Genomic DNA, 57,671 nt, shown 5'->3' with positions numbered 1-57,671 from the left:
AGGGACGAAAGCGAGGCCCCGTACGAATTCACTCTCAACCGCCTCTGGAGAGCACCACGTTCCCATGGTCCCGCAAGGGACAGCAGGTAACTCGCGAGCGCCATAGGTAAAAGTGTGTCCCGTCAGGGACGAAAACGAATCCCAGCACAAACGCAACCCGGGTGCGCTTCTCTGTCCCACAGACGTTATACCATTCCAGGTGTCCAGAGGACGGAGTCCTTGGGGTCCCCCTTGGAGAAGGGGGATTTAGGGGGATCGAACTCCGAGTGATCGAACTCCCATTGTTCTAAGCCTCCCCGGACAAGCGTAAACATGTAGTGGCTCCGGTTTGTTCGGGCCCTACCCTGTACTTGGAGTGAGATAAGATGACGCGCACCCTGATTCTCGCTTGTTTATCCATTCTGCTCGTCGCTTCCATCATAATGAGACCCGACGAAGCGTTTCAAGCCTCCTTGCAAGGATTGACCGTATGGTGGAACATCGTCTTCCCCGGCCTGCTCCCGTTCCTGACGCTGCTTGAGCTGATGCTCGCGTTCGGGGTCGTGCATGGGTTCGGCACGCTCCTGCACCCGCTCATGCAGAAGCTGCTCCGCCTGCCCGGCGAGGCCGGAATCGCGCTCGCGCTCGGCTGGACAGGCGGCTTCCCGTGCGGCGCCGAAGCGGCTGCCGCGCTCCGCAAGGCCGATAAGCTCACCGTCAAGCAAGGCAACCGGCTGCTCGCGCTGTCGCATATGCCGAGCCCGCTCTTCATGCTGCTCGTCGTCGGTACGGGCTTCCTGCACCGCCCGGAGCTTGGCGCCGCCATCGTCATCGTCGTCTGGCTGGCCGGACTGCTCCCCGCCCTGATCGCCGCCAGATTGGCCAAGCGCGAAGCTGCGCAGCCGGAAGCGCGCGCTTCGTCCGGCTTGCTGCACAGAGCCGCCGCCGCGATGCGGGCGGCGAGGGAGCGCGACGGCCGCTCGTTCGGCAAGCTTCTCGGCGACGCCGTAACCGTGGCCGTCTACAAGCTGATGGCGATCGGCGGGTTCATGATTTTCTGCGCCGTGCTGGTGAAGCTTCTGGAACCGGTCATGCCCGCCGTTATCCCGTCATTCGTCCTGCCCGGCCTGATCGAAAGCCATATCGGCGCCTATGCCGCCTCCGCCGCGGCGATCGCGGGCGGCGCGGCATGGAAAGCCGCCGCCGTCGCCGCCGTGCTGAGCTGGGGCGGCATCAGCGCCCTGCTGCAGGCCGGATCGGCGGTCGCGGGCTCCGGCCTCTCCGTGCGCAAGCTCGCTGCCGCAAGGCTCCTGCAAAGCGCAGCGGCCTTCCTGCTCATGATCACGTGCTGGAAGCCGCTGTCCGCGCTGATGAACGGTCTGTCGCCCGCTGCCGCGACGTTCGCCTGGCAGCGCGAAGAGCTTGGCGCCGGAGCGGCCTCTCCCATTCGGGCGGGCGACCTGCATTCGTTATGGCCTTACATGCCGGCGCTGCTGCTGTTATTCGTCTTCGCGACGGCGCTGCTCGCGTTCGTCTCCATATTGACGGCCAAGCTCAGACTACGCTAGTTGGGTCAATCCGTTCGGTTCTGTTCGTTCTAAAACCGCTCCCATCAAACCTCAGCTTCGTCACTGCTCGGCAAATTTCGCGCTCAACGCCGCCTGAACTTCCGGCGGCACCAAATCCTGCACGCTGCCGCGGAACATCGCGATTTCCTTGACGATGCTGGAGCTCAAGTACGAATATTTCGGGTTCGTCATCATGAAGATCGTTTCGATATCGCCGTCCAGCTGGTGATTGGTCGAGGCCATCTGCAGCTCGTACTCGAAGTCCGTGACGGAGCGGATGCCGCGCACGATGACTTGCGCTTGCTTCGCCTTGATAAAGTGGACGAGCAAGTCGCGGAAGCTGTCGATCGACACGTTCGGCAAATCCTGCGTGACTTCGGCAAGCAGCTGCTTGCGTTCCTCCACGCTGAACAGCGGCTTCTTGCTCGTATTGTTCAAGACTCCCACGATAAGATGGTCGAACTGCTTGGCTGCGCGGCGGATAATGTCCAAATGCCCGCAGGTGACAGGGTCGAAACTGCCCGGATATACCGCGACGCGCAGTCCCTGTAATCCCGTATTCGCTTTCGGTGCTGCCATCATTTCTACTCCTCCGTTATTCCATCCGTTTCAACCGGCGTTTCTTCCGGGACCAGGCGGTAGATCGTAACCGCCGTATCGCCGTACTGCGCATGCTTCAGCTGCCTGTACGGCGCGAACGCTTCCGGATAACGATGCTCCGCGTCATGCTCGACGACGATCGTCGCGTCTGCCTCCAGCAGGCCGCGCGCCGCCAGCTCGGCCATCAGCTCGTCCATATCCTTCATCCGGTAAGGCGGATCGAGGAATACGAGTCCGAACTTCAGCCCGCGCTTCGCCAGCGCTTTGACGGCGCGAACGGCATCCGTCCGGTAAATCTCCGCGCGGTCGGCCATCCCGGCCGCTTGCAGATTCTGCTTGATGACCTCGACGCTGGCGCCTTCCAGATCGATGAAGATCGCATTATCGACGCCTCTGCTGAGCGCCTCGATACCGAGTCCGCCCGTCCCGGCGAACAGGTCAAGCGCCGTTCCGCCGTCGAAATAAGGCCCGATCATGCTGAAAATCGCCTCTTTCACTTTATCGGTCGTCGGGCGCGTATTTTTGCCCGGCACCGCTTTTAAAGTACGGCCCTTCGCCGTGCCTGCGATCACTCTCAATGCTGTTGTTACCCCTTTCGCCGCGCCTCTCATCCTGCACACGTTCAATATCGTAACATATTTCCTCCGGCATGTTAAAGAACGGGGCTGCCCGCATGCAAAAAAAGCGTCTCGCGCTAGCAGGCGAAACGCTTTTCTTCTATTAATTAGGCATAATGGCAAGCTGCCCAATGGTTCGGTTCCACTTCGCGGAATGCCGGCACTTCCGCCGCGCATTTCTCGGTCGCGAACGGACAGCGCGTACGGAACGGGCAGCCGCTCGGCGGGTTGACCGGGCTTGGCAGATCGCCGGACAGCACGATGCGCTCCTTGTTCTCCGCGACGTCGAGATCCGGAACCGGAATCGCCGACATCAACGCCTTCGTGTACGGATGCTTCGGGTTCGAATAGAGCTCTTCGCTTTCGGCGAGCTCCACCATTTTGCCCAGATACATCACGGCTACGCGGTCGGAGATGTGCTTAACCATCGCCAGGTCATGCGCGATGAACAGGTACGTCAGGCCGTAATCGCGCTGCAAGTCCTGCAGCAGATTGACGACTTGCGCCTGGATCGACACGTCGAGCGCGGATATCGGCTCGTCGCAGACGATGAACTTCGGATTGACAGCCAGCGCGCGGGCAATCCCGATCCGTTGGCGCTGACCTCCGGAGAATTCATGCGGATAGCGCGACGCGTGCTCCGGACGGAGGCCGACGCGGTCAAGCAGCCGCTCGACCTGCAGCTTGCGGTCCTTGCTGCCGTTCGCCAGCCCGTGGATATCGAGCGGCTCGGCGATCAGGTTCTCGACCGTCCAGCGCGGATTGAGCGAGGCATACGGATCCTGGAACACCATCTGCATCTCGCGGCGCAGCGCCTTCAGCTTGGCGCCCTTCGCCGACATGATGTCGGTACCCTGGAACTTCACGGATCCCGCCGTCGGCTCGTACAAACGAAGAATCGTGCGGCCGGCCGTCGACTTGCCGCAGCCGGATTCGCCGACCATGCCGAGCGTCTCGCCCTGGCGGATGCCGAAGCTGAGGTCGTTGACGGCTTTCAGCGTCTGATTGCCGCCAACCTGGAAATATTTCTTAAGATGATCGACTTCGATCAACACATCGTTCTTGCCGCTCATGCGCTAGCACCCTCCTTCTTGCAGACCGGGTCGTGAAGCCAGCATCTTGCTCCTTGCGTCTCGCTGATCGTGTAGTTAACCGGATCGTTGTCCACGCAGATGCGCATCGCTTCGTCGCAGCGCGCGCAGAACGCGCAGCCCTTCGGAGGTGCGGACATATCCGGCGGCGTACCGTGAATCGGGATCAGCGGCTCGCTCTTGCTGTGGTCCAGCCGCGGCAGGGAACGCAGCAAGCCCCGCGTATACGGATGCTGCGGATTTCTGAAAATTTCTTCCTTCGTCCCGGTCTCCACGACTTTGCCGGCGTACATAACGACGACGCGGTCGCAAGTCTCGGCAACGACGCCAAGGTCATGCGTGATGAGGATGATCGACGTGCCCGTCTTCGCTTGCAGATCCTTCAGCAATTGCATGATTTGCGCCTGAATGGTCACGTCGAGCGCGGTCGTCGGCTCATCGGCGATCAACAGGGACGGCGTGCATGCAAGCGCGATGGCAATCATGACCCGTTGGCGCATGCCGCCGGAGAATTGATGCGGGTATTGGCGTACGCGATCTTTGGCGTTCGGGATGCCGACCAGCGTCAGCAGCTCTTCCGCGCGGCTCGTCGCCTGCGCTTTCGTCATGTTCTGGTGCTTGATCAGCACCTCGGAAATTTGAAAGCCCACCGTCAGCGTCGGATTGAGCGACGTCATCGGGTCCTGGAAAATCATCCCGATCTCTTGACCGCGGATCGCTTCCATCTCCTGCTCGGATTTCGTCAGCAAATCCTGGCCCATGAATTCGATGGAGCCTTGCTTATATTCGCCCGGAGGCGTAGGAATCAAACGAAGAATCGACTGCGCCGTGACGCTTTTGCCGCTGCCCGATTCGCCGACGATCGCTACGGTTTCGCCGCGATTGACGTCCAGACTGACGCCGCGCACCGCCTGAACTTCCCCGCCGCGCACGTGAAAGGAGACATGCAAATCGGAAATGCGTAAAATCGGATCGTTCATTGAGCTCACTCCCAGCGGTGTTATTTTTTCATTTTCGGATCGAATGCGTCCTGCAAACCGTCACCGAAAATATTAAAGGCCAGCATAGTGATACTGAGCAGCGAAGCCGGGATAATCATCAGCCAAGGATACAGCGTCCACGAAGACAACGCTTCGCCGATCAAAGAACCGAGCGAGGCTGCCGGCGATTGAACGCCAAGACCCAGGAAGCTGAGGAACGCTTCGGAGAAAATCGCCGACGGCACGGACAGCGTAACCGTGACGATAATCGGGCCCAGCGTATTCGGAATCAAATGTTTGAACAAGATACGCCGGTTGCTTGCGCCCATCGATTGGGCGGCGAGCACGTACTCTTGGTTTTTCAGTTGAAGAATTTGACCGCGGACGATCCAGGACATCGTAATCCAGCCCGTGATCGACAAGGCGATAATGATCGTTGTCAGCGACGAGCCCATCACGACGCTCAGCAGGATAACGACGAGCAGATGCGGGATCGCGTACAGCATTTCGGCGATTTTGTTCATGACGCCGCCGACGCGTTTGCCGGCATAGCCCATGATACCGCCGTAGATAATCCCGATGATCAGATCGAACAATGCGGCTGCGACGCCGACCGTCAAGGAGATACGGACGCCCATCCACACGCGCGTAAACAAATCGCGGCCCAAATTGTCGGTTCCGAACCAATGCTTGGCCGAAGGTGCCGCGAACGTATTATCCAGATCGTTCGTATACGACGTATACGGAGAAAACATCGGACATACGATGGCAAGCACCGTAATGACGATAAGTGTATACAAACCGGTCATGGCCCAGCGGTTGCTGCGGAGCCTCGCCCAAGTAATTTGCCAAGTTGATCGGCTCTCGGTTGCAATAACCTCGGCCTCGGTATGCTTTTGTTGCAGCTTCTCGAATGGCGACGGAGCAGTTTGACTCATGATTTAACTACACCCCCGCTCAATTTAATGCGTGGATCCACGAAAATATAAAGAATATCCGTAACGAAACGCGCTGCCATCAGGATGACGGCATAGAAAATGGTGATGCCCATAATAAGCGTGTAATCGCGGTTCATGACACTATCAACGAAATAGGCGCCCAAGCCCGGAAGTCCGAAAATCTGTTCAACGACGACGGAACCGGTAATGATGTTCGCCGTCATCGGACCCAAATAAGTAACGACCGGAAGAATGCCGTTACGCAAACCGTGTTTCCAAAGAATAGCCCGCGGCGTCAAGCCTTTCGCTTTCGCCGTGCGGATATAGTCGGACGTCAGCACTTCCAGCATCGTCGAACGCGTCAAGCGTGCAATGAACGCGATCGGCAGCGTCGACAGCGCGATGGTCGGAAGCACGTAATCCATCGGACTTTCCAAGCCCGCAACGTGAAAAATCGGCACTTTAACGGCCAAAAAGTATTGAATCATCGATCCAATAACGAAGTTAGGCACCGAGATGCCGATAACGGCCAGAAACATCGCCGAATTGTCGACCAGCTTGCGATGCCGCAGCGCAGCCATCATGCCGAGATAAACGCCGACAATAATCGATATGATGACGGCAAAAAAGCCGATTTTGGCCGATGTGCCGAACGAATCCGTAATGATGCTCGTAACCGTACGGTTCTGACTCTTCATGGAAAGGCCCAGGTCGAAATGCAGGAGCTTCTTCATGTAGATCAAATATTGCTCGCCAATCGGTTTATCAAGCCCGTAATGCGCCATGATGTTCGCTTTGATTTCCGGCGGAATGGCCTTCTCTTGGGTAAAAGGGTCCCCAGGGACTGCTTTCATCAAGAAGAAGGTTGCGGTGGCCAGAATAAGCAGGGAAAACACGATGTTGACAAGTTTACCACCCAAGTACCGAACCATCCTAAGCTCTCTCCAATCATAGAGAAGGGATATATATGGGTGTACCACATATATCCCTATGTCCCCTGTATTCGTGCTGCTTATTATTTTTCAATCGAGATGTGCGAGTAATCGATGTTGCCGCTGTAATCCACCACGAAGTTTTTCACGTACGGCTTGATCAGCTGCGCGGACGAGTAGTAGTAAAGCGGCATGATCGCCATGTTGTCGCCGATCAGGATTTTCTCCGCTTTCGCCATATCGTCGACGCGTTTTTGTTGATCGTTCGTTGCGTAAGCATCTTTTACGAGCGCATCGTAGTCCGCGTTCTTGAAGCCGATGTCGTTGTTTCCGCCTTTGGACGTGAACATGTCGATGAATGTCATCGGATCGTTGTAGTCCGCACCCCAACCAGCGCGAGCAATGTCATAGTTCAGGCTTTGACGGTTCTTCAGGAACACTTTCCATTCTTGCTTCTCCAGCTTCACGTCGATGCCGAGGTTCGTTTTCCACATGTCGGCGATCGCTTGCGCCACTTGCTCATGCGTGCCTTCGTTGAAGGAGAGCGAGAACGCAGGCATTTTCGTCATGCCTTCTTCAGCCAAGCCTTCGGCAAGCAATTGCTTCGCTTTCGCGACGTCTTCCGTGAAGTAGTTGTCTTTCACTTCTTCGCGGTATTCGCCGTTCACGCCGTGAATACCCGTCGACACGAAACCGTATGCCGGCACTTGACCCGCTTTCGTCACCTTGTCTACGAGGTCTTGACGGTTGATCGCCATCGAGAGCGCTTCGCGGACTTTCGCGTTGTCGAAAGGTTTCTTCGTATTGTTGAAGTTGTAGTAGTACGTGCTTGCAATCCCTTTGATGTTAAGCTCTTTGTTGTTCTCTGTACGGTATTTCGCGATTTGCTCCGTCGGAATGCTGCCCGTCGGCGCGCCCGCCCAGTCGAGCTGGCCCGTCTTGTACATGCTGAGCTCGGTGTTCGGATCTTTGACCATCGAGAATTTAACGCTGGTCAGCTTGATGTTGTCTTTATCCCAGTAGTTCTCGTTCGGCACGAGCTCGATGGAATCGCCGTGTTTCCACGATTTCATCTTGAACGGACCGTTGCCTACGTAACCGTTCGCTTCCGCGAACGTCGAACCTTCATGGATCGGATAAGCCGTAAAGAATGCCGCGATGTTCAGGAAGTATGGCGTCGGATTCTCGAGCTGTACTTCAAGCGTCTTGTCGTCGATCGCTTTCACGCCGACTTGGCTCGCATCCGTAATATGATTCGGGTTGTCTTGCGCGATATTGTAGTTCTGGCCGTTCTTGATGTAATACAGCTGGTAAGCATAAGGAGCGGGAGGGTTCAGGTTCGGGTCGAGCGTGCGTTTCCACGAGTTCTCGAAATCCTTCGCCGTTACCGCGTCTCCGTTGGACCATTTAGCATCGCGCAGATGGAACGTGTACGTTTTGCCATCGGCGGAAATATCCCATTTCTCAGCAACGCCTGGAACGATGTTGCCGTTCGCGTCCATGCGCGTCAAGCCTTCGAACAGGCCGGACATCACCGTGAAGGACACTTGGTCTTGCGCCTGTGCAACGTCAAGACTTGGCGGTTCGGTCGTAAGGTTCATTCTGAACGTTTGACCGGATCCGGATCCGCTCTTTCCGCAAGCCGACAATGCGGCTGTCAGAACGAGCGCGAGTGAAACCAAAAGCAGCATTTTCTTTTTCATTCTTCTGAGCCCGCCTCCATGATTAATGTTTAATTTTTTAAATCCTGTAGCCAATAATACATCGATTATGACATTTTGTAAATTATTAATTGAACACTTGTAAATATTTACTCTCTTTACATGTCAATAAAGTTCACGCATATGTAACCGGTAGCGCCTTCATGGATTGGAACGACCAAGTTTTCCTTATACATTATCTCCGCAAATCAAAAAAACACCGCCGGCCAAATAATGGCTGCGGTGTTTCTTCGTTCGACGTCGATTATTGTCCGACTGGCGCGGCATTCGCTGCGCCTGTCTCGGTTGCTGCCGCGCCCGCGGCTGCATCGTCTTTCGCGAGCGTATTCGTAATTTGCGCTTTGCTCTTGATATCTGCGAGCCAAGCGGTAGACAATTCCGACACTTTTTGCCGGATGAGCGTGTCCTTGATCTCGTCTTTCTTCTCTGCCAGCGTCGCCGCTTTGGCAGCTTTGCGATCCGTTACTTTGATGATGTGATAGCCGTATTGGGATTTAACCGGCTCTTTGGTCGTTTCGCCCACTTTCAGCGCGAATGCCGCCTTCTCGAATTCCGGATCCATTACGCCTTTGCCGAAGAATCCGAGGTCCCCGCCGTTGTCCTTGGTGCCCGTATCCGTCGACTTCTCTTTCGCCAGCGCCGCGAAGTCCCCGCCTTCGTTCAGCTGCTTCAGAATGGCGTCCGCCTCTTCCTTCGTAGCGACCAGAATATGCGAAGCCTTCACTTCTTCGGCTTGATCGAAGCTGGCTTTGTTCTGGTTGAAGTAGTCTTCGATATCCTTGTCCGTTACTTTGGCTTGCGGCTCCAAAATCTTGCGGATGCTAAGCTGCATCGGCGTTTGCGCCCGCAGATCTTCCAGCGTCAGGCCGTTCTGCGTCAGCGCGCTCTCGAAATCCGCCTCTGTCGGGAACTGCTTCTTGATGCTGTCGATTTCTTTGTCGATGTCGGCGTCCGTGATCTTGATGCCGGCTTTGTCGGCTTCTTGCTTGATCAGCTCTTCCTGGATCAGGTTGTCCATCGTTTGCGTGCCGCCGAGTTTCACCATTTGATCGTACAGCTCTTGCTTCGTAATGGAAACGCCGTTAACGGAACCGATCGCCGTCTTGTCCGATCCGCCGCCGAACGGAGGCTTGATCAGCACGACGATCAGAATGATCGCCAGGCCGAGCGATGTATACATCCATGCCTTGCCGCCGCTTCTAGCTTGGGATGCCGCAGCTACCGGCGCGATTGCTTCATTGTTCCTTGCCCCTTCATGCTCGTTGCCGCCGTCTTGCTCGCCGTCATCATCCTGCGTATCTTCGAACCCGTTGCCGGCTTCATCGCGGTCGTGCGCAAGCTCATGCGTCGATTGTTCTGTATCGGCACCCGCCTTGTTATCTTGCTCCAACGAAAGTTCGTTGTCCTGCTTCAAATCTTTCTCTTTCTCGTTCAACTTGAAATCTCCCTTCCGTCATTAGCAGTCGTCTTGCCTTCTGTGTCACTATAACAGAAAATATTTCGCTAAACCTTAAGAAAAGATAAAAGATGCAAAAAATCGCTATGCTCGTATAGACGCCGCAAATTCACGACAGCCAGGCATGGACCGGAAGCAGCAGCACCGGCGTGAATACCGCGCTGGCCGCCATCGCGAACCCGCTCAGCCCGCCTTGCTCCTCCGACTCCGTCATCAGCCGAGCCGAGCCGATGCCGTGCGAAGCCGCGCCGATCGCAATCGACGATGCGACCCGGTCCGTTACGCCGACCGCGCGCAGCAGCCAAGGCCCCGTCACGCTGCCGAACAGGCCGGTCAACACGGTGAGCGCCGCCGTCAAGCCCGGGGATCCGCCAAGCCAGGCGGACAAATCCACGGCAACGGCCGCGGTAACGGACTTGGGCAGCGCCGAGCGCAGAAATTCCCCCGTGCCGTTGAACAACAGCACGCAGGCGCCGTTAACGAGCAAGCCGCAGGCGCTTCCGATCAGCGCGCCGGCCAACAGCGAAGGCAGCATATGCTTCAGGCGCATCGCGTGCTTATACAGCGGTACCGCCATCGCCACCGTCGCCGGTCCGAGGAAGAAGGACACGAGGTCGCCGCCGATTTTGTACGTATCGAATTCAATATCGCCGAGCAGCAGCGCGAGGTATACGATTAGCGGCGCGCCGATCAGCGGATGCAGCCACCGGACTCTCCTGTAGACGAGGATGGACGCCGCGTAGGCGCCTAACGTCAGCGCCGTTCCGAACAGCGGGTCGGCAAGCAGGCTATCCTTCATCCTTCGCCGCCTCCTTCCGCTTGCCCGTGAGCCATTTGGTCGCAAGCCCGGTGACTAGCAGAATGATGGACGTGCCAAGCGTCAGGCTTACGGCGGCTGCCAGCCATGATTCGCGAAGCGCCGGCAGGTATGCTGCCGCACCCGCCAGCAGCGGCACGAAGAACAGCATCATATGCCTGGTCAGGAACGTCGCGCTCGCTTCGACCCACTCCAGCTTGACCGCGCCAAGCCACAGCGCGGCCGTCAGCAGCAGCAGTCCAAGCACATGCGACGGGAGCGGCACCCCAGCCAGCTGATGCAGCGCATAGCCTGCGCCGTCGAATCCCATAATGATGCAGAACCCGCGCACGAGCTCAGTTTACCCGATTTACCGCGTCGCCTTGCAGGTAAGCGCGCAGATTTCCGGCGGCGATCGCCATCAGGCGCCTTCTCGCCTCGACGGTCGCCCAGCCGATATGCGGCGTAATCATGCAGTTGGCCGCGGACAAGAGCGGATTGTCCGGCGCCGGCGGTTCCGCGCCGAGCACGTCCAAGCCGGCGGCGGCAATCGTACCGGCGTTCAAGGCGTCGGCGAGATCGCGCTCGACGACATGTCCGCCGCGGGCCGTATTAACGAGCAGCGCTTCGCGTTTCATCAGCGCAATCGTATCCGTATTAATGATGCCTTGCGTGTCCGGCGTAAGCGGACAATGCAGCGAGACGACGTCCGCTTCGCGGAACAGCGTTTCTTTGGAAACAAAACGTACCGACTCGAGACCGGCTGCGGCCTTCTCCGTGCGGGAATGCACGATGACGCGCATGCCGAACGCCAGCGCGATCCGCGCGACTTGCCGGCCGATGCTTCCATACCCGAGGATGCCGAGCGTCATACCGGCCAGCTCATGAAGCGGCGACAGCGCGAACATGAAATCCGGCCCCGCCGCCCAGCGTCCGCCGCGCGCGGCTTCGCTGTGGGCGCCGACGCGGGACGCATGCTCCAGCATGAACGCGAACACAAGCTGCGCCACGGACTGATTGCTGTAATTCGGCACATTCGTGACGACGATGCCGCGTTTCGCCGCCGCATCGGTATCCACGACATTGTAACCGGTTGCCAATACGCCGATGTAAGCAAGCTCCGGCAGCTCGGCGATCGTCTCTGCCGCAAGCGGCGTTTTGTTCGTCAAGACGATTTCGGCGCCGGACGCGCGTTTCGCGATCTCTTCCTGCGGCGTCCGGTCGTACACCGTCAGCTCCCCCAGCCTGCCGATTTCGTCCCAGCTTACGTCGCCCGGGTTCAACGTATACCCGTCCAAAACGATGATTTTCATGCTTGATTCCTTCCCCTCTCGATTACTTATGTAGGCATTGCCAATAAGACGATCATACACCATGAAGACGCCGCTCGAAACAAATTCGGGAATAATAATCCGATCGAGGTATAGAACGCCGCAATATGGGCATTCTTATGATATCGGCGTCGAGAGATGCCGTAGACAACCGCGGAGAAGACTTACGTTTCCCCATAAGCTCTTCGTCCGGTTTCTCCTCTCCCATGAAAGGGGCTCGTCGAAAGACGAGCCCCGGTTTTTTTATATAGACAATTTCCATTTCAGAAGCCCCTGCTGCATGAACGGCGTTATGCTTGTATCAAGATAGCATCCAGTTTCTCAAGTAAAAATTTAGGATAAAACTCACCGAGTTGGGCATGTTCCTGATAATCTCCAATATCGAGGTCAAATGGAATATTTAACTCATTAAGCAAGTTAATAAACGGTAGTATGTGGCCTTCGTAATGATGATCACCTTTTCCTACGTGTATATAGAGATCGGGAGACTTCTTCGCTGCTCTCGCTGCATCAAAAAGAAGACTGTCCAAATATTTTTTACTATCTTCATCCATGCTTCCAGCAATAAAACCCGCTATGTATTTAATTTCATTATTCAACTTCATCAAGTAAGAGCCCAGAAGAGTTTGCGCTCCACCTGAAATGACATGGCCAAAAGAATATTTGAGTCCGAAATAAAGCGAAGCAAATCCCCCTTTGCTTGATCCCGCAGCAATTATATGTTTGTGTTCGATTCCATTTTCATTCGCAATCTTTGTTATTAATGCAATGACCGACATTTCAACACTATGATCACGATTGAAGCCAAGATAATACGTAGCAGCGCAACTTTGCGTATGGTTGTTGTCATCTAGGATAAATAGTTTATTACAATCCGTTTCACTCAACGTTTTGATGTAATTGTAAACGGGTGGTATTCCGAAACGGCTTGGAAATCCAGAAAATACGACGACAAGGAAAGGTGAACGCGACTTTTGAAACACGTACTTTATTGGTCTGGAACCTTTAAATATTTCTTCTCCCTCAAACAACTAGATCACCCTTTTTATAATGTTATTGTTTTAACAAACCAATAAATTTCAATATCCTGTATAACTTAGAAGACTTTAATTTACTAAGTTGATCATTTATTTCCTTAACTTTGGTCTCTTTCTCCTCCAGCATTTGATAAAGCGCGTTTAATTTCTTATGCAATATATCGATGTCTGATTTCGGTAAGCCAATGGGCTTATTAACTTCTATGCTGCTTCTTGGATGACCTTCAGTGTACTTTTTGTACGACTCAAGAAATTCTGCTTTTACTTTGTCAACAAAAGTCGTGTTCTTTTTATTTACTACCGCTAAATACGATTCGAGATATTTGTCCAGATTACCAGGTGTAATCGCCCCAACTACCTTCGCCGGTACCCCAGCAACGATGCTAAACGGTGGAACATCACCTGTTACTACTGCGTTTGCACCGACAATAGAAAAGCTCCCCACTTTTATACCGACACCTACTAATCTCGAACCCGTGCTAACATAAACATGATTGCCAATAACAGGGGCGGCTCCAATTGTTACATCCGTACCAATCATGCAATTTTTCCCGATTACTGTTTTCGGATGAATCAAGACCCCTACCCCGCCGTAGGCAATCTTTGTACCGCTGCCAATGTAACAAGAAGAGTAAATTACGCAATTATTAATAACTTTATTCAAAATTTCGCATTTGTTAGATAACTCCACATCTTTATTATCATAAGCTTCACGTCCAAGTCTATATAAACGTTCTGCATCTAGATTCGCGTACACGGACAAATCATTTAATAATGGACTGTTAAGTAGCTTTGAATATTGTTCTTTGAAAGCCGCATTTAGATACAATTTTTAGCACTCCTTTTCGTAATCAATTCAATTCCAAAATCCTTTCATTTCCAACCAAAAAAGACTTATAACGTCATATAAAATTCGATAAAATGGCGTCATATTTCTTTTACACCTCCTAATAATAATGAGGTTTCGTGAAAAAGAACAGGAGGAAATAGAAATATGAATACAAAAAAGCCCCCTCGAAAAAGAGAGGTCGTCAAGTAACGGTCGGCTGCAGTTGATTCCATCCGTATGTGGTGCTGATTTAGGATAACAAAACACAATCGAAAATGAACAAAAAGAAGGCATACACCCAAATATCAGGGTGAATGTCTTCTTTTTGTCGGAATTCACCAGTCACTTGAAAAATTACAAGTTTTTCAGTGGCTTTAGAAGATCCCTCTTTTCTCATTTGCAACTCGCGTATTCGAACAAAGCCGCGTTTAAGCGATCTTCTTGCCCTTCTTCTCCATCTCCGCCATGATGCTTTCGCCCTCGACGTCGACGTTAGGCAATATACGGTCGAGCCACTTCGGCATGTACCAGGCGGATTTGCCCATCAGGCTCATGACGGCGGGCACGAGCGTCATCCGTACGACGAAGGCGTCGAACAGGACGCCGAAAGCGAGCGCCAAGCCCATGGATTTGATAATCGCGTCCGGCGCGAGCATGAAGCCGACGAACACCGAGATCATGATCAAGCCCGCGGCCGTCACCACTTTGCCGCTGTCCCGCACGCCGTCCAGCACGGCTTGGCGGGCATCGCCGGTATGCGCGTATACTTCGCGCATTTTGCTCACCAGGAAGATCTCGTAGTCCATGGCCAGCCCGAACAAGATACCGATCAGAATGACCGGCAAGAACGCCAGAATCGGACCGGAGCCCGGAAAGCCCAACAAGCCGAGCAGATGGCCGTCCTGGACGACGAAGACGACGAACCCGAGCGTGGCGCCGAGCGACAGCAGGAACCCGAGCACGGCTTTGAGCGGAATGACGAGCGATCGGAATACGACGACGAGCAGCATGTAGGCCAGTATAACGATCAGCGCGGCGAAAACCGGCAAAGCCTGATTCAGTTTGTCCGCGATATCGATATTCATCGCCGTCGTGCCGGTGACGAGCAGCTCGATACGATGATCCGCCTCCGTTCGCTCGGACAACGCTCTGATCGCCTTGACCAGCGACTTCGTCTTCGTGTCGTCCGGCCCGGTCTGCGGGATGGCGGTCATCAAGTACAGCTTCCCGGAAGGACCCGGGATCGCCGGCGAAACGGCCTGCACGCCGGGCAGCTGTTTGATTTCGTCCGCGATCTTGGCGATGTCCTGCGTCACCGCATCCGACGGCCGGTCGACGACGGCGCCGATGACCAAGGAAGCGTTGTACCCCGCCCCGTAGCCTTCCGTCAGCAGATCGAACGCTTTGCGCTCCGTCGTATCCTTCGCTTTCGTCGTTCCTTCCGACGGTAAACCGAGATTGATATGGAAGAACGGTATCGCGATGACGCCAAGCAGGATGACGGACACGACCGCGACGAGGAGCGGCCGCTTCGTGACGAACAAGCCCCAAGCGCTGCCCGAGGCAGCCTGTTTCGCATTCCGCTTCTTAGCCTGCTGCTTCGCTTTGGCAGGCGAGATTTTATGACCGAGCCAGCCCAATATGGCCGGCAATACGATAAGGGAAACCGCGACGGTCGTAATGACGCAGAGCGCCGACGAGATCCCCATCATCGTCAGAAACGGAATTCGCGCGACCGACAGTCCCAACAAGCCGATCACGACCGTGACGCCCGCGAATAAGACGGCGCTGCCGGCCGTGCCGTTCGCGATCGCGACGGATTCCTGAACCGAATACCCTTGGGCAAGCTGCTGCTTGAATCGCGTGATGATGAACAGCGCGTAATCGATACCGACGGCCAGCCCCAGCATCGCGGCCAAGGAGAGCGATACGCTCTGCACCTCGACGACATGCGTCGCGAGCATGATCCCCAGCATCCCGACGCCGAGTCCGATCAATGCGGATACGATCGGCATGCCGGCTGCGAGGAACGAGCCGAACGTGACGGCAAGAATGACGAAAGCGGCGATGATACCGATCACTTCAACCGGGAACTCGCCCCCTTGCGACAGCTCGACGTCCCCTCTCGACTCCGCTTGCAGGCCTGCCGCCCGCGCGTTGTCCAACCGCTGCTCAATCTTGGTCTTCGTCTCTTCCTTCACGTCCGGCGCAGGAACCTTGAATGTTGCTTCGCCATATGCGATCTGTTTGCCCGGACTCAAGTTCTGGAGCTGCGCGGGCGTCGTAACGCCGGCCACTTCGGACACTTCTCCGATCCCTTTCATCGTATCGTCCATGACCTTCTGCCATTGCGCGGTATCAAGCGTTTGGCCTTCGGGCGCTTTGAAGACGATTTGGATTTTGGGACCCGTCTGTCCGGCGGCCGCGAATTCCGCGCCGATGACTTTGGCCGCTTTGTCGGCCGGCGTATTCGGAATCGTCAGCTCGCTGCTGAACGACCAGCCGAAGCTCAAAATGAGCGCGCCGAGCGCGAGCAGGACGATAAGCGTGCCGAGCAATACTTTCTTGCTGCTCCTGGCCGACCATAAACCTAACTTGAATAAATATTTTGCCATGATGTTGTCTCCAGTCCCTTAGGATGATTCGCCTTACTTCTGGCCGCCGTTCGATAGAAACAAAATGTCGAAATATTCGTCGCTATGCGCGCCGTCGTTCTGCGTCTTCTCTCTTATTGCCGTGACGAGCAGCCGGATCCCGTCTTCTACGATTGCCTGCTCTTGCGGATTCAGCAGACTCAGGACGTCCCTGATATACGCATTCAACGGTTCCGGCGTGCGGCCTTTAATGTCCTTCAGCGTCTTGTCCGTCAAGGTGACGATGACCGAACGCTTGTCCTTGGGATCCGGCGTCTTCGCCAGAATGCCCCTGACCGTCAGCCGTTCCACGATGTCCGAGACGGTGCTTTGGGTCATCTTGAGGTTCTGGGTCAGCTGCTTGATGGTCATGGACTGCTTCGTCAGCACCTCGGCGATAACCCGCGTCTGCGGAACGGTAATGCCATGCTGCTCGGCATGCTTCTGCAGGCTCTTCATCATGAACCGGTGCATGTAGTCGATCGATTCGCGTATGAAGTCCGCTCTATCCATGTCGTCGCCTCCTTTCGTCATGAAGTTCATCGCGATGCTCACGAATAAATCTGGTGCGATGTATCGTATACGATGTATCTTACAATATCTCGACGAGCGACTCAAATCGCTCGCGCCAAGCCTGCGTTTCGGGACGTGAAATCATTTTTGTTTTCGTTCAGATGCGGGTATAATGGACGGAGCACATGGACAATTCGCGAATCGAAGTCGCTTGGCCGTCAGATGGGAGTCGTTATCTATGGTTTATCACAGCTTGGAAGCATGCGTTGCCGATTTGGAAAAGCACGGTCATCTGGTCCGCATCCGCGAGGAAGTCGACCCTCGCCTGGAGATGGCCGCCATTCATATGAAAGTGTTCGAGGCGGGCGGTCCCGCCCTGCTGTTCGAGAACGTCAAGGGCTCGGAGTTTCGAGCCGTGTCCAACCTATTCGGCACGGTCGAGCGCAGCAAATTCATCTTCCGCGACACATGGGACGCCGTTCAGAACGTCATCGCCTTGCGCAGCGATCCGATGCAGGCGCTCAAGCATCCGTTCCGCAACATCGGCGCGGGTCTGGCCGCCAAGAACGCTCTGCCTGCGCGCAAATCCGGCGGCAGCCCCGTCGCGCTGCGGGAAATCCGCATCTCCGACCTGCCGCAGATCAAGCATTGGCAGATGGACGGCGGCGCCTTCGTCACCTTGCCGCAGGTATACTCGGAGGATCCGGACAAGCCCGGCATCATGAACGCCAATCTCGGCATGTACCGCATCCAGCTCAGCGGCAACGACTACGAGATGAACCAAGAAGTCGGCGTCCACTTCCAGATTCACCGCGGCATCGGCATCCATCAGGATAAAGCGAACCGCCGCGGAGAGCCGCTCAAAGTGAGCTGCTTCATCGGCGGGCCGCCGGCGCATACGCTGTCGGCCGTCATGCCGCTGCCCGAGGGCATGAGCGAGCTGACCTTCGCCGGACTGCTTGCGGGACGCCGCTTCCGCTACAGCTACATGGACGGCTACTGCGTCAGCAATGACGCGGATTTCGTCATTACGGGCGAAATCCACCCCGGCGAGACAAAGCCGGAAGGACCGTTCGGCGATCATCTCGGCTATTACAGCTTGACGCATGATTTTCCGGTCATGCGGGTGCACAAGGTATATGCCCGTCCCGGGGCGATCTTCCCGTTCACCGTCGTCGGCCGCCCTCCGCAGGAGGACACCGCGTTCGGCGCGCTCATTCACGAGCTGACGGGAGACGCGATCAAGCAGGAAATTCCCGGCGTCAAGGAAGTGCACGCGGTCGACGCGGCCGGCGTCCATCCGCTGCTCTTCGCGATCGGCAGCGAGCGCTATGCGCCGTATCAGCCGGTAGAGCGTCCGGCGGAGCTGCTCACGCTCGCGAACCGGATATTGGGCACGGGGCAGCTCAGCCTCGCCAAATACCTGTTCATCGCGGCGGAAGATACGCAGCCGCTCGACACGCACGACGTCGAAGGCTTCCTGACGCATATTCTGGCGCGGATCGACCTGCGGCGCGACTTGCATTTTCAGACGAATACGACGATCGACACGCTCGATTATTCCGGCACCGGCCTGAATGCCGGCAGCAAAGTCGTCTTCGCGGCGGTGGGCGCGCCCCGCAGGGAGCTGTGCCGCGAGGTGCCGGAGGCGATGCGCGCGCTGCCCGGCATTGTAGACGCGTCGCTCGTTATGCCGGGCATCGTCGCCTTGCGGGGCGGCGCGTTCGCAAGCTACGAAGCGGCTGGCCGCGAGCTGAACGATCTGTGCGAAGCGATCCGGGCGAACGGCACGCTGGACGGCTGCCCGCTGATTATCCTTTGCGACGACTGCCGGTTCCTGAGCGCTGAGCTGAACAATTTCCTATGGGCGACGTTCACGAGGAGCAACCCGTCGCATGATATTTACGGCGTGAACAGCCGGTACGAATTCAAGCATTGGGGCTGCGACAACGTCGTCATCGACGCGCGAGTCAAGCCGCATCAAGCGCCTCCGCTGATCCCGGATCCGGAAGTCGAACGGCGCATCGAGCGGCTGTTCGCCAAGGGCGGAAGCCTGAGCGGCATCAAGCTGTAGCGATAGAAAGTCATGGAATGCAAGCAAAGGGGCTCTCCGCCGGAAGAGCCCCTTTGCTATGTCTAAGCGATAACATATAAGAATTCCTATCGATCCCCGGTCCATTCAGCGTCGGCCTCGGGTCCGGTTCGATGTCTATCCTGTTGTTTCTGAGGCATTCCGACGATGTACCTGCGATGCTCCTGCAAGGCTATTGCGATGTACCTTCGGCCTTTCCGCGGCGCACCTGCGGTCGCTGCATCGTCCCCGCTTCGCTTCGTCCTAGCCCTGCTTCACCACATTCTCCGCCGTGCGGAACGCAAGCGCAAGAATCGTCAATACCGGGTTCACGCCGCCGTTCGTGACATGCACGGAGCCGTCGCTTACCCAGAGATTGTCATAGCCGTGGATGCGCCCGGTCGGATCGGTGACGGACGTTGCCGGATCGCTGCCCATCCGCAGCGTGCCCGATTGGTGCTGCCCGCCGCTCAACCCGTTGCCGGCGCGGGTCCGCCAAACTTGGCGCGCGCCCGCCGCCCACAACCACTTCTCCGCTTGTTCGCCGAGCATGTCCGACGCGCGGAGCGACTCCGGATGGACGGAGCCGGAGAGCTGCACCACGGGTAGACCGAAACGGTCTTTGACCGTTCCCGAGAGCCGCACTCTGGCATCGGGCGTAGGAATTTCCTGAATCGGCCCTTGAATATGGCTCGTGCGCAAATACGTCTCGCGCATCGTTTCCTTGCCCGCGAGTCCCCAGCGCGCGGCCTCCGGCGCAAGCGCGCGATACCAATGGGTAAGCGGCAGCCGGGTAAATTCGTTGGCCAGCAGGCCGCCACCGATGACGCCCGCTTCGCCGCTGTGGTCGAACCGGAAGGTCGCGATGCTTACCCCAGGGCCGAGACCGTCCTGGATCGGATCGTCGAACAGGCCGTACGCGCCGCAGTAGACATGGCCTTGCAGATGCCTGCCCACTTGGCCGAACCGATTGCCGATGCCGTCCGGTTCCGATGCGCTTGCCGAGTTCAGCAGCAAGCGAGCGCTTTCGATTGCGCCTCCGGCAACGACCACATGCCCGGCTTTTACGTACAGGCGGCGGATAACGCCGTCCGTATCCTGCGCAAGATGAACGCCCTTCGCGCGCCTGGCCCCTTCGGTTTCGATCCGCTCCACGATCGTGTCGCAGATCAAGTCGCAGTTGCCCGTAGCGAACGCCCTGGTCATCATCGTGTTATGTCCGCCGTTCTTGCTGTTCGTCGGGCAGGCGAATCCGACGCACTGTCCGCATCGTCCGCATGCCGGACGGCCGTCGCGTTCCACGGAATTGATCAACAGCGGCACCGGACCCGCTTCCCAGCCCAGCTTCGCTGCCGCCGCAGCCAGACGGTTCGCTTCCCTCGTGCTCGGCAAAGCCGGCATCGGATACTCGCGTGCCCGTTGGCCGCGACTAGAGTGGGCATTCCCGTCGCCGGATACGCCGACTTCCCACTCGGCGCGCTCGTAATACGGCTCGAGATCCTCGTACCGAATCGGCCAGTCGCTGAGCGAGCTGCCGTCCGGAATGCCATAGCGCGTCGCCATGCGGAAATCCTCCGGATGGAACCGCCACGCCTGCGCCCCATAGACCCGCGTACCGCCGCCGACGGTCATGGCGTTGTTATGGTACTCGGACTCGTAAGGGGCCGTGATCCGCTCTTGTTCGCCGGGCAAAATAATTGTCCGGGGATGGCCATCCTCCGCCGGCCCCGTGTTATGGCCGTATTTGCTCAAGCGATGATTACGCAAATGATCGCGCCCAACCTCGTCGTAGCGCAGCCAGCTGCCGCGCTCGACGACGAGCACGTCCAGTCCGGCTTCGGCGAGCACGGCCGCCGCAACGGAACCGCCTGCTCCGGCACCGATCACGACGACGTCGTACCGGTCGCGAAGCTGATCGAAGGACTTCCGGGGCAACTCGGTTTCCGTCACCGGCGCCTCGGTTCCCGTGACGGGACCCGGGCGGAAGCCGATCATCTCCCAGGACTTCCCGCCGATATTCCCCCCTGATTCAGGGCTGCCATAATATCCTTCGACGACAAAGCTCAACAACGCGTCGAAGAACGGCTTCGGCGAAACCGGCCAGTCGCGGACGGCCTCCTGCTGCACGTCTTGCAGCAGGCGATCCTGCTCGTCTTCCGTCAATTCGGCGAACGATCGGCCGAAGCGGGATTCCGCTTCCGCAAGCAATGCGAGAAGCCCGGGCTCTACCGTGCCCGACCATGTATCGGGATGCTCCGCCGCGTGGCGCTCCAAGTACGCCAGAACGCCCGCTTCCGCCGCCGATGGCCATGCATCGCCAGGAATCATGCGGTCGGCAACCGCTTTCAAAACCGTGTTTACCTCAGCAGAAAAAGACTTCCGACCGCGAGGTCCCATCTTTCAACACCATCCCATGCTCCGTAATGTGCATCTTCATGAACTTCTCCCCCTGTACGGTTCCATCGAAATCCACCTCAGCGTGCAAAGTCTATTGTACCATCAAATCTCCCGCGGCCAATAGAAAAGCTACAACGCCGGCAAACGAGCGGGGCGGTCAAACCCACCCGCATGTTAGTCTCCCTTGCCTGACGGCTTTGCGTGTCCGGGCTTCGCTTTCGGCGGCTTGTTGTTCCGCTCATGCGCCGCCGGATCCGGCCTGCCATGCGGCGATTCTATAACGGGCCTGTCTTCGCCAGGGCCTTCTTCGCCGCGCCCGCCCTTGTCGCGCTTGCTCTTGCCGCGCTCTCCGTCTTCATGCCCGCCCTTGCCATGCCCTTTGCGCGGATGCGGCTTGTCGTCGTCCCGCGTGCGGTCCGCCGGCGGCTCGTCCCGCTTCGCGGGCGGCTTCTTCGGATTGCCGGGGGCTTTCGGAAACGCCATCACGGGCTCCCCTTGAAGCGCTTCGCTCATCAGCTTCTGAAAGACGGCCGCAGCGGCCTTCGACGTCGTCGTCAAATAGTGGCTGCCGTCCGTATGATCATAGCCGAGCCACACGGCTCCGACCAACTGCGGCGTATACCCCACGAACCAGTTGTCCTTGACGCCTTCTCCATCGGTGCCCGGCATTTCCGTCGTTCCGGTCTTGCCCGCGACAGGCCGGTCTCCGAGGGCGGCCAATTCGCCCGTTCCTTCGCGCACGACGCCTTGGAGCACCGCGGTCATCGTCCTGGCGATCGACGGCTCGGTCGTCTTCACCGGCGCCAGCTCGGACGCCGGCGGTTCGTTCGCGCCGTCGGCGGTCTCGATGCGGATAATCGAATGGGCGGGCATTCGTGTACCGTCGTTCGCGAATACGCCGAAGGCTTCGGCCATATCCAGCGGCGATACGCCTTCCTGCAAGCCGCCGAGCGCCAAGCCGAGCGTTCTGTCCGCGTCCGTCAGCGCAAGTCCGAATCGCTTCGCCGCTTCCATGCCGGCATCGATGCCGATTTCGTTCAGCAGCCGCACGGCCGGAATGTTGTACGAATGGACCACCGCGTCATAGATGGTCACTTCGCCATGGTACCCGCCGCCTGCGTTCCGCGGACGGTAGCCGCCGAAATCGACCGGCTCGTCCAACAGCTTGTCCTCCGGCGTGAAGCCGCGTTCGAAGGCCGGCGCGTAAACCGAAATCGGCTTCATCGTGGAGCCCGGCTGGCGCTTCAGCTGCACCGCGCGATTGAAACCGCGGAACGGCTGCTTGCCGCGTCCGCCGATGAGCGCCCGGATCCCGCCGTCGCGAGGATCGACTAGAACGGCGCCGCTCTGAATGAGCTGGTCGGACGTACTGTCCGGGAACGCGGATGCCTGCGCATAGACGCGCTCGGCAGCCTGCTGCATGTTCGGATCGAGCGCCGTGTAAATGCGCAGCCCGCCGTGCAGCACCTCGTTCTCCGTTAGTCCGTACCGTGCGGCCGCTTCGCGAATGACGGCGTCGACGTAATACGGGTATTTCAGCGCTTCGGCATCGATCTGCTTCCCGCTGCGCAAGCCGAGCGGCGCATGAATAGCGGCGTCATAAGCTTCCGCGGTGATCGCCCCCTGTTCCTTCATGAGCTGCAAGGCGGTATCCCGCCGTTCCTTCGCTTGATCCGGATGCGCGAACGGCGACAACGCGGAAGGGGCTTTGATAATGCCCGCCAGCATTGCCGACTGCGACAGCGTCAAGCGGTCGACGCTCACGCCGAAATAAACGTCCGCCGCCTTCCCGATGCCCCAGGCTCCTTCGCCAAAATAGATTTGATTCAGATACATCTCCATGATTTCCTGTTTGTCGTAGGACTGCTCGATCTTCTCGGCAAGCAGCAGCTCCTTCCACTTCCGTGTCCAGGTGCGTTCTTGCGACAGGAAGACGTTCTTGGCCAGCTGCTGCGTAATCGTGCTCGCGCCCTGCACCGTCTTGCGATTCGTCAGGTTGGTCAGCAGCGCGCGGCCGATTCCCCGGAGATCCGTTCCTCCATGCTCGAAGAACCGCTTATCCTCCACAGCGACGACCGCATCGATCAGATGCTTCGGCATATCGTCATAGCTTACGGATTCGGACATGCGCTGCGCTATGCGCATGGCTTCCTGTCCATTGCGGTCATAGATCAGCGTCGCTGCGGGCAGCGGCTTCTCGAGCAGCGATACATCCTGCTTCTCGACCAGCAAGCCGAAGACGGCCCAGCCTGCCGCGGCAAGCAGTCCACCTGCGATGATCAAAGCAATGAACGTCCGCCATGCTTTATGCTTCGATTTGCGTTTCGATTTGCGTTTCGATTTGCGTTCACGATTCCGATGCGGGACCATATGCTTCGGATGGTTGTTCTGCGATTCGTTGTATGTGGGTTCCATGCCTCTGCCTCCATGCACGTTCGGTCAATCGACTTTCGACATGGATACATATTCGCAGCGCGCATCCGATTTCAGTACGTTCGGCCTAGAAGGAGCGGCTGCCGGTCCCGTGAAGGCTCCTCCCCGGCTCCCGGCCTAGGGCGGAACGCAGCAGCGCCGGTGGTTCCGGTTTTTGCTTTGACGCCAGCCCTGGCTTTAGATTTGGATCTGGTTATGTCTCCGGATCTTACTCTTTTTTCACTGCCAATTTCACTTTTTCGCGATATTTGGCAGGTATAAGAGCAGCTGCTTTACGAGGTACAATAACTGTCGCCTTTGCATGCACGATTGCTTTTGCGGAAACCTTTGCTTTTGCTGCCGCTATTGCCTTTCCAGCCGCTTTTGCTTTTCTCGCCGATCTCGCTCTCGCTGTCACGCTCGCCGCCGTTTTCGGATACGCCTTCGCATATCGCCGGATTCGACGGAATACGCCGGAATCGGTATGCTTGCGGAACAGATACGGGTCCGGACTTGTGTTAACCTCCAATATCCATGGATGCAGCGATTCGTCCATGGCGACGTCGAGTCCGATTTCGTACACGCCGGGATACGCGCGCTGCATCGTTTCGCCCGCCTGCACGCCAAGATCCGATAGCGAACGCAGCTTCGCCTCCACCTGTCCCGTGTACGGACGCAGCAGCTTGTTGGCCATGACGAGCTTGCCGCCGCCTTTAATGTTCGTAACGACCTTGTGCTTGGCCGCGACTCTCCCGATGATGCCCGTCGTTTCCCAGCGGCGGCCGGGCGAGAACTGCGCCATGACCCGGATATCGAACCTTCTGCCGTTATGCTTGAGCAGCCGGATGCCCTTCTGCACCAGATACCGCTTGCCGCCGGTTTGGGACCGAATCGACTTGTACATCGCTCCGTATCGGTCGAAAGAACGACGTTTCGTGCCAAGGTGATACCGATACCCGCTTCCTCGCCGTTCCACGCGCATAACGCCTTTGCCCCATAACCCGTATTCGGGTTTGATATAGACCATGTCATATCGCTGCAAGTAACCCAACAGCGTGTCTTTCGTCATGATTTTCGTATCGGGCACGTACTTGGCTAAAGCCGCATGCTTCTGCATAACGATCGTTTTGCTCCATTTGCTGCCCACGTAACGCGTCATCGAACGGATTCCCCCTTCCATCTCGTCGGAGATGCAACAGCCTGTAACAACCTATTCAGGAGAAGCGTTCGAATTGATAGGCAGGTATGATGGCAGGTCAAATATCATTGCAGGACAGCGGCTGTGGCCCCGCATGCTTTGCATTTAGGATAGGACTTCGTATCAGGGGCGGCATGTACATTGGTATAATGGCTTCTATTATCGGCATCCTTCAGGCACACCCTGCGTCAATCCGGTTTACGCAATCTTCATGAACGGAATGCTGTTTGGCAGACTGCTCGATCTGGTAAACTTGCTGTGTTCATGGCGAGACATACGAGGGAAACAGACGGAGGAGAGAAACCGTTGAAGCGTTTATTGGAACTATTCATCGTATCGGCGCGGCTCGGGCTGACGTCGTTCGGCGGCCCTGTCGCGCATTTGGGCTATTTTCATGACGTCTATGTCAAGCGCCGGAAATGGCTGACGGAAGAAGCTTATGCGGATTTGGTTGCGCTGTGCCAGTTTCTTCCCGGCCCGGCGAGCAGCCAAGTCGGCATCGCGATCGGCATCGGGCGCGCCGGGCTGCTGGGCGGCATCATGGCCTGGATCGGGTTCACGCTCCCGTCGGTCATCGCGCTAATGGTATTCGCGGCGGTACTCGGCGAATTCGACATACAGCATGCCGGCTGGCTGCAAGGCCTCATGATCGCGGCGGTCGCCGTCGTGGCGCAAGCGGTCTGGAGCATGGGAAGCAAGCTGGCTTCGGGAAGAACGCGCGGCTCGATTGCGGTTATCGCCGCCGCAGCCGCCCTCCTGCTGCATTCCGCCTTCGCGCAAGTCGTCATTATCGCGGTGTCCGGACTGATCGGATGGCGATTGCTCACAAGCGATGTTTCGCGTACAGTTCAACCGTTTCATGTGCCGATAAGCCGTTCCGCGGGAATCGCGTTTCTGCTCGCCTTTGCAGCGCTGTTGATTGGACTTCCGCTGCTGCGGGCTGCCGGTCATCGTCAAGCGCTTGATCTGTTCGACAGCTTCTATCGTGCGGGAGCGCTCGTGTTCGGCGGCGGGCATGTCGTCCTTCCGCTGCTGCAGCAAGCCGTCGTGCCGACGGGCTGGGTGAGCGACAGCCAATTTCTGGCGGGCTATGGCGCGGCGCAGGCCGTGCCCGGACCGTTGTTCACGTTCGCCGCTTATCTCGGGTATGTCTCCGATCCTTCGCCTCATGGAATCTTTGGCAGCTTGCTGGCGGTTGCCGCGATCTTCCTGCCCGCCTTTCTGCTCGTAGCGGGCGCGCTGCCGTTCTGGAATGCCATTCGCGCCAAGCCCGGATTCCAGTCCGCGCTTGCCGGCATCAACGCTTCGGTCGTCGGCATGCTGATCGCCGCCCTCTACGACCCGATCTGGACGAGCACGATCGGGACGCCGGCCGATGTCTGTCTTGCGCTTGCGGCATTCGGCTTGCTGACGATCTGGAAGCTGCCGCCGTGGCTTGTCGTCGTTCTCTCGGCGGCAGGCGGAACGGCGATCGCTTATTTCTGATCATGCGCAGGGAACGAATCGGTTCCATCGCGACGACCTTCGAAATGGATAAATGTCAAGAGACGGTGAGACATTAAATTCGTTTCCACCCGAGGGAAGCAAGCTTACCAAAGGGGCGTCTGCAATGAGTCCGAAAACAGACAGACTATCCATCGCCGCGCTCGGCGGCGTGCAAGAAATCGGCAAAAATATGTACATCGTCCAATATAACGACGACTTGATCGTCATTGACTGCGGATCCAAATTCCCGGATGAAAGCTTGCCCGGCATTGACGTCATCATCCCGGACATCTCGTATTTGATCGAGAACCGGAAGCTGATTCGCGGGCTGATCGTCACGCACGGACACGAGGATCACATCGGCGGAATCCCGTACGTCATCAAGCAGCTCGATATGCCGATCTACGCGACTCGCCTGACCCTTGGACTGATCAAGTCCAAGCTGAAGGAACACGGTCTGCTCGGGAGCACGAAGCTGCATGAGATTAACTCGAATTCCACGCTGGTGCTCGGCGCGATTCCGATCCGATTCTTCAGCACGAATCACAGCATTCCCGACTGTCTCGGCATTGCGTTCCATACGCCGCAGGGCGTCGTCGTCCATACGGGCGATTTCAAATTCGATTTGACGCCGGTTAACGCGCAGTATGCCGACATTCACAAGATGGCCGAAATCGGCCAGAACGGCGTGCTCGCGCTGTTATCGGAGAGCACGAACGCGGAGCGGCCAGGGTTCACCCCGTCGGAACGAAGCGTCGGCGAGCATATCGAAGAGGCGTTCAAGAAAGCCGAAGGGAAAATATTCCTGTCCACGTTCGCCTCGAACGTTCACCGGCTGCAGCAAGTCATCGATGCGGCGGAATTGACGGACCGCAAGCTCATCCTCCTCGGCAGGAGCATGATCAACGTCGTCGAGATCGCCTCCTCCCTTGGCTATTTGCGGCTGCCCGAAGGGATGCTCGTGGAACCCGAAGCGTGCAACCGTTACGCCCCGCACGAGCTGGTCATTCTGTGCACGGGCAGTCAAGGCGAATCGATGGCGGCATTGGCCAGGCTGGCGAGCGGCACCCACAGGCAGATCCATGTCGCGCCCGGCGACACGGTTATTCTGGCATCGACGCCGATCCCCGGGAACGAGCGGAACGTCGGCAGGATCGTGGACAATCTGTTCGAACGGAAAGCCAAGGTCATCTACGGCTCCGGATCGGTGACGGGCATGCATGTTTCCGGGCATGCAAGCCAGGAGGAGCTCAAGCTGATGCTGACGTTAATGAAGCCGAAATACTTCATTCCGATCCATGGCGAATACCGGATGCTCCATCAGCACCGCCAGCTGGCGGAATCGGTCGGCGTGGATCCGGATCGCATATTCATCGTCAGCAACGGAGATGTCGTCGACATTATCGGATCATCGGCCCGGAAGGAACGGAAAATCCCAAACGGCAATACGTTAGTTGACGGACTCGGGATCGGAGACGTCGGCCAAATCGTGCTCCGCGACCGTAAAGTACTGTCCGAGGACGGTATCCTGATCCTCGTCGTATCCATTGCCAAGTCGGACGGCAAAGTAATCTCCGGTCCCGACGTCATCTCCCGCGGATTCGTCTACGTACGCGAATCCGAAGGTCTGATGGAAGAAGTGCAGCGGATCGCCTTGGCGACGATTCTGCGCCTGCAGGAGTCGAATACGGTGCAATTGAATGCGTACAAGCAAACGCTGAAGGACACCATCGGCAAGTTCCTGTTCACGTACACTAAGAGACGGCCGATGATCATTCCGATCATCATTCAAATCTAACGGGCATGCATCCTAGCGGGCAGTCGGCGTTCGTATCCTGGAACGTCAACCGCCCGTTCTTTATGGACTGCACTAGACATTCGCCGCCGGTCAAATCGCCGATCAAGCCGTTCTCGCTTCCGGTAAGACGGCTAATATACGCGCGGCTTGAAAAACGCGAGGGGCCCGCTTCGTCAGGTCATAGGCGTGCACAAGCCCTCCTTGAACATCCTTCACGCGAATCCGGCGCTGGGTAATACGGCCGTTACGATCCAAATAAATCATCGCCACGATTGCTCCCACGTACTTCTCTGGCATGCGCAAGCCCCTCTCCGATATCAACCGTTCGTATGCATCTATCATAAAACAGAACATTTGTTCGCGTCAATAACCGAACATGCGGAAGCAGGAAAATGGGCGAAGCTTGTAGAATGGGGAGATCATCCAAACCTTACAGCGCAATGGAGGAACTCGATGATCACAGTTGTCAGACACGGACAAACCGACTGGAACAAGGAAGGGCGCCTCCAAGGCCGCCAAGGACTGCCGCTTAATCGTGCCGGAAGGATGCAGGCAGAATCCTTGCGGGCGAAGCTGGCTTCCGTTCATTGGGATTATGTATTCGCCTCGCCGCAGGAGCGAGCGTCCCAAACTGCGGAGATCGCGACAGGATTGAAGCCCATCATCGATGCCAGGCTGGATGTATTCGACCTCGGCCAAGCGGACGGCATGCACAGGAGCGAAGTCATCCTGTCCGGTCATGTGCCGGATCCCGGTCGTTATGAAGGCGTTGAAGACATCCAAGCCTTCATCGGGCGAGTATTCGATTTCATGCGAGAGCTCGAAGCCAGGCACGGAGAATCCGAGGATAATATTCTCATAGCCGGACATCGATGTACGACGGGATGTATCGGTGCTTATTTCATGGGGATTCCGGAAGACGGGAACATATTGAAATACGCTTCGGCAAACGGATCGTTCAACACCTACCGTTTCTCATCCAATCCGAGCTGATGCACGGCTCCCTCTTCCGCTTTGAATGAAGGGCCCGGACACGCCGCTTTCTATATGGCGCCAGCCGGGCTCTTATTCGTGCTGCCATTCATCGTTTCCGCGCGCAATTCTAGCAAATATGCGCTTGATCGTACAATTGGCCGGATCAGATGCTAGATTCGCGGCATATGATAGAGTCGTAAGGAGGTGATTGAATATGGCTACTGTATTGCCGCTCCAATATTTCAACATCGGACCAAGCATCGGAAAATCGTACTTCGAAGATTTGCAAGGCGGAACGAACGCGACAGTCACGGTGAACAACGAAGGTACTTTCCCGATCGATCTCGTGCTGACCCGCGTCAATGCGCCTCTTACCACCTACACGATTCCCGCCGGTTCAAGCCTCACGCTCGCGGTCGGCTTGCTTCTGGTCGCTGCGCTGCTCACTTCGGCCGAAGGCGGAACGTTCGGCACGATTCGACTCGCGGTAGACAGTCTCTGATCGTACGCATAATTCCGGCCGATCTCGCTTAACTGCGGCGAATCGACGCGACAAACAAGGCTGCCTAAGGCAGCCTTGTTTGTCTTTATATGCCAAGCTTGTACCTACAGTAATTTCGCGCGGTGCAGCACGGCCATGATCCGGTAGAAATCGTAGCTGCCGCCGTTCGGCGTATCGACCACATGCTCCTTCACGGCCGCGTCGATCGCCTCCTTGGCCCAATCGGGAATGTCCGCCATTTTTTGCAGCGCTTCGAGCTGCGCGGCGCGCTGCTGCAGCGCAAGCATCGCCTGGTTCTGCCTGTCCAGCTCTTCCTTTAAGGCATTGTTACCGCTTGTCAGCTGCTTCACCGCCGCCTGGAGCGCGTCGAATGCCTGTTTTTCTTCCGCCGTCATCGGCTCCTCCTCCTCTTCCTCCGCATCGTAGACCGTCAAATGATCGGCATTCATGATCGCGATGATCGTCTTCGCGTAATCCGGTGCCGTCGCATAACCGCAAGCCTGCAGCATGCGCGCCTGCTCCTCCGGCGCCGCCGCGTTTCGTACGGCCAAGTACCGGCTTTGTCCGAACAGAATATCCTGGTCCTTGTAGAAATCGTAGATGCTGTCATACGCCCGGAAAGCCGCAACGATCTTGATCCTCTGCCCGTTGATCACTTCCCAAGTGCTCTTGTTTACGACCTCGCCTTTCCAGAACCCGTTCGGCAAGCCGCCGCCTGCTTTGTAGCCGCCCAGGTTGTTCCAGGCCGGGATGTTCCCGCCGGTTTCCAGCCAGCTTTGCGCCATGCGGACGGACGGGTACATCAGCGAACCTTCGGCGCGAAGCCGCTTCGCGATCGGACCGATCAAGGCGTAAAACGATGGTTTGTCCAACCTTGCCACCTCCTCGCAACGAGCCATTATCCGGCTGCTCTATTCATATGCGGCCGCAGGCAGGAATGAACGCGCTTCAGCCCATGCGGACGCCGCTCCGGGACGAACGCCCACCGGCATCGGAGCATAAGATGGAGCAGCACCACAACGCGTTATTCGAAAGGGAGGATTCAAGTGGAATTACACTTAGTTCCGCTGCACTGGGTATACCTCGCTTTTATCGTGCTTATCCTCGGCGTGCTGATCAGACGGCGGGATACGACGCTCGTGTGCGTCGTCGGGATTTTCGCCCTCGGATTGATCGCCACCGACAGCTTGAGCGGTTCGGTCAGCGGGATCTTCAACAGCTTTATATACGCGACCCAGGAATTGATCGGTACCATCTTCATCATCTCGATCATCGTGGCGATGAGCCGCATTCTCATCCGGACGGGCATCAATGAGATGATGGTCGCGCCGCTGACGCGCTTCCTGCGCACGCCGGCGCTTGCGTTCTGGGGCATCGGCCTCATCATGATGGTAACCTCGTGGTTTTTCTGGCCGTCTCCGGGCGTTGCGCTCATCGGCGCCGTCCTGCTGCCTGTCGCCGTCCGGGTCGGCCTGCCTGCCCTCGGCGCAGCCATGGCGATGAATCTGTTCGGCCACGGCATCGCGCTCTCCGGCGACTATATCATTCAAGGCGCGCCTAAGCTGACGGCCGATGCCGCCGGACTGCCGGTTGCGAGCGTTATGGAAGCCAGCGTTCCGCTCGTTATCGTCATGGGCGTCGTTACGACCGTCGCCGCCTTCTGGATGATGCGCAGCGACATGAGGAAAGGCAAATGGCGGGACGGCCTTGTCGAAGGCCGAACCGCCGCGGCGGCCGCGGACGAAGCGCGCATTGCGCTTCCGCACCGCTGGAAGCAGGCGCTCGCCGTCGTCATTCCGCTGCTGTTCATCGTCGACGTCGTCGGCATGTTCGCGCTTGATTTGCAGGGCGGCGACGCGACGGCGCTCGTGGGCGGCACGGCGATCTTCATCCTCCTCCTTGTCACCATGCTCGCCCACCGAAACAAAGGACTTGAGCAGACGACCGAGTATTTAATCGAGGGATTCCAGTTCGGATTCAAAGTATTCGGGCCGGTTATTCCGATCGCTGCGTTCTTCTATTTGGGCGATTCCGCGTTCACGGCGCTATTCGGCGCCAATGCGCTGCCGGAAGGCTCGCAGGGGATTGTGAACGACCTTGGCGTCGCGCTCGCCAACCATGTGCCCCTGAACCAGGCGGTCGCCTCGGTGACGCTGACCGTGACAGGCGCCATCACCGGACTGGACGGCTCGGGCTTCTCCGGCATCTCGCTCGCGGGCTCCGTCGCCCGCTTGTTCGCAACCGCAATCGGTTCCGGCGCCGCAACGCTGACCGCCCTGGGGCAAGTCGCCGCGATCTGGGTCGGCGGAGGCACCTTGATTCCGTGGGCGCTCATTCCGGCCGCTGCCATCTGCGGGGTCAGCCCGTTCGAACTGGCGCGCCGCAACTTGAAGCCCGTACTGATCGGCCTTGCGGTAACGACGATTACGGCCATGTTTCTCGTATAGGCAGATTGCAGCATACGAATGCTGAAGCGTAGGCAGTGGCAGGCAGGATACTATGCGAAGAGTGGAAGATAGTATGCGCCGGGCGACCAACTTACAGCGAGATGAATCGTGCCGTCATGGAGCGTACAGAACGAGATGAATCGTGCAGTTATATATTGCATGGAACGATGAATCGTGCAGTCTTGCAGCGCATGGAATTAGAAACTTCGCGCAAAAACACGCAATTACGAATAACATTCGAACAATAATGTATGTGTCAATTGTCTGAGAGAATGTCACCCTAACTGTTCTGTGAAAATGTCACTCCCGTTGAGTTTAAAGCCACCGTCAGGTGGCTTGGTTTCGGCCTTGCATTGTGGTATTCTGAATCTGTTTTTGGTGTACCTGATACGTCCTTTTCCAAGGATGGTCAGCGGCGGGTTTGCGTGGCTGCGCAATACCCGCTTTTTTATTGGGCTTCTTCTCCGCCTGTCGGACCGCTTTCGTGGTCTCCTTCAGCATTAAGGCCTCTCCGTTGTGCCAGATCAGCAAGGCCCCGCTAAGTGTCTCTCGGACCTCGACAACGGATTTGGCATCCCAGTGTCCCGGTACCGCCTTGGCGAAGGTGTAAATCCTCCCGCCGTACGAAAGCGTTCGGCCCGTACCCAGCTTACGATGTTCACGTGTCGTGAATACATGCTCTAAGCGTACGTCCTTGCCAAGCTTGCGGTAAGCGGAGTCGGCAGATACGGGGGCTACGGCAAACTGCTTGTTGTGCTTGGCGATAAGCTTGGGGAGTGCCTTATTGGCCTCCTCGATGGTCGATACACCGAGCAATCGCAGCTCAATGACGAGGCGGTCCTGCAGCGTCACCCAGAGGCGCTCAATGCGGCCCTTGGCTTGCGGCGTGACGGCCTTGATGTGTTCGATGCCCAATTCATGCATAGCCTTGCCAAAGTGCGAGAGGGGCTTGGTCATGCCAGCAAGCTGCTGCTCCAAGGTAAGTTTCTCGTTCGGCGAACGGAAGATGGTGTGGCGATCGCTGTAGAGTCCGAGTGGGATGCCTTGTTTCTTGATTCCCTGCATCATCACAAGCGAATACCCTTCGCGGCATTCAGTGGGCATGAATACGGCGCCTGTCACGATGCCGGTAGCGTCGTCGATGGCGGCGTGAAGGGCAAAGACAGGGGCACGATCCTCGAGCCAAGCATACGGAGTTGCGTCGATCTGCCAAAGCATACCGACTTGGGAGCGACGTTTACGGGGCTGGTGCACCTTCGAACGTCTACGCTGTTTCGCCGATTTCAAACCCTTGGTGAGGAGAATGCGACGTGTGCTGACGCCGCTTAGTTCAATCCCCTCATGCTCAGCAAGCAGTTCGGCAAAGTGACAGCTGTTGCTGCCTTGATACTTTTGTGTGTAAAGTTCCGCGACTCGATCCTTGATTTCCGCGGACAAGGCATGAACGGGCTTACGTCCGCGATTGCCGTGAGCGATCCCCCCAGCGTTTCCGACTTGATAACGTTTTTTCAGACGTTGAACCTGTCTAACCGAAAGCCCCAGCAGGGCAGCTCCTTCCTCATTCGTCATGTGTCCATCCAACACTTTCTCCACAACCAATACCTTCTTCAGCTCTGTGTTCGTCAATGTCATGGTCTCCTGTCTCATAGTGACATTATCTCAGAACAGTTACAGGGTGACATTATCACAGACGAACAACATCGAACAATAATGTATGTTGACAAATAAAAATTTTTATGTTATAATTAATTTTTATACGTTTGACTATTAATTTCCCTTCGATTATGATGGATGTCGAGACATCGATACCTATTCGTAACGGAGGTTTTTTTCATGATCATCGCGAATGGAATTGCAATGTTATCGCTCAGCGCCAATGTCATGGGCCAAACCAATGTCATTCATCCGACGCTGCTCTGGGGCGGCGATCGCGTCGTGCTCGTCGATACGGGCTTTCCCGGACAGCTGCCGCTCCTGCAAGCGGCGGCGGCCGAAGCGGGACGAACGCTCGAGTCGATCACCGACCTGATCCTCACGCACCAGGACATCGATCATATCGGGTGTCTGCCCGCGCTGCTGGAGCATATCCGGCCCCGTCCCGTCGTGTGGGCGTCCGAAATCGAACAGCCTTATATTCAAGGCGACCGGCTGCTCGTCAAAATCACGCCCGGCGCCGTCGAACAAGCGGTTGCCGCGCTTCCCAAAGAAGTGCCGGACGAGATGCGCAGCGCGTTCAAGCACCGGCTGTTGAATCCGCCGGCAGGCCCCGTCGACCGCCTGATCGGCTTCGGCCGGACCGAGCTGCCCGTCGAAGGTCTCGCAGCGCTCGATACGCCCGGGCATACGCCGGGACATGTGAGCCTTTATCACGCGGCTAGCCGGACGCTCATCGCCGGCGATGCGCTCAAGCTTCACGAAGGCAAGCTGCAGCTGCCCGAAGCAAGGCTCAATTCGGATAACGACCAGGCGCTGCGCTCGCTGGAGCAGCTGACAGGGCTAGAAATCGCTGGCGTTGTCTGCTATCACGGCGGATACTTCCAGGGCGATGCGCGCGCGCAAATCCGGGAGCTGCTCGAGCAAGCCTCGGGCCGCTAATTCCGCGCATGCCAAACAGCGTCACGACCGTTTCCCGGAGAAGAAACGGTCGTGACGCTGTTCGTGAATGATCGCGCGGCTTCCCGGCTTGTTCGTCCAATATAACCGCAGTCGCAGAAACTATAGAATCTATGATTCCTTCTGACAATCCTCGCAGACGCCGAACACTTCAAAACGATGGTTCATGATTTTGAAATTGCCGGGCAGGTCCTGCAGCTGCTCCATCGGGCAGTACTCGAACGTCAGCGTCTTCTCGCAATTGATGCAGATCAAGTGATGATGGTGATGCTCCAGACAGCTGGCGCGAAACTTCAAGCCGCCCTCCATGAAATAAAACTGTTCGAGCGCTCCCATCTCGCTGAGCAGCCGCAAATTCCGGTATACCGTATCGAAGCTGACGCCGGGATACGCGACCGTCATTTGATCGTACACGTCCTTCGGGGACATATACCCTACCGCGCGCGCGAAAATTTCCGCCATCTCCCGCCGCTGCTCCGTAATCCGCCAACCGTTATCCGACATGATGCCGATCATCTGCTTGACGGTATCATGCCGATGTGAATCAGCCATCTTCCTCGTCCTTCCCGTTCCCTATCGTTCACCGGCGCTTTCGCCGACCTTGGTTGAAAATACCGCTGTCCGCGCGGCAATTTCCGCGCAGCTATTTTATAGTTTAGCATAAATCGCGCATCATGCCTCTATTTTGGGCGAAATCCCCTGCCGTACTGCTAGCCGGGCGGGTTATCCCCGCTCGGCTAGCAAGCCCTCATACCGCGCGATCTGGGCTGCGCTGATTTCGCGCAGCGACAGCCCTTTCATCCAGGCCGCGTACCACTCGGCGACCAGCATAACCGCCTGGCGCGCATCCAGGCGGGCATGCCAGCCAAGCCGCACCGCGGCCTTGGCTGTATCGAGCAGGGGCGCGGCGGACGGCCCGCGCCCCCGCTCGCCCGCTCCGGCGGCTTCGCGCTCCGCCGCCGCCGGCACAGCCCAGTGGCTGCCGAGGCCGTCGCACAGCGCCTCGGCCAGCCACGCCTGCGTCCGCGCATCGGCAGCGCGCGGACCGAAGTTCCACGCCTCGGCGAAGGCATCGCCGCCGGGCGGGAACAGGCGCTGCGCGAGCGCGAGGCAGCCCGCGAGCGCCTCAAGCACGTGCAGCCACGGCCAGGCCTCGCCCGGCCTGTCGGCTGCCGGCAGCTGCAGCGCGCGCCCCTGCGCAACCGCGCGCACGCAGTCGGGGACGAAGCGGCCGGCCGCGAAATCGCCGCCGCCGATCAGATGGCCCGTGCGCGCCGTCGCCATCGCGGGCCCTTCCGCGCCGCAAGCGAAGAAAGCGCGCCGGAACGCGGCCGCGACAAGCTCCGCGCAAGCCTTGCCCGCGGCTGCGGGCGTATCGCCGCCGAGCGGGTCGCTTTCGCGCAAGCCGGCTGCCCAAGGCTGGGCCGCATAGCAATCGTCCGCGGTCACAAGGACGACCGCCCGCACGGGCACGTCGCCGGATACGAGCCGCACCGCGTCGAGCAGCGCGGCCGTTCCGACGGACTCGACGCCGAACAGCTCGGCGAACGCAGGCTCGTCTAGCGACGCAGGCGTCGAAGCGCCCGCCAAATGAAAGATCAGATCGGGTTTTGCTTGCTGTAAAGCCGCGACGAGCTGCCGCGTATCGCGGATATCGCCGCGAATCCACGGCACGTAGGCTTCCAGCCCGCACATCCGGTACATGGACGCGTTTGCCGCCAGACCGTTGCTATAGCCGGTCACGAACGCGCCGAGCCGTTCCAGCCACAACGTCAGCCAGCTGCCCATGAACCCGGTATGCCCCGTAAGAAAGACCCTCTTCCCCGACCAAAAATCACGCTCCAGCATTGCGGACTTCATCATCCTCTCCGCTTCGCCAACGAAGCTGTCAGAGCTGAACCGCTCTTTGTCTACAACGTATGCATCCGCCCTGCCGCACGTTTTTGTCCGACGCCGAACTGGGCGCGCCCAACCGCGAGCGGACAAGCCCGACGTTCAGGACGGATGCCGCATATCCGGCACACAGATTTCAGCGTCTGTCCACGCTGCCAATACTGCTTTAACCCGCCACTCGCTCCCACTCATTGCCACCCTCCGGCCTATAACCCGAATCTCGGCCTGTGCCCACGCTGCCAATACTGCTTTAACCCGCCACTCGCCCACGCCCAATCCCGCCGCCCTGCCTCCGGTCCAAACGCCCGAACAACGAAAAACCGGGGGCATTCACCCCCGGCCGTTCCTGAACTTCTGCGTATGCGCCTTCGCCTCGTCGGTATTGGTGACCCGATTGCGGCTCCATTCGATCAGAATCCGGTCGATGTACCGGAAATGCAGCTTCCCCGCGAACACCGCTTCCTTGAGCGCGAAGCGGATCAGTTCGTCCGGATAGCGGTCCTGGTCGACCCAGGCGCTGATCGTCTCGCATTCCATCGGCGAGAGCGGCCGCCCGAACTCCTGCTCGAACGCCGTGAACAAGTCCGCCGGCCGCACCCAATCCGCACCGTCCGCGACATCCGCATCCATCGCCGCGTAACGCTCGGGCTGCGTCTCCCGTTCGAGCTCCAGCGACCGTTTCGCTTCATCCGCCAGCCATTCGGCGCTGCGGATAATGAAGCCCGTCCAATTGTATCGCTCGACGGCAATGCCGCTGACGGCATCCACCTCGCCGTCGATGGCGAGCAGCCCTTCCTTCATCAAGCGGCCGAGCAAGCCGTGCGCCGCCTTCGGCAGAATGCCGAGCCGGTCCGCCAGCTGCTCCGGCGTTGGAAAATCGATGCCTTCCACCTGCCGGAACAGCATCAGCTGCATCATCAGCATCATTTCCGTATCGGATAGGCCGATGCCGCGGTAAGCGCGCAGCAGACCGGCGGGAACGGCGACGCTGCCGCTGTTCATCGCGGCCGCCATCCCCCGCGCGTAAGCCTTCCACATTTCGTTTTTCACCGGTCACCCCTCCTTGGTTGCATAGGCGGGCAGTACTCCCATGCGCATTTGCGACTATGCACATGAATACGACCAGTCTAGGTTGCATAGGCGAGCAGTACTCCCATGTGCATTCGCAAATCTATACACGAGTACGACCAGTCCCATTGCCATGTAGAAACTTGCCTTCCTTCAACCATTACGGGTACAAGCGATACAGCATCCGCGGGAACGGAATCGTCTCGCGCACGTGGTCGAGCCCGCAGATCCAGGCTACCGTGCGTTCCAGTCCCAGGCCGAAGCCGGAATGCGGCACCGTGCCGTATTTGCGCAGGTCGAGGTACCATTGGTACGCTTCCGTCGACAGCTCATGCTCGGCGAACCGCTCCGCGAGCAGCTCCGGATCGTCGATCCGCTGCGAGCCGCCGATGATTTCCCCGTATCCTTCCGGCGCGATCATGTCGGCGCAGAGCACCACTTCCGGACGGTTCGGATCCGGCTTCATATAGAAGGCTTTGAACGACGTCGGGTAGTGCGTAATGAATACCGGACGGTCGTATTTCTCGGCAATGGCCGTCTCGTGCGGCGCGCCGAAATCCTCGCCCCACTGGATTTCATGCCCCTGCTCCTGCAGGAACTTGATCGCCTCGTCGTACGTGATGCGCGGGAACGGCGCTTGAATCGCCTCCAGCTTGCCGACGTCGCGGCCGATCGTTTCCAGTTCCTTGCGGCAGTGCTTGAGCACGTTCTGCACGACGAAGGAGACGAACTGCTCCTGCACGCGCAGGTTCTCCTCGTGATCGACGAACGCCATCTCCGGCTCGATCATCCAGAACTCGATCAGATGGCGGCGCGTCTTCGACTTCTCGGCGCGGAACGTCGGTCCGAACGAATACACTTTGCCGAGCGCCATCGCCGCGGCTTCCATGTACAGCTGACCGCTCTGCGTCAAATACGCGTCCTCGTCGAAATATTTCGTATGGAACAGATTCGTCGTGCCTTCGCAGGACGACGGCGTCAGAACCGGCGGATCGACCAGCGTGAAATTCCGTTCGTCGAAGAACTGCTGGATCGAACGGATGATCTCCGCCCGGATCACGAGAATGGCCCGCTGCTTCGGCGCGCGGAGCCACAGATGGCGGCGGTCCATCAGATAGTCGACGCCATGCTCCTTCGGCGTGATCGGATAATCCTGCGCCAGCTGGATGATCTCGACCTCCTCCACCGTCAGCTCGAAGCCGGATTGGCTGCGCGGCTCTTCCCGCACGATGCCCTTCACGTAAAGCGAGCTTTCCTGCGTCAGCTCCTTCGCCGCGTTCCATACCTTCTCCTCGACTTCGCTCTTCACGACTACGCCCTGCACGTAACCGATGCCGTCGCGCAGCTGCAGGAATTGGATTTTCCCGCTGGAGCGTTTGCCGTTCAGCCAGCAGCCGATCCAGACCGACTGCCCGACGGCTCCTTTCAATTGTCCGATCGTCGTTAATGTTCTCATATGCGATGCATCGCCTTCCTTTATGGAATGTTACTTCATCGTTAGGTTGCCTTATCGTTATCGCTCATCTTTCGTCAATTGATACGTATCGCGGGCGATGAGCAGCTCTTCGTTCGTCGGCACGACGAGCGCCTTCACGCGGGAGTCGTCGGTCGTAATATAACGCGCTTCCTTGGAATGGATCGCATTGCGCGCTTCGTCCAGCTCGATGCCGAGGAATGTCAGGTTCTCGCAGACGGCTTTCCGCACCGCCGCCGAATTCTCGCCGACGCCCGCCGTAAACACGACGGCGTCCAGTCCGTTCATGCCCGCCGCGTACGCGCCGATATATTTGCGCAGCCGGTACGTGTACATGTCGAACGCCAGCTTCGCCTGCTTGTCGCCTTCGTCCATCGCCTCGACGATCTCGCGCATGTCGCTGCCGATACCGCTGATCGCCTGCAATCCGCTGTGCTTGTTCAGCATCGAATTGACTTCGTTCAGCGTCAGCTCTTCCTTGTTCATCGTAAACGGCACGATCGCCGGGTCCAGATCTCCGCTTCGCGTCCCCATCATCAAGCCTTCCAGCGGCGTCAAGCCCATGCTGGTGTCGAACGACTTGCCGTTCAGGATCGCCGCGCAGCTCGCGCCGTTGCCGATATGGCAAGTGACGAGCTTCAGTTCTTCGAGCGGCATGCCCAGCTTCGCCGCCGCGTGCTTGCTGACGTAATCATGCGACGTGCCGTGGAAACCGTAGCGTCTGATTTTATGCCGGCGGTAGAGCACCATCGGGATCGCGTACAGGAACGATTCCTGCGGCATCGACTGATGGAACGCCGTATCGAAGACGACGACCTGCGGCACTTCGGGCAAATTGTATTCCACGGCCGCGATGCCCATCATCGCCGGCGGATTGTGCAGCGGCGCCAGATCGAACAGCCGGCGGATCTCTTTCTTCACGTCGTCGGTGACCAGCGTCGACTGCTTGAAGCTCTCGCCCCCGTGCACGACGCGGTGGCCGACGGCGTTGATTTCCTTCATCGAAGCGAGCACGCCGTGTTCTTTGTGAATCAGCATATCGATCAGCTTGCGGACCGCCGTGTTATGGTCGAGAATTTCGCTGACCTCGTTCACTTCCTGCTTCCCGGCCGGCTCGTGCACCAGAATCGAGGCGTCCATGCCGATGCGCTCCACCCGGCCTACGGCGAGCACGGATTCGTTCTCCATATTGTACAGCTGGTATTTGAGCGAGGAGCTGCCCGCGTTCATGACTAGAATGATCAAAGCCGGCCACCGTCCTTGTCGTAAGCGAAGAAGCCATGGCCGCTCTTGACGCCAAGCTGGCCGCCGCGCACCATTTTCTTCAAAATAAACGAAGGGCGGTATTTCAACTCCCCGTACTCCCTGAACATCCGCTCAAGCGCGGCCAATATGGAATCCAGGCCGAACCGGTCCGCCATCTCGAACGGCCCGTGCTGGAACGCATAGCCGATCCGCATCGCGCTGTCGATATCTTCCGCCGAGGCGACGCCTTCCTCCAGCACGTGCAGCGCTTCGTTGATGAACAAGCAGATGAGCCTCGTCGTCACGAATCCGGGCGATTCGAACACCATGACGCCTTTCTTATGTATTGTCGTTTCCACGAACGACTTCGTCCGCTCGAACACGTCGTCGCTCGTCTTGAGTCCGCGCACGATTTCGACCAGGTCCGTCTTATTGACCGGATAGACGAAATGCATCCCGATGACGCGGCCCGGGCTGGACGTAACGCTCGCCAGCTCCGTCAGGCTGAGCGTCGACGTATTGCTCGCCAGTATGACTTCGGGCAGGCACACCGCATCCAGTTCCTTGAAGATCGCCAGCTTGCTGTCCAAATCTTCCGTTATCGTTTCGATGACCAGCTCGCAAGCTTGCAGCTCGTTCAAGGACGACTTCGCATGAATCCGGCTCATCACGAGCTTCTTCTCGGCAGCCGTCACCGCCCATCGTTCCATTTGCTTATCCAGACTTTGCTCGATCAAGCCGATGGCGTGAGCGAGACGGTCATCGCTCTGCTCCGCCAGGTACACGTCAAGCCCGTTGGAAGCAAGCATTTCGCATATGCTCTGGCCCATCGTTCCGGCGCCTACGACGCCGACTTTTCGTACTGCTGTCAACATGCCCACCCCCATATGTCTGTCTTTATTATACCGTTTATGAACAGAAATAAGAAGGCGGATCAGGCTCCGCCTTCTCGAGTTGCCTTGCATGCTTGATTATTGCGCGATCGCTTCGCCGCGGCCGGCCGTCAGCTCTTGCAGCAGCGAACGGAACCGGTCGCCGCTCAGCGTTTCTTCCCGGATCAACACGTCGAGCGCAGACAAGAACACGCTGCGATGCGCTTCGAGCATGTATTTGGTGCGCTGCATCAGCCCGTTCAATATATCCCCGGTGACGGTCGCCCACTTGTCCGGCGTCATCATGGAGCCGTCGATGATGCCGAGCTCCGTCAATCCGGATTCCACCATGGAACGAACGATGTTCATCGCCTGCTCGAAATCGCCGCGCGAGCCCGTGCTGCGTTCGCCGTAGAACATTTCTTCGGCTGCGGCGCCGCCAAGCGCGATCATGATCTGGCTTTCCAGAAACACCTTCGTGTACAAATACTTGTCCTGCTGCGGATTATGACGCACGTAACCGAGCGCGCCGCCGCGCGGCAGCAGCGCGACCTGCGATACGCTGCCCGGACGGACGAGCTCCGCCGCGATCGCATGGCCGAGCTCATGCAGCGCCACGCGCTCGCGCTCTTCGTTCGTCGCTTCGCGGTCGGTCCGCTCGCCCATCATCACTTTGTCGATCGCCATGGACAGATGGCGCTGGCTGATCGTATCGCCATTCTCGCGCATCGCGTAGATGGCCGCTTCGTTCATGACGCTCTCCAGCTGCGCGCCGGAGAAGCCGAACGATTCCTCCGCGATCTTCTCCAGATTGACGTCGTCCGCGTCGATCGGCTTGTTCCGCGCATGGAGATTCAAGATATGCTCGCGGCCCTTCTTATCCGGCAGATCGACGGCGATGTGGCGGTCGAACCGGCCGGGACGAAGCAGCGCGCCGTCGAGCATCTCCTTCCGGTTCGTCGCCCCGATCAGCAGTATGCGCGGGGAGTCCGACGTATGGATGCCGTCGAGCTCCGTCAGCAGCTGGTTCAGCGTCTGATCGTATTCCCGCTGCTGCCCGCCGTCGCGTTTGCCGCCGATGACGTCGATCTCGTCGATGAAGATGACGGCGCTGCTCTTGCCCTGCTTGGCCGCCTTCTGGCGCGCTTCCTTGAACAAATCGCGGATGCGGCTCGCGCCGACGCCGACGTACATTTCGACGAATTCGGAACCGGATGCGCCCAGATAGACGGAATCGGTGTAGCTGGCCGCCGCTTTCGCCAGCAGCGTTTTGCCCGTTCCCGGAGGGCCCGTAAGCAGAATGCCCTTCAAGGGACGAATGCCGAATTTCGAGATTTGATCGACGTGAACGAGGAAATCAAGCGCTTCGATCAGCTCCTGCTTCGCCCGGTCCTGGCCGCCGATCTCTTCGAACGACAGCGGCTGCAGCGGACGCGGCTTGCCTTTGCGCTCGCCGCCGACCGTCGCCAGATGTCCCTTCGACTTCGCCATGTAGATCAAACCGCCGACGATCACGGCCAGCAGCACGAACGGAATCACGTTGACGTTCATCGCAAACTGAAGAAATAAAATCAAGACCGGCACGAAGCCGATCAGCATTTCCTTCCCGTATTTACGCATTTGGCCACACCCCGATCGTGTTGGATACGCGCGGCAGCACGATATATTTCACGGCTTGGTCGTCCTTCAGCGTAATGTAGACGTTCGAGTCGTCCATCTCCGACATGGCTTGAATGCCGGGGTATTTGCTTTCCGTCTGTTTCATTGCGGCCGGAATAGCCGCGTAGCTGCGGTGATCCATCGCTTGCGCGATTTCGAACAGCATCGATGACCACACATCGTCGAGCTTGTCGGACGAGCCGGATTTCGCAATATTCAGTTTCAGTTCTTTCTTGCCGATGATGTCGTCGCCCTTCGTGGCGATCGTATCGTATATGCTTCGGAGATTCGCATCCCGGTTTAAGGTCAAATCGACGGTGACGGTGCTGCGGCCGATGACAGGCTTGGCTTCCACGACGCCCGGCGTGCTCGTCGCGATACGGTCGAGCGGCTTCAGATCGGCTACGTTGCGGTACATGAACCAGCCGCCGACCAATAATCCAGCCGTAATGACGGCGGTCAGCATGATCGGCAAAGGACGTAATTTCATAGCGAAAAGCTCCCTTCATCGCAGAATATGCTGTACTTTCGTCTATCAATTCCGCTATACGAAAGTATATCATAGACCGTTGATTCCAGGAGCCTGTAATTACAGGGAAGACTGGCTGATCCTGCTTCGCCTGACATTCCCGATGTTTATTGAGACGGCAGCTTGTACATGACGATGAGCGAGCCGTCGCGGAAACGATAGAAGTCGTAGTAATGATACGTCGTTCCGGCCTGATCGCGCGAATAGAAGATCTCCCACACCGGCTCTCCGCCGAAAATGCCGAGCCGGACATGGGCGATGTCGGCATCGGGCTTCTCGCTCAGGAATTGCGCTTCGACCGCGTCCTTCGTCAGGCCCTCGCTTGCCCGCAGCGTGATGGAGGCGTCTTTCTTCAGCCAGACGTACGTATCGGCGTCGTTCGCGTCTTTCCCTTCCACGACCCAGATCGGCTCGTCCCACGTATAAGCGTAGGAATCCGTCACTTCCTTCAGTCCGCTTCGTTCCTTGGCCTCCGCTTCGACCGTCTTCTGTTCCGCCCACACGGGCGATTCCACATACCGGTAATAGACATTCACGGATACGAGCAGCGCTATGATGACGAGCAGGCTGAGGATCACCCATCGTTTGGCCGTCATGAACGGCGCCCGTTTGAATTGATTGACGCGCATCAGCTCGACAGCAGCCGCTCAAAGCAGCGCTGCGCCTCCGCGCGGATCTGCGCATCGTCGAGGAAGACGCACGCGCCGTTCTTAACCACTTGTACGCCGTCGACCCATACATGCTTCACATCCCGGCCTGAGCCGGAATAGACGAGATGGGAGACGATTTCCGTCCGCGGATAGAAATGCGGCTGTTCGGCGTCGATGGCGATGAAGTCGGCTTTCATGCCTTCCTTCAGCATGCCGATACGCTCTTCCTGCCAGATGGCGCGCGCGCCGTAAACCGTACCCAGCTTGAGCGCTTCCCATGCCGGTACCGCGGTCGGATCGCCGGATACGCCCTTATGGATGAGCGCCGCCAGCCGGATTTCGTCGAACAGGTCGAGGTTGTTGTTGCTCGCCGCGCTGTCCGTTCCGAGCGACACCGTCACGCCGGCCTTCAACAAATCAGGCAAGCGGGCAATCCCGCTCGCGAGCTTCAGGTTGCTGGCCGGATTATGCGAGACGCCGACGCCGCGCTCGGCAAGCAGGGCGATTTCGTCGTCCGTCAGGTGAACGGCATGCGCCACGAGCGCCGGACCCGAGAAGAAGCCGAGCTTGTCCAGGTGCTCGACGGGACGGCAGCCGTAATCGTCGATGTTCTGCTGCACCTCGGCCGCGGACTCCGACATATGCGTATGGAGCGGCACGTTCAATTCTTGCGCCGCTTCGACGATGCGGGCGATGTAGTCCGGCGGGCATGTATACGGCGCGTGCGGCGACAGCATCGTCCGGATGCGGCCGTTCGCGCGGCCGTTCCAATCCCGCGCGAACTGTTTCGCCTCGTTCAGCTTGGCCGTCTGCACGTCCGGCGGGCATAGACCGATGACGCCGCGCGTCAGCAAGCCGCGCATCCCCGATTGCTCCACGACTTCCGCCACGATATGCATCCGGTCGTACATGTCGACGAACGTCGTCGTCCCCGAACGCAGCATCTCGCTGACCGCGAGCGCCGTGCCCCAGCGCGCGTCTTCGTCCGTGTATTTGCCTTCCATCGGCCACATCTTCTGTTCGAGCCATACTTGCAGCGCCTCGTCGTCGGAATAGCCGCGCAGCAGCGACATGGCGGCATGGCCGTGGGTGTTGATCAGGCCCGGCATATAGACGAAACCGTTCCCGTCGATCACTTCCGCGCCTTCCGGCGCCGGTTCCGGCAGCGCTTCGTCCAGATACAGAATGGTGTCGCCTTCGATAACCATATGGCCTTTCAGCACGGGACGGGCATCGTCCATCGTGACGAAGGTACCGTCTTTAATCCAGATCCGCTTCATCTTCGTTCTCCTCTTCGTTCAAGTAATACGCCAGGCTCATCAGCTCGGTCGTGAAATTCGCGTAATGAATCCGCACTTGGTCCTGCACGCGCAGAATCGTCGGCGCGAAATTAAGGATGCCGTCCACGCCCGCTTCGACGAATTGATCGGCCACGTTCTGCGCTTCGGCAGCCGGCACGGTAATGATGCCGATCCGAATGCTCAGATCCTGGATCGTCTCCGCCAGCTTCTCCATCGGCAGCACGGTCAAGCCGTTGATCGACACGCCGATCATCGACGGATTAATGTCGAATACGGCCGTTATTTTCATATTGTCCTTCAAGTACATGTTGTAATTGCACAACGCGCGGCCCAAATTCCCCGCGCCGACAAGCGCCACGTTAAGCGGCTGGTCCAGCTTCAGAATCTGCTTGATCTTCTCGATCAGATACGTGACGTCATAACCGATTCCCTTCCGGCCGAAATCGCCGAAATAGGCGAGATCCTTACGGATTTGAGCGGGATTCAGGTCAAGCCTGTTGCCAAGCTCCTGCGATGAAACCGTCTGCACATCCCGCATATGCAAGTCGTTCAGCACTTGCAAATACACGGGAAGCCTGCGAACGACCGCTTCGGATATTTTCATCGGTTTCATAATTCCACTCCTTCTTCTCGTGGTGTCAGCCATTCGCGCATGCGCGGAACGATCTGATCCACATGCATCGTTTCAATCTTAGGTCCCGGGAGCGAATAGAGAAAATACTTGCCGTAGTACGTATCGATGACGCGCGTATCATAGATAAGGACGATGCCGCGGTCGCTGCCCGTGCGCACGAGCCGGCCGAAGCCTTGCTTGAAGCGGATGACCGCCTGCGGAATCGACAGCTTCATGAACGGATTCTGCTTCTGTTCCTGCAGCAGCTCCGATTTCGCTTCGACAAGCGGATGGTTCGGCGGCTGGAACGGCAGGCGGACGATGGCGAGACAGGTGAGCGCGTCTCCGGGAATGTCGACGCCTTCCCAGAAGCTGCTCGTCCCGAGCAGAACGGAAGCCGCCTGCTGCTGAAACCTTCGGGTCAGCTTGCTCCGGTTGCTGCTGTCGATGCCCTGGCCGAGCACCTGAATGTCGTGATGGACGAGCGCTTCCTTGAGCGGCTCGTACACCTGCTTCAGCATCTTGTAGGACGTGAACAGCACCAGCATCCGGCCTTTCGTCTCGATCGCCGTTTCCGTCAGCGACTTGACGAGCAGCTCGTTGAACATCGGATCGCCCGAGGCACCTTTGAGCACCGGGAAGTTGCGGGGGATGATGACGAGCGCCTGTTCCCGATAGTTGAACGGAGACGGCAGCTGGACCGTCTTCAGTCGGCCCGCCTCCTCTTCGCCGGCCAAGCCGAGCTGCTCGCACGCGTACTGGAACGACTTCTGCACGGACAGCGTCGCGGAGGTCATGATGACGCTTCGCTTCGCATCGAAGAAATACGTGCGCAGCTGACTGCTTACGTCGGCCGGCACGGCATACAGCTGCACCGATTTCGCCCGCGATACGCTGCTTGCCTCGAGCCAATACACCGTATCCGTTTGATCCGCCTTCATGAACTGGCGCAAGTCGTCTCGGGCTCTCGCCAGATCCTTGACGGTGCCGCTCAAATCCGTGACGAGCGCCGCGATGCCCGGATCGTCGATCTCCTCCTTGATCGCCGCGAATACTTTATCCAGCGGCCGCACGATCTGGCTCAAGTAGCCGTGCACCGCTTCTTCGATCAATTGCGCTTCCTTCCACAGCTCGGGCAGCTTGCCGCCGCGCAGGCGGAGCACGTATTGTCCCGCCTCGCCGCTTCCCGCGCCGTCCTGCGCCGCGTTCCTTGCGCCGGATGCGCCGGCGCTCATCAAGCCGTATAACAGCTCGAACAGCCTGTCCCATTCATCGCGCAGCTCGCCGAATACCGGAACGACTTCGTCGATCTCTTCCCGCCATTTCTGCGTCTGTTCCACGTTCTCGTTCGCCAGTCTGCTGTTAAGCGCGATCAATTGGCCGTTACGGGCATCCTTGCATAAGCGGAATACGGGCTGCTGGATGGAATAATACGAGACTTGAGTGCCGAGATGCTTGCCTGCAACGTCTTCCAGATGATGCGCCTCGTCCAGAATGAGATGCTCGTAGCCCGGCAGCAGCCGATGATCCGCGCGGATATCGGTGAACAGCATCGAATGGTTCGTAATCACGACGTCGGCGATGTTCGCTTCCTGCTTCGCGCGGTGATAATAACAGCGCTTGAACCAGGGACAGCTGCGGTTAAGGCAGGAATCCGCATCGCTTGCGACGACGCTCCAGAAGTCGGCGCCCCGGTTGCCGAAATTCAGCTCCTCCTGGTCGCCGTGATCCGATTCGCTGAGCCAGACGACCATTTGCGCTGCCGTAATGCGGTCTTCGGCAGGCGCCTGAAAATCGCGCATATTCACCTTGTTCTCGAACTTGCGCAGGCATAAATAATTGCCGCGTCCTTTGAAGACTGCAGCTTTGAACGGATAGGGCATCACGGCGAGCAGGAGCGGCAAATCTCTTGATCGCAGCTGTTCCTGAAGATTGATCGTGTGCGTGCTGACGACTATCTTCTTATTATGCTGGACACCATAGTAGAGTGCGGGGATCAGATAGCCGAGCGATTTGCCCGTGCCCGTGCCCGCTTCGATCAGCAGATGGCGCTCCGCTTCGAAGGCATCGATCACTTCCTGGAACATCATGTTCTGCGGTTCCCGTTCTTCGTAGCCCGGCACGATCGCGGCGATGCCTGTCTTAATATGATCGAGGAACGCCGGGAACGTCCAATCCGCAGCCGACGCTGCCTGCTCGTCTTCGCCGCGCGGATGCTGCTCTTCCGTCCAATCGCCGGCTTTCATGGCGAATTGCCGGAAGTAGGCGTAGGCGTCCATATCGATCGCGGACTGCATTTCTTTCTTCAGCGCGAACTGCGACATGAGCCAGCCGAGATCGTCCGTCTCGTCGCCGAGGATTTGCGCCAGCCGCTGAATCGTGAGGAGCGGAAGGCTTTCCAGCTTGCGACAGCAAGCAGCGAACAGCTCCGCCGTTGCCATGGCGTCGCTGTCCGCTTGGTGATGCCGATCATGCGCGATGCCGAATACTTCCGTCACCGCGCCGAGCTGATAAGTCGTCAATGTCGGATACAAAATCCGCAGCAGTCCGATGGTGTCCAGCCGCCTGCCGTCGAACGATACATAGCCGCACCGGTCCAGCGCCGCATTCAGAAACCCGGCGTCGAACCCGACATTATGCGCCACGAGCACGGAATCGCTGAGCAGCGGCACGACCTCGAGCAGCACTTCCTCCAGCTCGGGCGCGTCCGCCGTCATCGAATCGTCGATGCCGGTCAGCCCCGTTATGAAAGCGGGAATCGGAATGGTCGGCTTGACGAACGAGCTGTACGTCCGCACGACCTTCATATCCTCGTCCATCAGAACGAGGCCGACCTGTATAATTTCATCGCCGGCGCCGTGGCCGGTCGTTTCTAAATCCAGTACGGCATAATTCATCCGGTACTTATCCTCCCCAAGTTCGGAAAAATCCGTGCACCGAAGCCAAAACAGACGGATCGGTGCACGGTTCTTCCATGCGAAACGGCTGCACTGCACGATGCGCGTTCCGTTATAGCTGGCCGCTGCCAAAATAAAGCGATAATTGACCCGCCTGCTGCTCGCATGATTTCATGTTGGCCAGCGGATCGGTGAAATCCGGGTCGGCCTCGTGCGCCTTCTCGAAATAATGGGCCGCCTGCGCCAGGTTCATCCGAACCGCTTGAATGCAGCCCAGCGCGTTCAAGCCGAGCGCCCGCCATTTCGGATGCTCCGTCACTTCGACGAGCAGCTGAAAATGCCGCTGCGCCTCATGCCATTCCTGCAAATGCATGAAGGTCATGCCGAGGAACAAGCGCGCCCGGTTATCATCCGGGAACAAAGCGACGGCTTGTTCGAAATGCTTGGCCGCATCGCGGAACATCAGCAGCTTGAAATAGCCTTGGCCTTTCGACATCGACCGGTACAGCTCATCCGCCGTTTCCGGATCCTTGCTCTGCATGCTTGACGCTTGCCCCTGTACGGCCGCTGGACCGGGGGACGCCGGCGGAGCGGCGGAAATGATTTTCGGATAGTCCGCCGCTCCCGTCGCCGCCTTCGCCTGCTCCGTATTCGGTGCCGCGTTCTTCTGTTCGCTGTTGCAGCACTGCTGCTTCAAGTCGCGGAAATCGGCCATGTTCTCTTCGAACTGCAGCCATTCCTCGATGAATTGATCGCTGAATTGCTTCAGCTTGGCTAATTGCTCATCCAGTCGTTTGCGCTCTGTGTCGTTTGCATGCGGATAATGGATTATAATGTCCCGGAGAATGTCCTGCATCGTTGCAAATACATGCTTGAACATGGTACGCACCACCTTCGCGCCGTTGTCGTAGAGAATGAAGCCCGCGCCGCCGGAAGAACGGCGGCAGTCGATTCACCATGTGCTCATTCTTTGCCCGGGCACCGCTTTTCATACTCCATCCCAAACGTATCACAGCGCTGACGCTGATTGGTTTCAGCATTCATCCCTTTCACGACAAAAGTCGGGAAATGCAATTCAGCGAGCTTACATAATCGTGGCGTGCAGCTCCTCGTTCATCAATTGGACGGGCTTGTTGGCCGCATCCAAAATGACGACTTTCGGTTTGTACGCGCGCGCTTCCTCGTCCGTCATCGTACCGTAAGCGATAATAATGACATTGTCGCCCGGTTGTACCAGGCGGGCCGCCGCGCCGTTCAAGCAAATGACGCCGGAGCCGCGCGGACCGGTAATGACGTACGTTTCCAGCCGTGCGCCATTGTTGTTGTTGACGATCTGAACTTTCTCGTTCGGCCAGATATCGGCCATTTCCATTAAATCCTCGTCGATCGTGATGCTGCCGACATAATTGAGGTTCGCCTCAGTGACGGTTGCCCGATGCAGCTTGGATTTCATCATGGTTCTGAACATGCGGTTCACCTCCGGCAGGTTGGAATAGTCGGTTATCGATCAAGCGCGTGCCGCCGAATTTCACGGCCAGCGCGAGAATAAGTCGATCATGCAGCTCCGCAAGCTTGCGCTCGGGGTCGAGCGGCCGCAAGGAAGGATAATGCAGCAATTCCACGTAATCGATGACGGCCAGCGGCGCGGTGCGAATGTTGGCGATCGCCGCGCGCAGCAGCTCGCCCGCCGTCATCGCCGGCTGAAGGAGCAGCTCGCCCGCCAGTTGAAGCGTATGGGAGAGAACTAGCGCTTGCTTGCGCTGCTCCGGCTCCAAGTAGACGTTGCGCGAACTCATCGCCAATCCGTCCGGCTCGCGCACCGTCTCGCATGGGATGATGTCGACCGGCATGTTGAGATCGTTCGCCATCTGCTGGATAACCGCCACCTGCTGCGCGTCTTTCATGCCGAAGTAGGCGCGGTCCGGCTGCACGAGGTTGAACAGCTTGCTGACGACGGTTCCGACGCCGTCGAAATGCCCCGGCCGGGAAGCGCCGCATAACGACTCCGTCACTTCGCTGATCAGCACGCGGGTCAGCGGCTTCGTCGGGTACATTTCGCTGACGGAAGGCGCGAACAACAGATCGGCGCCGTTATGCTCCGCAAGCGCGGCATCGCGCTCCAGATCGCGCGGGTAGCGGTCGAAATCTTCGCTCGGACCGAATTGCAGCGGGTTGACGAAGACGGATACGACCGTAAACTCGCATTCGCTGCCGGCGCGCCGCATCAAGCTGGCATGGCCCTCGTGCAGGTAGCCCATCGTCGGCACGAGACCGACGAAACCGTTCGGCGATTTGCTCCGCTGACGGGCCAGCGCCGCTTTCAATTCGGTAATCGTCGTGCAGAGAATCATGGCTGGCCGCCTCCCTGCGCCGCATCCGCCGCCGAAGCGGGCGTTTCCTTCGCTTGCTTCTGGCCCGCGTTGTCGTTCGCGGTGCCGGAATCGCCTCCGCTGCCGTACAGCCGCAGCAGCACTTCCTGCTCCATCGGAAACGCATGCGCCTGCTGCGGGAACTCGCGCGTCTTGACGTCGCTCACGTACGCGCTGATGGCGCTCCGGATCGTCGTGCCGATATCCGCGTACGTTTTGACGAACCGTTTCTCATGATAAGGCGATGCGTATTGCAGGATATCATGGTACACGAGCACTTGACCGTCGCAGCCGCGGCCCGCTCCGATACCGATAATCGGAATGGACAGCGACGAGGTAATGGCTTCGGCCAGCGGCTCCGTCACCAGCTCGAGCACGATGGCGAACGCGCCGGCGGCTTCCAGCGCCTTGGCGTCTTCGACGAGCCGCTGCGCTTCCTTCTCCAGCTTGCCTTGTACCTTGTAGCCGCCGAGCTGATGCACCGATTGCGGCGTCAGGCCGAGATGGCCCATGACGGGAATGCCGGCACGAACGAGCGCCGCCACTTCCTCCGCGATCTCCGCGCCGCCTTCCATCTTCACGGCATGCGCATGGCCTTCCTGCATCAGTCTGGCCGCATTCCTGAGCGTCGTTTCTTTGCCGGTATGATACGTCATGAACGGCATATCCGCGACGATGAATGTATGTCTTGCTCCCCGGGCTACCGTCCGGCTGTGGTACACCATATCGTCTAACGTCACGGGAATCGTCGTATCGTAGCCGAGCACGACGTTGCCGAGCGAATCCCCGACGAGTATAATGTCGATCTCCGCTTCCTCCGCCAGCTTGGCGGCAGGGTAATCGTACGCGGTGAGCATGGAAATCGGCTCGCCGTTCTGTTTCATTTTCCGTAATTTCGTAATCGTCAACGCTTGTTTCATGGGTTTCGTCCTCCTTCGGATTGGATGGGCGTCCGCGTGGCTCATGCCTAGTTAAAGCTTTCACGATCGGCGTTCGTCCTATGTGATCAACGCAAAAAAACCTTTCAGCCGCCGCTTAAAAGGCTCCAAGTCAAAAAGGAACATCCTGGCCCGGGTGAAACGGCGGTCGCCGACTGCACGGCCTGAAGCTTCACTTCCGGGAAATACAAGTTCCGTACAAAGCGAACCTTATACGCACCTGCATTACAAGCGGGCTCCTTCTGTCTCGGTCCCTGACGGCTCAGAGCAGAATCGCACAGTCTTGCTGATGTGGCGTATCATCCTTATTCTGCTACATGCTTCTTCTGCCTGGGTGCGGTTCGCGATGCGCGATACCGCCCCGGTTCGAAGCATGACTGGTAAGGCGAGTATATCAAAAAAAAAGTTCCCCGTCTATGAACGGTTATCCCCCGCGGGGAGCAGCTGTTCGGCCGAAAATAACGGGACGACCGTGCCGTCGTCCTTCCGTGCGAGCAGGGCGCCCTGCTCGCTCAGGCCGATCGGCGTGGCGATCGTTTCCGCGCCATCGATGAAGAGCCGCGTCGGCTTATGGAGCGTGACCGACAGCGCCTCCCATAGCATCTGGATCGGCGAGAAGCCTTCCCGCTGATAGATCGCGTAGAGCTGCTGGAACTGTGCGAAGAACCCGGCGATGATCTCGCTGCGGTCAAGCGGCTTGCCGAGCTGGATGCGCAGCGATGTCGCGATATCGAGCAGCTCCGGCGGGTAATCGTCCGCCGTTAAGTTCACGCTGATGCCGACGCCCGCGATTACGTAGCGCAGCCGTTCCTCTTCGGCCGTCGACTCCAGCAGGATGCCGCTGATTTTCTTGCCGCCGATGAGCAGGTCGTTCGGCCATTTGATGCCGATATCGAGCGGCTGCGCCGCGGCGCGCAGCGCCCGGCACAGCGCGACCGCCGTCAGCAGCGTCAACTGGGGCGCGAAATGAATCGGCATGCCCGGACGCAGGACGAAGCTCATCCAGATGCCCTTGCCTGCCGGAGACACCCATTTGCGTCCCATGCGTCCGCGGCCGTTCGTCTGCTGCTCCGCGATGACGAGCGTCCCTTCGGGCGCTCCGTCCTCGGCGAGCCGATGCGCGATGTTTTGCGTCGAATCGACCTCGTCGAACAGCCGGATGCCGCTGATCATCGACACGTTCATCTCCTGCAGCTTCAAGGCGAGGCTTTGCGGCGTCAGCTTCGATGGCCGGCCGACGAGCCGGTAGCCGAGCCGACGCGACGCTTCGATCTGGTAGCCGGCGGATTCGAGCTTCTTGATCTGTTTCCAGATCGCCGTCCGGCTGATTCGCAGCTCTTGGCTGAGCAGCTCGCCGGACAAGTAGCCTTCGCCCTGCTGCTGTTCGAGCAGCTCAAGAATGCGGTTATTCATCATATGTCACCTCGATACGTAGCGTCATTCGATTTCTCGTTCTTTCGTTTGCAGCAGCGCCGCCGCTTCGGCAAGCAGCGACTCGCGCTCGTTCGGCACCCTGCCGAGCGCCGCCGCCTCGAGCAGGCGCTGCAGCAGTGCTCCGAGCCAGGGGCCCGAAGGCTTCCCGGCCAAGCTCAGCAGATCCTTGCCCTTGACGGCAAGCTCCTTGACCGAGCAGGCGGGCATCGTTTGCAGCGATTCCCGAAGCCGATTCAGCTTGGCTTCCGCCGAAGAAACCCGCTCGCCGATGCCGGCTGTCCCGAACGCCAATTCGGGAATCGCGCCGACGACGGCAAGCCAGCCCGCTGCGGCAGGCTTGCCGTGCTTGAGCACGGACAAGCGCCAATGCGCTCGCAGCTCCGGCTCGTCCGTTCTACTATCAATACCCGTTTCTTCGGCAATCATCACATCACGGGCGGCGTCAGCTGCATCTGTATGGGATAACAGACGCAGCGACATCGCTTCATGGAGGCCCATAATCGCCGCGAGCCTCGCGCTTCGCTGCGACGAGTATTTCAACAGCCCGAACAGTTCGGAAGCTTGTCCGCCGCGCAGCGACAGCGCCGCGCACACTGCGGCCCATCGATCCTCGCTGTCCGTGATCAGATGCAGACGCCGCATCGTCCGGGCGATAAGCGCCATCCGCCGGCCGGCAGACGCCGCCGCCCCCGTACCTGCGGATGCCACAGCTAAGGGAGACTCGGCTATCGCTGCGTGCCGGCGGACGGCCTTGGCCTTCGCATAAGCTTCGGCGGCGTCAAGCATGGCGGCCGGCAGACGCTCCTTCGTCCATGCCAGCATGCCGCTTGAAGCAAGCAGCGCAGCCGCCCGGTTCGGGCGGCTGCCGGCGATCATTTTATCGAGCTCGAGGCCTACCCGCTCCATCGCGATATGAACCAAGCGTTCGCGATAACGGATAATCGCCCGCCACGTCATCGGCGCGATGCGCAGGTCATAAGCCGCGGCGAACCGCACTGCCCGCACGATCCGAAGCGCGTCCTCCTGCAGCCTCGCATCGGCGTCGCCGACGCAGCGCAGCCGTCTTCGCCGGAGATCGTCTTGCCCGCCGAACGGATCGACGATCGCGCCGTCGGAACGCATGGCCATGCTGTTGATCGTGAAATCTCTTCGCCGTAAATCCTCGTCCAACGCCGTCACGAACTCGACTTGCGCCGGACGGCGGAACCGTTCGTAGGCCGACTCCGTTCGAAACGTCGTCACTTCGTATGTTTCCTTCTCCTGCACGACCGTTACCGTCCCGTGCTGCAAGCCGGTCGGAATCGTCTGCGGGAACACCGCTATTACCTGCTCCGGCAAGGCGGCCGTTGCAATATCGATGTCCTTCAGCGGCTTCCCGAGCAGCGTGTCGCGGACGCAGCCGCCGACGAAGACCGTTTCATAGCCGCGCCGCTCCAGGGCGTAGAGCAAAGGGAGCGCCTTCGTCAGCGCTTCGCTCATCGACATGGCCCTCCCTCCTTTATCATTCGATTCGTTCGATTCGTTGTTATACGCGCGCCGCTCGCGTCATTCGCAGACCGGCTCCGGAATATCGGCTTCGATGCCGAGCGTCCGATAGTAGATCCGCTCGTATTCGGCCGTGATCAGATCGTTGCAGAACTGTCGGCGCGCCCGGTTCAAGCAAGCTTCGCGCACTTGCTGATATAGCGCATCGTTGCTCAGCAGCTTGATCGCGTGATAGGCCATGTCCTCCGTATCGCCGATCGGCGACAGGAACCCCGTTTCTCCGTGGGTAACGAGCTCGGGGATGCCGCCGGCCATGGACCCAATCGTCGGAACGCCGCATGCCATCGCTTCCAGCGCGACGAGGCCGAAGCTTTCCTTCTCCGAAGGAAGCAGCATCGCGTCGGCGATGGAGATGACTTGCGCGACGTCGTCTTGTTTGCCAAGGAAGTGCACGCGATCCTCCAGGCCCAGCTGACGGATCCACTGCTGCACTTTCGGCAGATCGGGGCCTTCGCCGACGAGCAGCAGCCGGCTCGGAATTTCCCGCGCGACCTTGGCGAATATGTCGACGACGTCATGCAGGCGCTTGACCGGCCTGAAGTTCGAGATGTGCATGAGAATCTTCTCGTCCTTCGAAGCGAAATCGCTCCGGAGCGAGCTGCATTCGCGCGGGAAGTACACCCGTTTGTCGACAAAGTTATACGTCAGCTCGATCGGCTTGTCGATATCGAGCAACTCTCTCGTTTCGCGGATCAGATCCTTGGACACCGCCGTAACGGCATCGCTTTTGTTAATCCCCATCCGGATCAGGTCTTTGAGCGACTCGTCCTGCGCCAGCACCGTTATGTCGGTGCCGTGCAGCGTCGTTACCGTGCGCAGGTTGTCGCCGACCATCTCTTTGGCCAAGTAGGCGCACACCGCATGCGGCACCGCATAATGCACATGAAGAATGTCCAGCTGCTGCATCTTGACGACCTGCGCCATTTTGCTGGCGAGCGATAAATCGTAAGGCGGATAACGGAAAACGTAATAATCGTTGACTTCCACTTCATGATAAAAAATATTTTTCTGGAACTGCCCCAGCCTGAAAGGGACGCTGTGGGTAATAAAATGAATTTCATGCCCTTTCTCCGCCAGCAGCTTCCCGAGCTCTGTCGCCACGACGCCCGAGCCTCCGAGCGTAGGGTAGCACGTAATGCCGATTTTCAATCTTCTGGTCATGCGCTGCACCTCCTGTTCGATCCCTATCTATGCCTATGCGGCTTCCGTGCGGCTTTGCACGCAGCCGTTGTACCGCGCAATGTTAAAATAACGTAACCGCATGCGGACGGCGAAGGGCAAACCCTTCGGCGTACGCCCAGCCGCGCGTTTGGCCGAGCAGCATGTCCCGCGCTTCCACCCGTTGGACGTAGCGGTCGGTCAGCGGCGTCCGCACGCGGTCTTCGCCGGGAGCGGGCGGCGCGAACTGGGAACGGTACGCTTGCAGCGCGGCAAGCTTCGTGCCGATCTGATCGCTGATATCCGTAATCAGGTTTACCTCGCCGCTGTCGTTAATGAAATAGAAGTATACCTGTTCGACCTGAACCGGCGGCAGCTCAGGCATATAATTGCGGAGCTTCGCATTGAACGCCGCTTCCTCGATCAGCTTGCTGCACGCGACATGATCGGGGTGACGGTCGCTCCAGTACGGCGCGAATACGATGCGCGGCCGCAGCCGGCGAATCTCGCCGACGATCGCGCTCAGCTGTTCCGCGGAACCGGTCAGTCCCCGGTCGGGCAGGCCCAGCACGGAACGGTGCGATAAGCCAAGCACCGCGGAAGCTTCGGCGGCTTCCTGCCGCCTCGTCTCCACGGTGCCGTTCGAGGACATTTCGGCCGCGGTCAGATCGCAGATCGCGACTTTGTACCCCTGCGCCGTATGCTTGGCGATCGTACCGCCCATGCCGATTTCGACATCGTCGGGATGGGCGCCGAACGCCAGGAAATCGACGGCGGCCGTCATTACGCTTCACCCGGCTTGTATTTATGCACGAGCTCCCGCCATGCAAAATCGCCGCGCTGCAGCGCCCGGACGAGTAGCTCGCCCGTCGCCACGTTCGTCGCGACCGGAATGCCTTGTACATCGCACAGGCGAAGCAAGGCGATAATGTCCGGTTCATGCGGCTGCGCCATCAGCGGATCGCGCAGGAAAATAATCAAGTCCATTTCGTTCTGCGCCACGAGCGCGCCGATCTGCTGGTCTCCTCCGAGCGGACCGGACATGAACCGGTGGATCTTCAGTTTCGTGCTTTCCATGATTCTCATGCCGGTCGTGCCGGTTGAATA

49 protein-coding genes (1 of these 49 only partly in view) are annotated in these 57,671 nt (G+C 58.4%); 8 read left to right on the top strand and 41 right to left on the bottom strand.

What is annotated here, in order from left to right; all coding sequences use genetic code 11:
• Window positions 1-365: 365 nt before the first annotated feature.
• Window positions 366-1,547: a nucleoside recognition domain-containing protein gene (locus tag GXP70_RS12125; protein WP_162356972.1), complete on the top strand. Its 1,182-nt coding sequence runs from the start codon at window positions 366-368 to the stop codon at window positions 1,545-1,547.
• A gap of 60 nt (window positions 1,548-1,607) precedes the next feature.
• Here GXP70_RS12125 and coaD read toward each other — a convergent pair whose 3' ends face one another.
• From coaD to GXP70_RS12050, 15 genes are all read right to left on the bottom strand, one after another.
• Window positions 1,608-2,126 (bottom strand): pantetheine-phosphate adenylyltransferase, encoded by a 519-nt coding sequence (gene coaD / locus GXP70_RS12120; protein WP_162356970.1) that lies wholly within the window; start codon window positions 2,124-2,126, stop codon window positions 1,608-1,610.
• A 5-nt stretch (window positions 2,127-2,131) separates the two neighbouring features.
• Entirely contained in the window at window positions 2,132-2,725 is a 594-nt protein-coding gene (gene rsmD, locus GXP70_RS12115) for a 16S rRNA (guanine(966)-N(2))-methyltransferase RsmD (RefSeq protein WP_162356968.1), read from the bottom strand.
• Between the two features lie 146 nt (window positions 2,726-2,871).
• Window positions 2,872-3,837, bottom strand: a complete 966-nt coding sequence (locus tag GXP70_RS12110) for an ABC transporter ATP-binding protein (protein ID WP_162356966.1) — start codon at window positions 3,835-3,837, stop codon at window positions 2,872-2,874.
• Window positions 3,834-4,835, bottom strand: a complete 1,002-nt coding sequence (locus GXP70_RS12105) for an ABC transporter ATP-binding protein (protein WP_162356964.1) — start codon at window positions 4,833-4,835, stop codon at window positions 3,834-3,836. The genes GXP70_RS12110 and GXP70_RS12105 overlap by 4 nt, the downstream gene beginning before the upstream one ends.
• Window positions 4,836-4,855: 20 nt before the next feature.
• Window positions 4,856-5,773, bottom strand: a complete 918-nt coding sequence (locus GXP70_RS12100) for an ABC transporter permease (RefSeq protein ID WP_162356963.1) — start codon at window positions 5,771-5,773, stop codon at window positions 4,856-4,858.
• Complete coding sequence (locus GXP70_RS12095; protein ID WP_162356961.1) at window positions 5,770-6,705, bottom strand: ABC transporter permease; 936 nt, start codon at window positions 6,703-6,705, stop codon at window positions 5,770-5,772. Before GXP70_RS12095 ends, GXP70_RS12100 begins: the two co-directional genes overlap by 4 nt.
• An 83-nt stretch (window positions 6,706-6,788) precedes the next feature.
• On the bottom strand, window positions 6,789-8,408 hold the full coding sequence (locus tag GXP70_RS12090) for a peptide ABC transporter substrate-binding protein (protein WP_162356959.1): 1,620 nt from the start codon (window positions 8,406-8,408) through the stop codon (window positions 6,789-6,791).
• A gap of 262 nt (window positions 8,409-8,670) precedes the next feature.
• Window positions 8,671-9,861, bottom strand: a complete 1,191-nt coding sequence (locus GXP70_RS12085) for a foldase protein PrsA (protein WP_162356958.1) — start codon at window positions 9,859-9,861, stop codon at window positions 8,671-8,673.
• Window positions 9,862-9,991: 130 nt separating this feature from the next.
• Window positions 9,992-10,681 (bottom strand): LrgB family protein, encoded by a 690-nt coding sequence (locus GXP70_RS12080; protein ID WP_162356956.1) that lies wholly within the window; start codon window positions 10,679-10,681, stop codon window positions 9,992-9,994.
• The gene (locus tag GXP70_RS12075) at window positions 10,671-11,009 is read right to left on the bottom strand and encodes a CidA/LrgA family protein (RefSeq protein ID WP_162356954.1); all 339 of its coding nucleotides are present in this window, start codon (window positions 11,007-11,009) and stop codon (window positions 10,671-10,673) included. Before GXP70_RS12075 ends, GXP70_RS12080 begins: the two co-directional genes overlap by 11 nt.
• Before the next feature lie 25 nt (window positions 11,010-11,034).
• Complete coding sequence (locus GXP70_RS12070) at window positions 11,035-11,991, bottom strand: D-2-hydroxyacid dehydrogenase (RefSeq protein ID WP_162356952.1); 957 nt, start codon at window positions 11,989-11,991, stop codon at window positions 11,035-11,037.
• Window positions 11,992-12,299: 308 nt separating this feature from the next.
• Window positions 12,300-13,040, bottom strand: coding sequence for an alpha/beta hydrolase (locus GXP70_RS12065; RefSeq protein ID WP_162356950.1), 741 nt, complete (start codon window positions 13,038-13,040; stop codon window positions 12,300-12,302).
• A 22-nt stretch (window positions 13,041-13,062) separates the two neighbouring features.
• Entirely contained in the window at window positions 13,063-13,875 is an 813-nt protein-coding gene (locus GXP70_RS12060) for an LbetaH domain-containing protein (protein WP_225442772.1), read from the bottom strand.
• A gap of 428 nt (window positions 13,876-14,303) precedes the next feature.
• On the bottom strand, window positions 14,304-16,490 hold the full coding sequence (locus tag GXP70_RS12055; RefSeq protein ID WP_162356949.1) for an MMPL family transporter: 2,187 nt from the start codon (window positions 16,488-16,490) through the stop codon (window positions 14,304-14,306).
• 33 nt (window positions 16,491-16,523) lie between these two features.
• Window positions 16,524-17,021, bottom strand: a complete 498-nt coding sequence (locus tag GXP70_RS12050) for a MarR family winged helix-turn-helix transcriptional regulator (protein WP_162356947.1) — start codon at window positions 17,019-17,021, stop codon at window positions 16,524-16,526.
• A gap of 238 nt (window positions 17,022-17,259) precedes the next feature.
• On the opposite strand from GXP70_RS12050, the gene GXP70_RS12045 reads away from it, so the two are divergent.
• Window positions 17,260-19,095: a UbiD family decarboxylase gene (locus GXP70_RS12045; RefSeq protein ID WP_162356945.1), complete on the top strand. Its 1,836-nt coding sequence runs from the start codon at window positions 17,260-17,262 to the stop codon at window positions 19,093-19,095.
• A gap of 261 nt (window positions 19,096-19,356) precedes the next feature.
• Here the strand turns inward: GXP70_RS12045 and GXP70_RS12040 are convergent, their stop codons facing one another.
• The 3 genes from GXP70_RS12040 to GXP70_RS12030 form a co-directional block, all read right to left on the bottom strand.
• Complete coding sequence (locus GXP70_RS12040) at window positions 19,357-21,420, bottom strand: GMC family oxidoreductase (RefSeq protein ID WP_263864110.1); 2,064 nt, start codon at window positions 21,418-21,420, stop codon at window positions 19,357-19,359.
• Between the two features lie 243 nt (window positions 21,421-21,663).
• A complete protein-coding gene (locus GXP70_RS12035) occupies window positions 21,664-23,904 on the bottom strand; it encodes a transglycosylase domain-containing protein (RefSeq protein WP_225442771.1) in 2,241 nt (746 codons plus the stop codon).
• Between the two features lie 226 nt (window positions 23,905-24,130).
• Complete coding sequence (locus GXP70_RS12030) at window positions 24,131-25,060, bottom strand: YheC/YheD family protein (RefSeq protein WP_162356941.1); 930 nt, start codon at window positions 25,058-25,060, stop codon at window positions 24,131-24,133.
• A gap of 345 nt (window positions 25,061-25,405) precedes the next feature.
• Here GXP70_RS12030 and chrA point away from each other — a divergent pair, with 345 nt between their 5' ends.
• The 4 genes from chrA to GXP70_RS12010 all read left to right on the top strand — a co-directional run bounded on the left by chrA (window position 25,406) and on the right by GXP70_RS12010 (window position 29,859).
• The gene (gene chrA / locus GXP70_RS12025) at window positions 25,406-26,584 is read left to right on the top strand and encodes a chromate efflux transporter (RefSeq protein WP_318652426.1); all 1,179 of its coding nucleotides are present in this window, start codon (window positions 25,406-25,408) and stop codon (window positions 26,582-26,584) included.
• Window positions 26,585-26,708: 124 nt separating this feature from the next.
• Window positions 26,709-28,382, top strand: coding sequence for a ribonuclease J (locus GXP70_RS12020; RefSeq protein WP_162356937.1), 1,674 nt, complete (start codon window positions 26,709-26,711; stop codon window positions 28,380-28,382).
• A gap of 453 nt (window positions 28,383-28,835) precedes the next feature.
• On the top strand, window positions 28,836-29,375 hold the full coding sequence (locus tag GXP70_RS12015) for a histidine phosphatase family protein (RefSeq protein WP_162356935.1): 540 nt from the start codon (window positions 28,836-28,838) through the stop codon (window positions 29,373-29,375).
• Window positions 29,376-29,571: 196 nt separating this feature from the next.
• Complete coding sequence (locus tag GXP70_RS12010; protein ID WP_162356933.1) at window positions 29,572-29,859, top strand: hypothetical protein; 288 nt, start codon at window positions 29,572-29,574, stop codon at window positions 29,857-29,859.
• Between the two features lie 104 nt (window positions 29,860-29,963).
• Here the strand turns inward: GXP70_RS12010 and GXP70_RS12005 are convergent, their stop codons facing one another.
• A complete protein-coding gene (locus GXP70_RS12005; RefSeq protein ID WP_162356931.1) occupies window positions 29,964-30,731 on the bottom strand; it encodes a glycoside hydrolase family 73 protein in 768 nt (255 codons plus the stop codon).
• 174 nt (window positions 30,732-30,905) lie between these two features.
• On the opposite strand from GXP70_RS12005, the gene GXP70_RS12000 reads away from it, so the two are divergent.
• Complete coding sequence (locus GXP70_RS12000; RefSeq protein WP_162356929.1) at window positions 30,906-32,306, top strand: hypothetical protein; 1,401 nt, start codon at window positions 30,906-30,908, stop codon at window positions 32,304-32,306.
• Window positions 32,307-32,633: 327 nt separating this feature from the next.
• Here GXP70_RS12000 and GXP70_RS11995 read toward each other — a convergent pair whose 3' ends face one another.
• Window positions 32,634-33,932, bottom strand: a complete 1,299-nt coding sequence (locus GXP70_RS11995) for an ISNCY family transposase (RefSeq protein WP_162360403.1) — start codon at window positions 33,930-33,932, stop codon at window positions 32,634-32,636.
• Between the two features lie 207 nt (window positions 33,933-34,139).
• Between GXP70_RS11995 and GXP70_RS11990 the strand changes: the two genes are divergently transcribed.
• Window positions 34,140-34,901 (top strand): MBL fold metallo-hydrolase, encoded by a 762-nt coding sequence (locus tag GXP70_RS11990; protein ID WP_162356927.1) that lies wholly within the window; start codon window positions 34,140-34,142, stop codon window positions 34,899-34,901.
• Window positions 34,902-35,030: 129 nt separating this feature from the next.
• Here GXP70_RS11990 and GXP70_RS11985 read toward each other — a convergent pair whose 3' ends face one another.
• The 21 genes from GXP70_RS11985 to mgsA form a co-directional block, all read right to left on the bottom strand.
• Window positions 35,031-35,471, bottom strand: a complete 441-nt coding sequence (locus GXP70_RS11985) for a Fur family transcriptional regulator (protein ID WP_162356925.1) — start codon at window positions 35,469-35,471, stop codon at window positions 35,031-35,033.
• A 171-nt stretch (window positions 35,472-35,642) separates the two neighbouring features.
• Window positions 35,643-36,782, bottom strand: a complete 1,140-nt coding sequence (rfbG, locus tag GXP70_RS11980; protein ID WP_162356923.1) for a CDP-glucose 4,6-dehydratase — start codon at window positions 36,780-36,782, stop codon at window positions 35,643-35,645.
• Between the two features lie 360 nt (window positions 36,783-37,142).
• Window positions 37,143-37,862, bottom strand: a complete 720-nt coding sequence (locus GXP70_RS11975; protein WP_162356921.1) for a DnaD domain-containing protein — start codon at window positions 37,860-37,862, stop codon at window positions 37,143-37,145.
• 178 nt (window positions 37,863-38,040) lie between these two features.
• Window positions 38,041-39,336, bottom strand: coding sequence for an asparagine--tRNA ligase (asnS, locus tag GXP70_RS11970; RefSeq protein ID WP_162356920.1), 1,296 nt, complete (start codon window positions 39,334-39,336; stop codon window positions 38,041-38,043).
• Window positions 39,337-39,393: 57 nt separating this feature from the next.
• Window positions 39,394-40,599 (bottom strand): acetate/propionate family kinase, encoded by a 1,206-nt coding sequence (locus GXP70_RS11965; RefSeq protein WP_162356918.1) that lies wholly within the window; start codon window positions 40,597-40,599, stop codon window positions 39,394-39,396.
• A complete protein-coding gene (locus GXP70_RS11960; RefSeq protein WP_263864130.1) occupies window positions 40,596-41,429 on the bottom strand; it encodes a 3-hydroxyacyl-CoA dehydrogenase family protein in 834 nt (277 codons plus the stop codon). Before GXP70_RS11960 ends, GXP70_RS11965 begins: the two co-directional genes overlap by 4 nt.
• Before the next feature lie 141 nt (window positions 41,430-41,570).
• Window positions 41,571-43,091, bottom strand: a complete 1,521-nt coding sequence (locus tag GXP70_RS11955) for an AAA family ATPase (RefSeq protein WP_162356914.1) — start codon at window positions 43,089-43,091, stop codon at window positions 41,571-41,573.
• Complete coding sequence (locus tag GXP70_RS11950; RefSeq protein ID WP_162356912.1) at window positions 43,084-43,620, bottom strand: hypothetical protein; 537 nt, start codon at window positions 43,618-43,620, stop codon at window positions 43,084-43,086. Before GXP70_RS11950 ends, GXP70_RS11955 begins: the two co-directional genes overlap by 8 nt.
• Before the next feature lie 146 nt (window positions 43,621-43,766).
• Window positions 43,767-44,255, bottom strand: coding sequence for a cell wall elongation regulator TseB-like domain-containing protein (locus GXP70_RS11945; RefSeq protein ID WP_162356910.1), 489 nt, complete (start codon window positions 44,253-44,255; stop codon window positions 43,767-43,769).
• Between the two features lie 32 nt (window positions 44,256-44,287).
• A complete protein-coding gene (locus GXP70_RS11940) occupies window positions 44,288-45,589 on the bottom strand; it encodes an amidohydrolase (protein WP_162356908.1) in 1,302 nt (433 codons plus the stop codon).
• The gene (locus GXP70_RS11935; RefSeq protein ID WP_162356906.1) at window positions 45,570-46,223 is read right to left on the bottom strand and encodes a redox-sensing transcriptional repressor Rex; all 654 of its coding nucleotides are present in this window, start codon (window positions 46,221-46,223) and stop codon (window positions 45,570-45,572) included. The genes GXP70_RS11940 and GXP70_RS11935 overlap by 20 nt, the downstream gene beginning before the upstream one ends.
• The gene (gene dinG / locus GXP70_RS11930) at window positions 46,220-49,120 is read right to left on the bottom strand and encodes an ATP-dependent DNA helicase DinG (RefSeq protein ID WP_162356904.1); all 2,901 of its coding nucleotides are present in this window, start codon (window positions 49,118-49,120) and stop codon (window positions 46,220-46,222) included. Before dinG ends, GXP70_RS11935 begins: the two co-directional genes overlap by 4 nt.
• Window positions 49,121-49,232: 112 nt before the next feature.
• Complete coding sequence (locus GXP70_RS11925) at window positions 49,233-50,000, bottom strand: tetratricopeptide repeat protein (RefSeq protein WP_162356902.1); 768 nt, start codon at window positions 49,998-50,000, stop codon at window positions 49,233-49,235.
• Window positions 50,001-50,204: 204 nt separating this feature from the next.
• Window positions 50,205-50,588, bottom strand: coding sequence for an aspartate 1-decarboxylase (gene panD / locus GXP70_RS11920; protein WP_162356900.1), 384 nt, complete (start codon window positions 50,586-50,588; stop codon window positions 50,205-50,207).
• The gene (panC, locus tag GXP70_RS11915) at window positions 50,539-51,471 is read right to left on the bottom strand and encodes a pantoate--beta-alanine ligase (RefSeq protein WP_162356898.1); all 933 of its coding nucleotides are present in this window, start codon (window positions 51,469-51,471) and stop codon (window positions 50,539-50,541) included. The genes panD and panC overlap by 50 nt, the downstream gene beginning before the upstream one ends.
• The gene (panB, locus tag GXP70_RS11910; RefSeq protein WP_162356896.1) at window positions 51,468-52,409 is read right to left on the bottom strand and encodes a 3-methyl-2-oxobutanoate hydroxymethyltransferase; all 942 of its coding nucleotides are present in this window, start codon (window positions 52,407-52,409) and stop codon (window positions 51,468-51,470) included. Before panB ends, panC begins: the two co-directional genes overlap by 4 nt.
• A 432-nt stretch (window positions 52,410-52,841) precedes the next feature.
• On the bottom strand, window positions 52,842-53,840 hold the full coding sequence (locus tag GXP70_RS11905; RefSeq protein ID WP_162356894.1) for a biotin--[acetyl-CoA-carboxylase] ligase: 999 nt from the start codon (window positions 53,838-53,840) through the stop codon (window positions 52,842-52,844).
• Window positions 53,841-53,864: 24 nt separating this feature from the next.
• A complete protein-coding gene (locus GXP70_RS11900; protein WP_162356892.1) occupies window positions 53,865-55,346 on the bottom strand; it encodes a CCA tRNA nucleotidyltransferase in 1,482 nt (493 codons plus the stop codon).
• 60 nt (window positions 55,347-55,406) lie between these two features.
• A complete protein-coding gene (bshA, locus tag GXP70_RS11895) occupies window positions 55,407-56,567 on the bottom strand; it encodes an N-acetyl-alpha-D-glucosaminyl L-malate synthase BshA (protein WP_162356891.1) in 1,161 nt (386 codons plus the stop codon).
• 82 nt (window positions 56,568-56,649) lie between these two features.
• The gene (gene bshB1 / locus GXP70_RS11890) at window positions 56,650-57,348 is read right to left on the bottom strand and encodes a bacillithiol biosynthesis deacetylase BshB1 (RefSeq protein WP_162356889.1); all 699 of its coding nucleotides are present in this window, start codon (window positions 57,346-57,348) and stop codon (window positions 56,650-56,652) included.
• Window positions 57,348-57,671 carry the 3' portion of a methylglyoxal synthase gene (gene mgsA / locus GXP70_RS11885; RefSeq protein WP_263864129.1) on the bottom strand. It continues 51 nt past the right edge of the window, so the window shows 324 of its 375 coding nt (coding positions 52-375); its start codon lies beyond the right edge, outside the window; its stop codon occupies window positions 57,348-57,350. The genes bshB1 and mgsA overlap by 1 nt, the downstream gene beginning before the upstream one ends.

The organism is Paenibacillus lycopersici, from assembly GCF_010119935.1.
Lineage (GTDB): Bacteria > Bacillota > Bacilli > Paenibacillales > Paenibacillaceae > Paenibacillus_Z > Paenibacillus_Z lycopersici.
Note: the sequence above shows the minus strand (reverse complement) of the source record. Positions and strands in the feature narration are given on the sequence as shown.

What these genes read in the sequence shown, in the direction of transcription:
- GXP70_RS12125 (WP_162356972.1), top strand. Translation starts at nt 366, where the DNA reads ATGACGCGCACCCTGATTCTCGCTTGTTTATCCATTCTGCTCGTCGCT.
- coaD (WP_162356970.1), bottom strand. Translation starts at nt 2,126, where the DNA reads ATGGCAGCACCGAAAGCGAATACGGGATTACAGGGACTGCGCGTCGCG.
- GXP70_RS12110 (WP_162356966.1), bottom strand. Translation starts at nt 3,837, where the DNA reads ATGAGCGGCAAGAACGATGTGTTGATCGAAGTCGATCATCTTAAGAAA.
- GXP70_RS12105 (WP_162356964.1), bottom strand. Translation starts at nt 4,835, where the DNA reads ATGAACGATCCGATTTTACGCATTTCCGATTTGCATGTCTCCTTTCAC.
- GXP70_RS12100 (WP_162356963.1), bottom strand. Translation starts at nt 5,773, where the DNA reads ATGAGTCAAACTGCTCCGTCGCCATTCGAGAAGCTGCAACAAAAGCAT.
- GXP70_RS12095 (WP_162356961.1), bottom strand. Translation starts at nt 6,705, where the DNA reads ATGGTTCGGTACTTGGGTGGTAAACTTGTCAACATCGTGTTTTCCCTG.
- GXP70_RS12090 (WP_162356959.1), bottom strand. Translation starts at nt 8,408, where the DNA reads ATGAAAAAGAAAATGCTGCTTTTGGTTTCACTCGCGCTCGTTCTGACA.
- GXP70_RS12080 (WP_162356956.1), bottom strand. Translation starts at nt 10,681, where the DNA reads ATGAAGGATAGCCTGCTTGCCGACCCGCTGTTCGGAACGGCGCTGACG.
- GXP70_RS12075 (WP_162356954.1), bottom strand. Translation starts at nt 11,009, where the DNA reads ATGGGATTCGACGGCGCAGGCTATGCGCTGCATCAGCTGGCTGGGGTG.
- GXP70_RS12070 (WP_162356952.1), bottom strand. Translation starts at nt 11,991, where the DNA reads ATGAAAATCATCGTTTTGGACGGGTATACGTTGAACCCGGGCGACGTA.
- GXP70_RS12055 (WP_162356949.1), bottom strand. Translation starts at nt 16,490, where the DNA reads ATGGCAAAATATTTATTCAAGTTAGGTTTATGGTCGGCCAGGAGCAGC.
- GXP70_RS12050 (WP_162356947.1), bottom strand. Translation starts at nt 17,021, where the DNA reads ATGGATAGAGCGGACTTCATACGCGAATCGATCGACTACATGCACCGG.
- GXP70_RS12045 (WP_162356945.1), top strand. Translation starts at nt 17,260, where the DNA reads ATGGTTTATCACAGCTTGGAAGCATGCGTTGCCGATTTGGAAAAGCAC.
- GXP70_RS12040 (WP_263864110.1), bottom strand. Translation starts at nt 21,420, where the DNA reads ATGATTCCTGGCGATGCATGGCCATCGGCGGCGGAAGCGGGCGTTCTG.
- GXP70_RS12035 (WP_225442771.1), bottom strand. Translation starts at nt 23,904, where the DNA reads ATGGAACCCACATACAACGAATCGCAGAACAACCATCCGAAGCATATG.
- GXP70_RS12030 (WP_162356941.1), bottom strand. Translation starts at nt 25,060, where the DNA reads ATGACGCGTTACGTGGGCAGCAAATGGAGCAAAACGATCGTTATGCAG.
- GXP70_RS12020 (WP_162356937.1), top strand. Translation starts at nt 26,709, where the DNA reads ATGAGTCCGAAAACAGACAGACTATCCATCGCCGCGCTCGGCGGCGTG.
- GXP70_RS12015 (WP_162356935.1), top strand. Translation starts at nt 28,836, where the DNA reads ATGATCACAGTTGTCAGACACGGACAAACCGACTGGAACAAGGAAGGG.
- GXP70_RS12010 (WP_162356933.1), top strand. Translation starts at nt 29,572, where the DNA reads ATGGCTACTGTATTGCCGCTCCAATATTTCAACATCGGACCAAGCATC.
- GXP70_RS11990 (WP_162356927.1), top strand. Translation starts at nt 34,140, where the DNA reads ATGATCATCGCGAATGGAATTGCAATGTTATCGCTCAGCGCCAATGTC.
- GXP70_RS11985 (WP_162356925.1), bottom strand. Translation starts at nt 35,471, where the DNA reads ATGGCTGATTCACATCGGCATGATACCGTCAAGCAGATGATCGGCATC.
- rfbG (WP_162356923.1), bottom strand. Translation starts at nt 36,782, where the DNA reads ATGATGAAGTCCGCAATGCTGGAGCGTGATTTTTGGTCGGGGAAGAGG.
- asnS (WP_162356920.1), bottom strand. Translation starts at nt 39,336, where the DNA reads ATGAGAACATTAACGACGATCGGACAATTGAAAGGAGCCGTCGGGCAG.
- GXP70_RS11960 (WP_263864130.1), bottom strand. Translation starts at nt 41,429, where the DNA reads ATGGGCCAGAGCATATGCGAAATGCTTGCTTCCAACGGGCTTGACGTG.
- GXP70_RS11955 (WP_162356914.1), bottom strand. Translation starts at nt 43,091, where the DNA reads ATGCGTAAATACGGGAAGGAAATGCTGATCGGCTTCGTGCCGGTCTTG.
- GXP70_RS11950 (WP_162356912.1), bottom strand. Translation starts at nt 43,620, where the DNA reads ATGAAATTACGTCCTTTGCCGATCATGCTGACCGCCGTCATTACGGCT.
- GXP70_RS11945 (WP_162356910.1), bottom strand. Translation starts at nt 44,255, where the DNA reads ATGACGGCCAAACGATGGGTGATCCTCAGCCTGCTCGTCATCATAGCG.
- GXP70_RS11940 (WP_162356908.1), bottom strand. Translation starts at nt 45,589, where the DNA reads ATGAAGCGGATCTGGATTAAAGACGGTACCTTCGTCACGATGGACGAT.
- GXP70_RS11935 (WP_162356906.1), bottom strand. Translation starts at nt 46,223, where the DNA reads ATGAAACCGATGAAAATATCCGAAGCGGTCGTTCGCAGGCTTCCCGTG.
- dinG (WP_162356904.1), bottom strand. Translation starts at nt 49,120, where the DNA reads ATGAATTATGCCGTACTGGATTTAGAAACGACCGGCCACGGCGCCGGC.
- GXP70_RS11925 (WP_162356902.1), bottom strand. Translation starts at nt 50,000, where the DNA reads ATGTTCAAGCATGTATTTGCAACGATGCAGGACATTCTCCGGGACATT.
- panD (WP_162356900.1), bottom strand. Translation starts at nt 50,588, where the DNA reads ATGTTCAGAACCATGATGAAATCCAAGCTGCATCGGGCAACCGTCACT.
- panC (WP_162356898.1), bottom strand. Translation starts at nt 51,471, where the DNA reads ATGATTCTCTGCACGACGATTACCGAATTGAAAGCGGCGCTGGCCCGT.
- panB (WP_162356896.1), bottom strand. Translation starts at nt 52,409, where the DNA reads ATGAAACAAGCGTTGACGATTACGAAATTACGGAAAATGAAACAGAAC.
- GXP70_RS11905 (WP_162356894.1), bottom strand. Translation starts at nt 53,840, where the DNA reads ATGAATAACCGCATTCTTGAGCTGCTCGAACAGCAGCAGGGCGAAGGC.
- GXP70_RS11900 (WP_162356892.1), bottom strand. Translation starts at nt 55,346, where the DNA reads ATGTCGATGAGCGAAGCGCTGACGAAGGCGCTCCCTTTGCTCTACGCC.
- bshA (WP_162356891.1), bottom strand. Translation starts at nt 56,567, where the DNA reads ATGACCAGAAGATTGAAAATCGGCATTACGTGCTACCCTACGCTCGGA.
- bshB1 (WP_162356889.1), bottom strand. Translation starts at nt 57,348, where the DNA reads ATGACGGCCGCCGTCGATTTCCTGGCGTTCGGCGCCCATCCCGACGAT.